This is a genomic window from Streptomyces sp. NPDC102360 (genome assembly GCF_044766085.1).
Taxonomy (GTDB): Bacteria; Actinomycetota; Actinomycetes; order Streptomycetales; family Streptomycetaceae; genus Streptomyces.
Genome location: NZ_JBIWLG010000008.1, coordinates 344220 through 400299 on the forward strand (window position 1 = coordinate 344220; position 56080 = coordinate 400299).

Sequence of the window (56080 nt, forward strand, 5' to 3'; positions counted from 1 at the left end):
GGGGTGTCCCAGCCCTTCGGCGCCACCGGGCTCATCATTCCGCACGCTCCGAAGCCCGCCAGGACCACCACTGCCATGACGATGCTGGGCACCACGCGCTTGAGCGGGCTCGGTGCGCTGTCCACCGAGCCATTGGGGAGCGGCTTGAGGAAAGCGGCAACGGTCCGCTTGCGTGCGAAATTGTAGGCATTCAGTTCGTCGCGGCGTGATGCCATCGTTACGTATTCTCCCCGTTCTCGCTGGACCGTGCTGGACTATTGCTGGGTCCACTTCTCGACCACCCCCGGCGCGTGCGCCGCACGGGCCTCTACTATGCCGTGTGGTGATCGGGCCGTAGCGTACGGGTACGGTTTTTCCACGCGCCAGCCGACGTTGGGTCCCGATGGCCCGGGGCGGTCCGATTCCGACCGATTCAACCCAGCCGGCCATCACGATTCAGTACAGCAGCGAGCGAAGGAGCGGGGCGGGGGATGTCCAGCGCCAGCAGGACCCGACAGCGTGGCAATCAGGGGCGACCGGCCCCGAACGGGCGCCGCGGAGGGGGTCGTTCCGGCGGCCGCCCCACCGGCAGGCCCGGCGGGCAGGGCGGACGAGGTGGGCGTTCCGGGCAGGTCGCCCCGCCGCCCGCACAGCAGCAGGCCGCGGGACCGGCCAGGCCGAAGCTGCCTCGCAAGATCGGCAGCTTCGGACCGATCAGCACGCACCACTTGATCATCATCGAGATCGCGCTGGCGCTCGTCGTCGCGGCCGCCGCGATCAAGGCGGTGCTCATGCTGCCCGCCGCCATCATCGGCGGACTGCTCGTCTTCCTCCAGCTCGGCCGGCGCCGCCGTCACCCTCTTCCCGAGTGGATGGCGATCGGCCGCGCCCTCAAGCGCCGCCGTCGCGCCTTCAGCGGACCGCCGCCCGCCGACATCGACAGCGGCTTCGCGCCGCTCCTCGAGGCGGACCCGAGCCTGCGCACGTACGAGTACGAGGCCCGGGACCGGCGCCTCGTCGGATTCGTCGGCGACGGCTCGTTCCTGACGGCACTCGTTCAGGTGGACTCCGCGCCCGGTCCGCTGCGCCCGCAGGGTGACGCGCGACCGCTGCCCGTCGAGCTGCTCGCCGACGCCCTGGACGTCGAGGACATCCACCTCGAATCGGTGCAGTTGGTGCAGTACACCCAGCCCGCGCCCGCCCCGCACCTGCCGCCGCAGGCCCTCGCCGCGCAGGCGTACGCCGCGCTCCAGGCGCAGGCCGGAACGCCCGCGGTGCGGATGACGTGGGTCGCGCTCAAACTCGACCCCGAGCTGTGCCCGGAGGCCGTGGAGGCGCGCGGCGGTGACCTGCGCGGCGCCCAGCGCGCCCTGCTGCGCGCCGCCGACCAGCTGATCAGCCGGCTCAACGGACAGGGCTTCGTCGCCGAGGTCCTCGACGAGAACGCCGTCCTCTCGGCGCTCTCCGTCGCGACCTGCGTCAACCCGCGCGCCAACCTCAACGCCCAGTCGCAGCAGGGCCGTTCGGGTCCGCGTACCGAGGAGAGCGTGCGCGCCTGGCGGTGCGACGACCGCTGGCACGCCTCGTACTGGATCGGCACGTGGCCGCAGCTCGGCCGCGGTGGCACGCCGCTCGGCGCGCTCGCGTCCGGCCTGTCCACGACCCGTACGCTCGCGACGACGTTCAGCATCGCCCTCGCACGCGCGGGCCGTGAGGACGTCGCGGTGAGCGGGCACGTGCGCCTCTCCGCGCGCAGCGAGAACGAACTCGGCCAGGCCAAGCGCGAACTCGAGCGCGCCGCCTCCGGCCTCAAGGCCGGCCTCGTCCGTCTCGACCGGGAACAGCTGCCCGGCCTCCTCGCCACCCTTCCCCTCGGAGGCACGCGCTGATGAGCACCCCCGGCAACCAGGATCCCCGCGAGCAGATGACGCCCGAGCAGCACGCCGAGCAGGAGCGCCGGGCCGCGGAGGCGGCGGAGCGGCGCAGGCAGTGGGAGGCGCAGCAGGCCGCAGCCCAGCAACAGCCGACGCCCGAGGCGGGTGGCTACGGATACCCGCAACAGCAGCAGGAACAGCAGCAGTTGACCCCAGAGCAGTACGCGGAGCAGCAACGGGCCGCGGAGGCGGCGGAGCGGCGCAGGCAGTGGGAGGCGCAGCAGGCCGCCGCCCAGCAGCAACAGCCGACGCCGGAGGCGGGTGGCTACGGATACCCGCAGCAGCAACAGCAACACCAGCAGCCGACGCCCGAAGCCGGTGGCTACGGATACCCGCAGCAACAACAGCAGCAGCCGACGCCCGAGGCAGGCGGCTACGGCTACCCGCAACAGCAGCAGCCGGCCCCGGACCAGAGCGGCTACGGCTACCCGCAGCAGCCCACCCCCGAGCAGGTGGCACAGCAGCAGGCCGCGGAACACGCCGCCGCGCAGCAGCAGGCCGCCCAGCAGCAGGCCGCGGAACAGGCCGCGCAGCAGCAGGCAGCTGCCCAGCAGCAGGCCGCCGCGTCCCAACACGCCGAAGAGCAGCGGCAGTTGCGAGCCCGCTACCAGGAGGAGCAGCGCCGCGCCGAGGAGGCCGAGGCGCGTCGCCGCGAGTGGGAGGACCAGCAGCGCCAGCAGCAGATGGCGGCGCAGCAGCAGCACGCCGCTCAGCAGCAGGCGGCCGCCCACCAGCAGTACGCGCAGCCGCAGGACCCGTCCCAGGGCGTCGTCGGCGGCATCGCCCAGGTGCCGCAGCAGGCGGCCCCCGCGGCCACCGGCGCCACCATGACGTACGCGCCCGCGCCGGAGGTCGGCTCCGGCCGGCCCACGCACCGGGCCCTCCCCGACGACCCCGCGAACGAGGACGACTTCGCGGAGTTCGAGGAGGAGTTCACCAGCCCCGGCTACGGGCTGCGCGGCCCGCGCCGCCGTCGGCACGTCATGTCGAAGAAGTCGCTCGGCTCGCTCGGCGTGAGCGTCGGTGACGACGGTGTCGTCATCGGCGTCGACCCGCAGGGCAGCCCCGCCGTCCTCGACCTGCTGCGGCCCAAGCCGCGCGAGATCCTCGTCGTCGGATCGATGTGGACCGCGCAGATCATCGCTCTGCGCACCGCGGCGATCGGCGCCCGGATCGCCGTCGAGTCCGTGCGGCCCGCCGCGTGGGCGCCGATGGCGCAGGCCGCGGGCGGCGGACTGCAGTGCGTCTCGGTGTACGAGCCGCGCCAGATGGCCGCGCAGGGCGCGTCGGTCGCCAGCCCGGTCCTCGTCGTACGGGACCTGGGCGCGCAGCCCGGACGTTCCCAGATCGCGCCGACGCCCTGGCAGTCGACGCTCACCGTCGTGCCGTTCCTCGGCCCGCGCGCGCCGCGGCTGCTCGCCCGGGCCGACGTCATCGGGCTGCAGAACCTCTCCCCGCAGGAGGCCGAGGTCATCGGCCGGGTGCTGCGCCTTCCCGAGCAGCTCACCCAGACGCTGCCGACGCTCAGCGACGCGACGATGCTGTGGATCGCGGGCGACAAGCGCCAGTTCGTGATGGTGCAGCCGACGGAACCGGAGACCGGGCTGCTCGGCGGCCCGCGCCGGATGGACTGACGCGCGCGGGGCCCCGGCCGGCCGGACCGACGTCCGGCGGGCTCCCGCTTGCGGCGGGTGGTCCCGTAGAGGCGTGGGGTGGTCCCGTAGAGAGCGGGTACGTGACGTGTACCGACGGGTACGTGACACGTACCGCCTTTACGGAGGCCGCCCCGAACCGTTTACGCTGTCCGGACGAACGGCTGAGACGCAAGTGACGCGGGGCCGCCGCGACGGTCGGGGGCGACGACGCGCGACCCACCAGGTCCCGCCGGAACCGGTCGTTCAGGTGCACAGCAGAGACCAGGAGGCACAGTGACCAGTGACCGGGACCAGCGGAACCCGGAACCCGGCGACGGTTCGATCGAGACGGAGCTGACGGGAGAGTTCCGGCTCGATTTCGACGCGCCGTCCTGGTACGCGCAGCCGAGCGATTCGAGTGCGACGCCGCCGTCCGGCACGCCCGCCACCCCCTCGTCCGACACGGCAGGGGGGAGCGCGACTCCGCCGCCGCCCGCGCCGGGTCCCCCGTCCGAGGGGTCCGCGCCGCCGCCGGCCGCTCCCGGGTTCCCGACCTTCGGTGGTACGGGTACGGGTACGGGGGAGGCGGCACCGGCCGCCCCTCCGGCTGCCGCGCCCGCCGCACCGCCGGCGGCTCCTCCTGCCGCCCCGCCCGCTGCCGCCGCCGATCCCGCCGCGTCGAGCCGCCGGTCCGGGGCCGTCGATCCCACGGGTGACCTGTGGGGGGACGACGACGATGACGAGGACGATGACGCAGAGGGCGGAGCGGAGTCCGGTGCGGCGACGTCCGAGACGGCGACCTCCGGGGATGCGACGTCCGGGGGCGCGGACGGCGTGAACCAGGCGGCCGACGTGGCCGGTTCGGCCGCGGCTGCTGCCGCTCCGGCGGCGCCGACCGCGCCGCAGCCGCCCGCTGCCGGTGGTTACGGCTACCCGCAACCCGCGCCGCAGCAGCAGCCTGCGCCGGGTCAGCCGGCTCCGGCCGCTCCGCAGCCGCCCGCCCCCGGTTACGGCTACCCGCAGCCCCCGGCTCCGGGCTACGGCTACCCGCCGCAGCAGCAGCCGGGCCAACCGCAGCCCCCGGCGCAGCCCCAGCCCCAGCCTCAGGCGCAGCCCGCTCCCGGTCAGCCGGGTCAGCCGATGCCGCCGCAGCAGCCGGGTCCGTACGGCCAGCCCGCTCCTCAACAGCCGGGCCCGTACGGCCAGCCCGCCGCCCCGCAGCAGCCGGGCCCCTACGGTCAGCCCGCGCAGCAGCAGCCCGCTCCCGGTCAGCCGGCGCCGGCCGCGCCGCAGCCGCCCGCCGCTGGTGGTTACGGCTACCCGCAGCAGCCTGCGCCCGGTCAGCCGGCTCCGGCCGCTCCGCAGCCGCCCGCCCCCGGTTACGGCTACCCGCAGCCCCCGGCCCCCGGTTACGGCTACCCGCCGCAGCAGCCGGGCCAGCAGCAGCCCCAGCCCCCGGCGCAGCCGCAGCCCGCTCCCGGTCAGGAGCCGGGCCAGGCGACTCCGCCCGCACCGCAGGGCCCGTACGGCCAGCCGCCCCAGCAGGGCCAGCCGGCTCCCGGTCAGCCGACCCCCGCGGCGCCCCAACCGCCCACCGCCGAGGGGTACGGCTACCCGCAGCCCGCCCCCGGTCAGCAGGCCGCTCCCGGGGCCCCCGCCCCGAACGCGTACCCGCAGCCGGCCGTCGACCCGCGCGCGGGCTGGGACCCGGGTGCGGGCCAGCAGCGTTCCGCGCCGGGCGCGCCCCTCGGCTACAACGCGCAGGTCGAGCTCAGCTCGGACCGCCTCCTGCGCAACCAGCCGAAGCGCAAGAACAACAACAAGGGCCCCAGCAAGTTCAAGTTGGGCGCCAAGGCGGCCGAGGCCGAGCGGCAGCGCAAGCTCCAGATGATGCGCACGCCGGTCATGTCCTGCTACCGCATCGCCGTGATCAGCCTCAAGGGCGGCGTCGGCAAGACGACCACCACGATGTCGATCGGCGCGACCCTCGCCTCGGAGCGCCAGGACAAGATCCTGGCGATCGACGCCAACCCGGACGCCGGCACGCTCGGCCGCCGTGTGCGTCGCGAGACCGGCGCGACCATCCGCGACCTGGTGCAGAACATCCCGCACCTGCACTCGTACATGGACATCCGCCGGTTCACCTCGCAGGCCCCGTCCGGCCTGGAGATCATCGCCAACGACGTGGACCCGGCCGTCTCGACGTCCTTCAACGACGCCGACTACCGGTCCGCGCTCGACGTCCTCGGCAAGCAGTACCCGATCATCCTGACGGACTCGGGCACGGGTCTCCTCTACTCCGCGATGCGCGGAGTCCTGGACCTGGCCGACCAGTTGGTCATCATCTCGACGCCGTCGGTGGACGGTGCGAGCAGCGCGAGCACGACCCTCGACTGGCTGTCGGCGCACGGCTACGCGGACCTCGTCCAGCGTTCCCTCACCGTCATCTCCGGGGTCCGTGAGACCGGCAAGATGATCAAGGTGGACGACATCGTCAGCCACTTCGAGACGCGCTGCCGCGGCGTGGTCGTCGTCCCGTTCGACGAGCACCTGGCGGCGGGCGCCGAGGTCGACCTCGACATGATGCGCCCGAAGACGCGTGAGGCGTACTTCGAGATCGCGTCGCTGATCGCCGAGGACTTCGCGCAGCGCGCGGAGGCCCAGATGCAGGCGGGCGGCATGTACGGCGGCCAGCAGCCGGGCATGCCCCCGGCCGGCTTCCCGCCGCAGCAGCAGGGCTACGGCCAGCAGCCGCCGGCGGCCCCGCAGCAGCCGGGCCAGCAGGGCTACGGCTACCCGCAGCAGCAACAGCCGCCCCAGGCGCCTCAGCAACAGCAGCCGCCGCAGCAGCCGGGTGGTGGCGGTCTGCCGTCGGGCTGGACGCAGCAGCCGCCGCCGCAGTAACCAACAGCAGTACTCGTACTCATACGAGGGAGGGGGCCACGTCCGATCCGGACGCGGCCCCCTCCCTCGTACTCGGATGACGTGTTGGGGATTACCCGTTCACCGCTGGAAAGTCGCCCGCAGATGCTGATCGAGCCAGGCGGTCCACGCGGGCAGATCGATGTTGCTGTACGAGAACGGGTACGGCCCGTGCGGACCGGTGATCAGGTCGAGCGAGTCGTGGCGCGCCACGAACACCGTCTCCAACTGCCCGCCCGGCCGCCGGTAGTCCGACGGGAACCACATCTCGATCTCCTGCCAGTAATCGGTCTGTGAGTTCCGGCCGCCGCTCGGGGTCCCCTTCTTCACCTCCGCCTCGTCGAAGCGGAAACCGAGGTTGGCGTACGCCTGCAGCAGCGCGTCCTGCGCCGGCAGCGCGTGCACCTGGATCTCGTCGAAGTCACCGCGGTCCACGGCGTTGTCGACGGTCAGCTCGGTACGCACCGCGACCCGCGCCCCCTTGAGCGGCCGCCCACCGAGGACGTGCGTCAACGGGGTCTCCCACGGCACCTCGAACGAGATCTGCCCGTCCTTCGTCTCCCCGGCCTTGAGCTCGAACTTCTCGCCGAGCACGAGGGACCTGACGACACCCGGGTTGCTCCACAGGACCTCGGTCTCCTCCCGGTCCTCGAACCGGGTGACGATCTCGATCCGGACCCGCTCCACCTCGATGTCCACGGAGCCGCCCCGCAGTTGCACATTGCAGTGCAACTGATCCCCCGGCCGTACGGCGCTCGCACTGAGCGTGGTCTCGACCTCGGGCGCACCGACACCGAGCGAACTGAGGAACTTCCGAAAAGCCACGAATGCCCACTCCCCGGGCCACCGGCTCATCCACCTGGACCCTCCAGGCACCCACCCCGGCCCGCCGGGGAACCCTAACGTGGCACGGTGCCAGGGGTGTTGGGCCTTCTTCAGGTGGTTCAGGTGGAATACACGACGATCGACGCGATGAGTCCCACCAGGGAGACGAGGAAGCCCCAGCCCGACAACGCGTCCCGCATCGAGGCAGTGATGGAATACCACTTGTCGGGAGACGGATCGTCCGTTCCCTTCTTCCGCTGGAAGCCGTTCGGCAGTCCGTTCAGTACGAGGGAGAACGCGCCCAGATAGAAGAAGGCCAGGCAGAACGACCAGGCGGATTCCGCCCAGTTCAGGACCGTATACGAGGCGCCGGAACCGGAGACCGTGACCTTCTCGCCGCTCGCGTAGGCGAAACGGGGCTTGACGACCGCGTCGTCCACCGCGTCCTGCCCGGAGCCGGACTGGTAGCGCCCTACGCATGTCTGGCCCTCGGAGCCGCGCTGATAGCAGTCCGTCACCGTCAGGGTCCCGGTCGAGCCGGTGGCGCCGGATCGCTCCACGCCCTGGGCGAAGTACATCGCGGCGAGGAGGAGGGCCACGACAGCGATGACCGCGGCGGTGATGCGGCCCGCCCAGGAGGGCTGTTGGGTGCGTGTCGCTTTTTGCAGTTCAGGCATACCGGATGCTCCAGCGGAGAGGGACCCACAAGGCCGGGAACGGGGAATTCACATCGCAACGACAGAAGCGATGAATCCGACGACTCCGATACTCGTGAAGACGATGACCGCGACACGACTCGGGGTTCCCAATACGTCGTGCCAGGCTTCCTTGACCTTCGGTCCGCCACGCTTGGGCCAGTCCGCGACCAAACAGAAGATTCCCATGCCGAGGAAGATGAATCCGCCACTGACCATGCCCGCCGATTGCGCCGCGCGCGTGGTGTTGTCCAGCTCGTAGTCACCCGTGATGGCATGTGCGAAGAAGCCGGAATCGAAGTGCTGGGCGGTCAGTTCGAGGTTCGACACATCGGAGCCGAGCAGCCGCGCGACGTACGCGTCGCCGTCCTTGCTCGGCGCGTCGTCCTTGCCGATGGTGACCTGTGCGGTGTCGTCCGTGTAGGAGCGGTCGTCGGAACGGAATGCCCCCGTGCACGTCGCGCGCACACTGGACGGACCCCGCGACGAACTGGTGTGGGACCTCGTCTGTTCACATTTCTGCACAGTGAAAGTGCCGTGCGTTCCGAAATGCCCCCAGGACGAAAGGGCCTGGAATCCGAACCAGAGGGCCAATGGCACGAAGATCAAGATGAATACGAATCCGAGCCCATTGCGCTGGCCAAGGGGCGTCTTCTGCCGTGCCTTCGGGGGGCTGGTCACGGGGATGGTTCCTTTGTGTGTGGGTGGCGGTGCTAGATGGCTCGAAGGCCCGACAAGACCTTGCCCCGGAGTCGTTAGACGTTGGACGGCCGACAGGAGCTCACTGGAAGGGCAGTGTGGCAAACCCGAATGCTGCGACAGCGAGACGGAAAAGGATCGCGAGGACAAGCCCGATGCCGCCGATCACCCAAAGCCATTCCTCCGTCGACCTCAGCGGCTTGGGAATCAGTTGGTCCGCCTGCTTCGATGAAGGGCCGACGCCCTTCTTCGGGAAGGATCCCGTCAGAGCGCACTTGAATCCGTAAGTGAACACAAGGAGGAGAAAGAAGCCACCGCAGAGGTAATTGGCCACAGATTCCACATTGGTGATGGCAAGCGTTCCATTGCCGGCGCGGTTCACCGAGAGCTCCTTGGCGTGCTCGTCGGTGACCTTGTTGGCGGCTTCGGACTCGGCGCCGTTCATGCTCAATGTGATCTGAGCGGACCGATCGACGACCTCGCCGTCGGAGGAGCGGAAGGTTCCGTGGCAGGTCGTCTGGTAAGCCACAGGCCCTACGTTCGCGGACTTGCTCTCCTTGTAGTCCTCAACGCACTTGCTGATGGCGAGTTTTCCGTGTGAGCCGACGTATCCACTGGACATCGTGGCGTTGAAGAACGTCCAGCACATGCCGCTGACGGTCAGCACTACCAACACGATGCCGAAGATCCGGCCCATCAGTGCCGGCGGGGGAACTGGGCTTGTGTCCTCGGGGGACGACGGGCCTGCGGACGGCTGGGGTGAGGGGGTGGGCGTCTTCACCGGTTCTCCGTGGGGTGTCGGTGACCTGGGATGTTCCTGGCTTGTGTCTGCTCAGCGCGAAGATCGGCGATGCCGGCGTTCCTGTGGCGCCGCTGCCGGTGAGCGCCGACACGGTATCGCGGACGCCATGTCCGATCGTCTTGCGATGTGGATTTCGCAATCATGTGACCCTGAGCATGCTCGATCACGTGGACGTGCCTTCCGCTGCTGCTACACGGGTGTGCTCACGGGGCCCGGCCTTCGGCGTCGGCGGGCGAACTTGGTGATCATGGACTGGCGAAGCGTCTCGGTGGTGGCCCTGGATGGCGTGTGTGAGAACCGTGTGCACGCGGTCCTGGCCAGCGTGACGGTCGACTAATGTACGCGATGCAGTTCGACTGCGGCCGTGGCAGGTACCGAATCACAGGGGGAAGACCGCGTGGCGGGCAAGGGTTTCGACGTCGATACGGACGTCCTCAAGGCGCAGAGTAAAGTCTTCGCGAACCTCTCCGAGACGTTCGACTCGAAGGCGAAGGCGTTCGACAAGAAGCTGAAAGGCCTGGAAGAGCCCTGGGGTGACGATCAGATCGAGCTCGTCAGCGAAATTCTCCTGGGTTACGGCGCCGTGAGTGAGGGAATCCGGGGCGCGTTCGACAGCCTCACGAACAGGCTCAAGGGCATCAGTGACGGGCTCGAGTACATGGCCAAGGAGCACGACACTACCGATGAGGCCCACTACCAGGAACTGATGAAGGCTGCTCAGCAGCACAACTCCTGAATCGACGAATTCCAAGCGCGGGGAACATGCGGTAATCATGGACATCAAGCTGCCCAACGAACTCGACTGGCTTCTCGACATCCTCGGGTTCCAGTGGCCCAACATCGACATCGACACGATGATCGATGCAGCTCAGGAGTGGACGGACTTCGGGGCTGCGGTGCAGGAGTTCGCGCAGGCCGGGAACGCTGCCGCGTCCAAGGTGACCGAGGCGAACTCCGGTGACGCCGTGGATGCGTTCGTCGAGGAGTGGGGGAAGTTCGGCGATGGTGGCTTGGGCTTCGGGTATCTGGAACTGATCAGCGAGGCTGCGGGCCTGCTCGCTGGGCTCCTGGAGCTCTGTGCCATGATCATCGCCGCGATGAAGATCGCCATCATCGTCCAACTCATCGACCTGGCCATCGAGTTCGCCGTGGCGCAGGCATCGGCTGTCGTCACGCTGGGCGCATCCGAGGCGGCGCTTGCCGGCCGCATCGTCATGATTCGCATGGTCGTCAAGCGCATCTTCACCGAGGCGGCCCAGAAGATCGGCGAAGCCGTACGGAAGGCGATCAGCGAGTACGCCGTCAAGAAGGCCACGGACATTCTCAAGGATGTAGCCAAGGATACGGCGAAGGAGTTCGGCAAAGCGCTTGGCTCGCAGTTGACGCAGCTGTCCCTCGGGGGAGGGATGCAGGTGGAGGCGCTCGCCAAGGGTGCCATCAACCCTGCACTGAAGACGGTCACCGGTACGAAGTGGGGCGACGAAGGCCTCGAGGCCGACGGGGTCGGCAAGGTGGCCACCGGCGCGATCCAGGCGGGCAAGGGAATCGCGGCGGGCGATGCGGGGGAGGCCTGGGAGGGCTATCAGACCGCGGTGAAGGGCGCCCGCGACGGAATCGGTTCCCGCTACGACGAGCCCGGTCAGCCGACTTCGAGCACGCAGCAGACGGGCGACGGTGGCGGTGAGCCTGCCACCGGTGGCGATGGCGGTGGCGGTGAGCCCGCCACGGGTGGCGGTGGCGGCGGTGGTGAGCCTGCCACCGGCGGCGGTGGCGGCGGTGGTGAGCCTGTCACCGGCGGCGGTGGCGGCGGTGGTGAGCCTGTCACCGGCGGCGGTGGCGAGTCCGGTTCGGAACCGGCCGGCGGGTCCGATTCTGCTTCGGAGGGGGCACCCTCGGGCGAAGGCTCGGGATCGGACGGATCCGACCCCGGCACCACTCCCGAAGGAGTGTCGGAGCGCGGCACCGGTAGTGGCGGGTCCGCGCGCGCATTGTCGGAGGACGACAATGTCCGTGCCGCCTTCGGCTGATCCACGACCCGCCCAAGCACGTACATTCAGAGGGGGACCCCACACCATGAGCACAGGAAACAACCGCGGGTACGACGCGCAAGGTGAGCGCGAGTACCCGATCGAGGACAAGAACCTCACCGAGGAGCAGAACGAGCACCTGACTGCGTCCCTGCGCAAGGTGCGTGACATGAAGAACGCGCCGCCCGCGTTGCAGGATCTGGCGCGTCAACTCCTCGGTGGGCGTATGGAGTTGAAGGACGTACTGGACTCGCCGTCGGGTCACCGCGCCCTGGGCGAGGGGTTGTCCGGCATGCGGGAGCAGTGGCGGAACATGTCGCCGCAGGAGCGGCAGCAGGTCCGTGACTACGACCCCGACGAGGACCCGAAGAAGGCCCCGCCGCGTGACAACAGGATTCGTTGAGGACAGGCGCTGACGTGACATCCACGGGGGCCGCCGACCAGTACGTGGTGCGGCGCGATTACATCTTCAGGCGCATGTTCGGCTGGCTGGCAGGGCTCGCCATCGTGGTCATCGGAGGCGCGACGGCCTGGGCGGGCGTCGGGTACCTCGACGGGCACGTGACGGTCTCGGCGCGGCCGGGATCCGTGGTGGTCCAGTCGTGCGAGCCCGCGGGTGCGGCCTACACCTGCACCGGCACCTTCGAGGACGACAAGACCGGCGAGAAGACCCGGGGCGCCGAGGTGCGGTGGGACCACGACGCCATCGCGAGCGCCGCGCTCCCCGCGTACAAGACGGACGACGGCTACACGGCCACGGTCGACGGCGAACTCACCACGGCCAAACTGTCCAGGGCACTCTTCTGGCTCGGCCTCACGGACCTGCTGTGGCTCGTCGGCGCCTTCTTCCTGCTGACCGGCTACCAGCCGCGACCGCCCCTCCACTACGGCCCGTTCATCGGTGTCTGGCGCGAACGCGAACGCCGCTTCGGCCGGGTCACCCTGGAGGAGGCGTGGCAGGTCGTACGGCACGAACGCGGCCCGGCGCTGCCGATCCTCGTCGTCGTGGCGGTGCTGTGTCTGGTGCTGTTCGTCGGGAGCTGGCTGGCGGGGGGTGCGTGACATGACGTTGCAAGGCGACGACCTGCGGGAGCGCTTCGCGTCACGCAGCGCTTACGTCCTTCGGCATCTGGGCGGCTGGCTGCTCGGGGCCTTCACCATCCTTCTGGGCCTCTTCTTCGGGCTTGCCGGGGCCGGTGCCCTCGACGGGCATGTGACCGTCACGGTGCGCCCCGGAACGTTCCAGGTCCAGTCCTGCGAACTCGCTGCCCACGACTACATGTGCAAGGGAACGTTCGAGGACAAGTTCAACGGCGAGACGGCGACCGGCGTCTCGATGGAGAAGATCGGTCGCGCCGAACCGGGCGAGCGGCTGGACGCCTACAAGGTGCCGGGCGGGTACTCCGAGTACGCCATCCGCGGGGTGGAACCGAGCGAGCTGTCCCGCGGCCTCTTCCTCGTCGGGGCGGGGGTGGTCGCTGTGACCTGCGGCCTGTTCGCCGTCCTCACCGGCTACTCGCCGCGCTCCAGCTACACGAATCGGCGCCCGGACCCGTCGTACGGCCGCATCGGTCTGGCGCAGGCATGGCGCGGGCTTGGCCGCTGGGGGCCGGTGCGCCTGCTCCTCTGTGGGCTCGTGGGGGTCGGTGTGCTCATCGCGGCATGGGGAGCGGTCGTGTCGCTCGTGTATCGCTGACACCGACGGCTCGTGACGAGCCGATCACGCGGTGCGGGCCCGTACCCCATCGAGTGGGTACGGGCCCGCGTGCGTAACGAGCTTCGGCTACAGCACAAGCCCCAGCAGCAGCGACACCACCGCACCCAGCGCCCCGACCGCGGCCAGCCCGAAGAGGACCGGCCGCGTCGCGCCGCCCGCCGTCGAGCGCCACGCGGCGCCGAACGACACCCGGCTGCGCGTCCCGGTGTAGCCGCTCACCGTCGCGAAGGCGCCCAGGGCGGTGCCGATCAGCATCGCGAAGGCGAAGGCGAACATCAGCCCGCCGTTCCAGGCGTCCGACTCGACGTACGAGAACCGTTGGCTCTCCAGTGTCGAGGCGGAGTCCGTCTGTGTCACCGAGATCTTCGAGCCGGAGGGGTGGGTGGACGACGGTTCGAGGTAGGCGTTGGGGTCGCTGCCCTTGCCGCCGTCCGCGGTGAACGTCCCGTGGCACTCCACCTCTTCGCGGGTGCGGTGCTTGCCGTGCGAGCGGTAGCCGACGGTGTGCGTAGCGCACTGGGAGACCGTGAACTCGCCGTGCGTGCCGCGCATCCCGGCGGCGTACGTGGCCTGCCAGCCGAGGATGCCGCCGCCGATGAGCGTGACGATCATGACGCCGACGCCGATCAGGCGCGCCATGAACGGGACATGATGCTTCGGGGGTGCGGGTGCGGGTCCCGGTGCGGGCGCGGGTGCCTGCGGCGGCGGGTAGGCGCCGGGCGGTGGCTGCTGCTGATACGGCGGTGGGGGCGGGCCCTGCTGCGGGTACGGCCCGGTGGCGGGCTGCTGCTGGTACGGGCCCGGGGGGAGCGGCTGTTGCGGTTGTCCCGGAGGCGGCGGATAGGAGCCCTGCGAGGGTGGCGGCGGGTAGGGGCCCTGTCCGGGCGGTGGCGTCGGGTAGGCGCCAGGCGCCGGCTGCGCGGGCGGGTACCCACCGGGCGGCGGCGGAGGCGGATACGCGCCGGGTGCCGGCGGCTGTTGATGGTACGGGCCGCCCGCCGGCGGCGGGTAGGCGCGCGGGTCGGGCGGCGGAGCCCGATGCCCACCAGGGTTGGGTTGCTGTTGGTAGTGGGACATCTTTCGGGTGACTCCCCCTGTGCCGAGCGGATCGCCGTGCGTCGCTCGTCTGCGTATCACGGATACAGATGTGGACAGTCGCGGAACGCTACAGCAGGGACATGGCAATTGTGCGTGGAGGCGGTGAAGGCGGCCGATTCTGTGCAGGTTCCGTGTGTCGGGATCACTAAGGTCGCGACGGCGGACATCTGCGTCCGTGGGCCGTGCCGCCGCGCGCATCAACTGCGCGCCGCCCGGCCCTCCTTGCGCGCCATGCGTGCACGCACATTCATGGGGGAGCACATGGCAGGTTTCGGCTCAGGCAGCTTCGACGTCGACCCGGCGGTACTCAAGGAACAGGGCGCGACCTTCGACGAGTTGGGCAAGTCCTTCAAGGCCGCGACCAAGGAGCTCAAGGACGCCCTCGACAGCGCCGAGGGGGACTGGGGCGAGGACATCATCGGGACCTTCAACGACATCTACGAGCCGGTGCGCGAAGGCATGGCGACGTCGATGGAGCACCTCGCCGACGAACTGGGCAAGATCGGCGGCAACTTGAAGGTCATGGCCACCCAGTACGAGGTGACCGAGGACGACCAGGCCCAGATCATGATCGGGCAGCAGTCGAGCCGCCCGGGCCTGGGCATGCAGTTCTGACCACGGTCTCCGGCCATCGGCCATCGGCGTATTCACACGGCGCGTCGAACCACCACCATCGAATTACCACCACACGCACCACGGGGGAGTGACACGGCATGGCTTTGACCCTGCCCGACGAGGTCGCATGGGTCCTTGACCTGCTCGGCTACAGCTGGCCCGACGCCGACGAGGACAAGATCCACGAAGCGGCCGAGGCCTGGCGACAGTTCGCCACAGCGGTCCGGGACACCCAGAGCGGCGGTTCCACGGCCGCAAGCGCCGTCCTCGGCGCCAACTCCGGTGACGCGTCCCAGGGTTTCGAGGAGGCGTGGAAGAAGTTCTCGAGCGGCGGGGGCGGTTACCTCGAGGACGCCGCGATGGCCGCCGAGATCCTCGCCTTCGCGCTCGACGCGGTCGCCGTCATCGTCCTCGCCAGCAAGATCGCGGTCATCGCGCAGCTCATCGCGCTGGCCTTCGAGATCGCGGCGGCCCAGGCCGCGGCACCGGTGACGTTCGGCCTCTCGGAGATCGGCGCGGCCGGCGCGACCCAGGCGACCCGGCTCTTCGTGCGCCGCATCCTCGACGAGCTGAAGCAGAAGCTCATCCAGGAGGTCACTCAGGCCGTCGAGCAGCAGGCGGTGCAGTCGGTCAAGGAAATCGTCCTCGACGTGGTGAAGGAAGCGGCCGTCGAGGCGGGCAAGGCGGCCGGGCAGAACCTCGTCCAGCAGGGCGTGCAGAACCACTTCGGCGCGCAGGACGGCATGAAGTGGGGCGAGGCGGCCGTGGTCGGCGCGGGCACGTTCGCCTCGGAGACCGTCAACGGTGCCGCGGGCGCCATCGACGAGGCCTCGGGGCGGTTCGGCCCGGCCGGCAGGCTCGTGGGCGGGGCCGCGAGCGAGGGGCTCGGCGCGGTCGGCGAGGGCATCGGCGACGGTGTCCATGCGACCGGCGAGGGCGTGGGCCAGGGTGCCGGGGCTGCGGCCCAGGGCATCGTGGACAGCACCGCGGAGAGCCTGCCGGGTGCGGGTGATGCCGTTACGGAGGCGTTGGACCCGAGTTCGATGATCGCGTCGCCGGGCGAGAGCGCCCAGGGTGCGGTGGACGGCGCGGTGGAGGGTGCGACCGGGGCGCTCGGTGACGCGGCGCAGGGCGGGATCGGGCGCCTCAGAGGCGACCAGCCGGGGGCGGAGGAGTCGGGCGCCGGGCCGAGTAACGGGGACAGCGGTGGATCCGGCCGGTCCGGCGGGTCCGGCGGGTCCGGACGGACATCGGAGGACGCTCGCGCCAGATCAGTCTTCGGGTGACGTAACCGATGTATGCGATGTATGCGATGTAGCTACGTACGCCACGTATGTGTCGTAACCGTCGTAACTGATGTAACGGACGTATGGGACCTGTGTGAACACTGTGGCCCCATGTCGGCCCGTGACATTGTGTGGATCCTGTCACGGCACGGCCGGTCACCTGGGAACCGCCTTGGGTGACCGTGTCAGTTGTGGCTAAAGTACTGTCGCGGCACTGTCGAGAAGTGCCACCCGCGCCCCAGATTCCCTCCGGGGGCCGAGAGGCGCGGGGACCGATGTCGAATTCTCATGGGGGCAAGTGGCCATGGCCGGTCAATTTAATGTGACGCACGAGGAGATGGTCGCGTTCAGCGGCCGTATCTCCCAGGTGAACGAGTCCATCCAGGGTGAGATCCAGCGACTGCAGACGGTGGTCGACTCGATCACCTCCGGCTGGAAGGGCCAGGCGGCCACTGCGTACAACAACCTGCAGAGCCAGGTGAACGAGGACGCCACCGCCCTCAACCGCGTGCTCAATGAGATCAAGGAAGCGATCGACTCGACGGCCTCGAACTACCAGACGTCCGAGGACGAGCAGGCCTCGTCGATCTCGCACGTCGCTTCGGGCGCCGAGGCCTCTCCCTTCGGATGAGCCTCACCGGCCGCTGATCCCGCACCGCCACAGGCAGCCGGCGGGCAGCGCGCCACCGTCGTAATCCTTCACCACCCTTCCGTCCAACATCCCCCGGGGGAGACATCATGTCCGGTCAGGTTCTGGTCAATTTCCAGACCATTTCCCAGGCGTCGCAGGACGTCAAGTCCACGGCCAGCAACGTCCGCCAGCAGCTCGACGACCTCGAGGCCGGCGTCAAGCGCATCGCTTCGACCTGGGAAGGTTCGGCCCAGGAGGGCTACCAGGCCAAGCAGCAGGAGTGGGACAAGCGCGCCGCGTCCCTGCACCAGACGCTCGAGTCGATCGCCCGAGCGCTCGACACGGCCGCCCAGAACTACCAGGCGACCGAGAGCCGGAACACCAGCGTCTGGTCGTAAGACGTCGTCGCGCGCGTGAGCGAGTGACGCGCGTGCAGCGATACGTGGCCGGGGGCGGCGGGTGCGAATGCATCTGCCGCCCCCGGTGGCATGTCCGGGGTCGGGGGATCGAGCCAGCCGGAATCTCGCGCCCAGGTCCAGCCACACCTCGTGCCGGGAGAAGAACTCATCGCGGTGTGCAAGGGCGGGCTTGCGCCGGGGGTTCCCGTGCAGCCGGTCTGGCTGCAGCGGCCACCCCAGGAATCGGAGCTGGAGCGCCGGATCAAGTCCCGCCTGCCCGCCCCAGTACAGAGGTTCTTGCAGCCGCCGGAACCGAAGCCGGTGAGCTGGGACGAACGAATGATGGAGGGGGCTGAGCGGGGGTTCGAGAACGCCGTCGCACGATCCGCCCACGGCAAGGGCATGCACGGTGGTTGGAAGAGTCAGGCAGGCCAGTTCCTTGTGGCGCACTACACCGCCCCGCTCGCGGTAACACTCCTGACAGCTTTCACGGACCGTCGCGTGCTTGTATTCGGGGACCGCGCCAAATTCTGGCAGCCGACTGAGAAGTTCGAACTGCGGTGGGAGGTCGCGCGGGCCGCCGTTCTGGGTGTTCGGGCGAACCCCAAAGGCGTTCTCCAGCGGGGTCGTTTCGAGCTGTTGTTCCCGGATGGTTCGTGGATCGCGTTGGTGGCGTCAGTGCCGACCCATGCGGAGCCATTCGCTGCGCTGGTCGGCTACTGAGAGGGAGAGCGGGTCTCCGGCGTCGGCCCTCCAGCTACGCGGACCGCGGGTGGTTCGCCCTCGCCGAAGAAGCGCGCGCCACGCATCGCGTGGTTGCCACGGCTGCTGCCGACCGCCCGGGAAAGCTGCCCGCCTGGGGAAGGCCGCCCACTTCGGGGTGGCCGCCCGCTCGGCGGCCGGCCACCCTGCTCAGCGCTTCACAGTGGCTGCCGGAGCGCTCGCCTCCTTGGCCAGCAGCTGGCCGAGGATTGGCGCGAGCACCACCACGAGGGCCGTCCAGACCCGCCAACCACCGTTCACCGGCACGAGCAACGCCCCCACCGCGGCGGCCGCGACCAGCAGACCGACCACGAGACCCACCGGCACCGTGCGCGGCCAGAAGCCGCCGAGTTCGAGGAGCCGGGTACAGCGACCGGTGTCGATCGGGACCGGTCCGCGTGGTCCGGAGGCGATACGGGCCGCCACCGCGCCGGGTACGCGGCCCGGCAACTGCCAGCCGTCGTCGGCGACGAAGTCCGCGGCGGCCTTGGCCTTGCCGTCGCCCCGCGGGTTCCACAGGAGCCAGCCCTGGGTCCCGGTGAGCAGGGGAACCGCGGCACTCAGCTTCGCCGAGACTGCCAGTGGGACGTCCTCGCCGGTATCGGTCCGAAACGTCAAGCAGGCGTAACGGCCGGCACTGTTCCCCTTCTTGTCCCGAGTGCCGACGTCACCGCCGTCGACCTCCTCGACGTACTCCGCCTGACCCGCCGCCACCGCCCGCAGCGCGACCCAGTCGTCACCTACGCGTCGTCCACCGCGCGGCCGCGACGCGACACCGGTACCCACGGCCACCGCCAGCACGGCCACGACCGCCCACCCGACCGCGATGGAGAGAGCGTTGCGGGACGGCAGGGCCTGCCCACTGAGTTGTCCCTCGACGGCTTGGACCGACACGGCGCCGACCGCGCCGAGACCGGGCTGCCCCGGAGCGTAGGCGACCTCGTAGGTGTCGCCCACCTCTCGTACACCCCTGCTGTTGTACGCGCGGAACGTCGCGGGAGTGGACCTGCCGCCGTCCGTCGAAGGCAAGTTGACGGTGTAGACGGCCATCGTCGAACTCCGCGGGCTGCTCCCTGCGGCATCCACATGAGTGACGGAGACGATCGGCAATTCCTCGATGACATGGTCGACGTCCGCGATGGCGGCGGCGCTGTCGGAACGCTCCGGCTGCGCGAAACCGAGGCAGACGGCGAGCACCGCCGTATTCACCACGGCGACCGCGACCGCCGTGACCCGGATCCAGACCCAACGCGTCCCGTGGACCGTCGCAGGAACCAGGACCGGGCCCGACACCGGCGGAGCACCCCGCTGTCCTTCACCCGGCCCCCGAGCCGACGCCAGCGCCAGCCCGTACGCCTCCGCACGTGACACCCGCCCACCGGACCGCACTTGCGCCGCGACAACCACCACACACCCGACGAGGACGGCAAGGCCCGCCCACGTAAGCGAGGTCCTGCCCGTCCCGGCCCCCATAAACAGCCAGCCACCCGCCATGACGACAAGCGCACCGACCCCACCGGGACAAACCCATCGCCCGATGCGAACCGCACCCGTACTCATTCGAACGTCCCCCAGTCACGACCTCACGACCTCACGGCCGCACGCTCTCACAACCTCACCCGAACATCGGCCCATCCCCCAACGCCGCAACCGCCGCCCCCACACAAATCGCCGCGAACGCCCACCGCGTCCGCCCGAAGCGCGCCAGCAGCACTCCGCACCCGCTCACCACACCACCCGCGAGGTAGAGCACCGTCCACGCCCCGGCCTCGCTGCCCTGGCCGAGGCGGACGCCCGTGAGGACGATGGCGACGAGGGCGACCAGCGCGGAGATGCCCCCGGACACCCGGCGCGCCTGCCGGGCCGCGCGCCGGCGGTCCACCACGAGCCGCTCGCGTCCCTGGCCCCGGAACCGCGCCTTCAGCGTCATGGGCGCCTTCAGCTGTTCATCGGATTCCGAGCCGTAAGTCATGTCCCGGAGCCTAAACGTCACCGAACTCGCTGTAGACGGACGCGACAGGTTCCCTACACTCCCTGCCCATGTCGACACCTCACGGCCACGCCCCCGCCCCCACCGCCCCGTCATACGTACTGGTCAGCGCGACACGGCCAAGGCGCTGCCGCTCGGCAATGTGTTGACGCCGGTGGGGCTGCTCGTGGGCTACCCGTGGGGCGCTCTCACTGTTCGGCGGAGTGCCGACCACCGTAGGCCTCGGTACGGACGATCCCAGCCCGGAGGGCCCGGCCCCGTACGATGATCGCCGGATTCGAACCGGCCGACGACCGGTGACACGACAACCGGCGACAGCGGTTCACAACGGGGGAGTTGTCCAACGCCCATGGCAGACATGGCCCACATCGACATCAACGCCGACCGCGTACGCGCCACGGCCCACGACACCGAGTCCCTGGCCCGCCAGACGGCCAAGCGCCTCGGCCACGCACTCGACACCAGCGACGAGGTGCCCGCCTCCCACCACGACCACGGCTGGCAGAGCCCGGCCGAGCTCAAGGCCTGCGCGCGCAAGTGGGAGGAACACATGGTGTCCCTCGCCAAGCGGATGGGCGAGCTGAGCGCGAAGTTGCGGGATTCCGCCGCCAGTTACGACCGCGCGGACGCCGAGGCCGAGTCCCGCCTGCGCACCGGCCTGGCCGACCTCACCGGCCACGGGAGGGCATGACCATGGTCGCGTACGAGGGTGTGGCAGGCGCCCAACCGAAGACCTGGGCCACCGCGGCCGACGAGTGGCACGCACTCGCCAAGCACGCCCTGGGCGCGGCGAAGGACCTGCGCGAGTACGGCGCCAAGCCGCTCGCCGACAACTGGACGGACGAGGTCGGCGCCAAAGCGGCCGCCGAGTTCGAGAAGCTCGCGAACCAGCTCGAGTCGGCGTACGACATCCTGCTCGCGGTGAACATGGTCGCCGACGGCATGACGACGACCATCGAGACCGCGCAGAGCACTCTGCACGCCGCGCTTGACCTCGCCGCGCGCCACGGCCTGGAGATCTCCGCCGACGGTACGATCACCGACCCCGGCGCGGAGTCCGAACAGCCGGAACAGCACAGGGCCGAGGTTCAGGACCTCATCGACCAGGCCGTCGAACAGGTCACTGCCGCCGACGAGTTGGCGTCGGCCGAGTTCGCCAAGCTGGCAGCCCAAACTGGTGTCACCGACCCCGACAAGGCGCTCGGCGACCTCCAGGAACACGCCTCCCACGTCCAGATGAAGATGCTCGCCGCCGACATCCCGGTCGGCGAGGACAAGGCGACGACCCGCCGCTGGTGGAACGGCCTCACGCCCGAACAGCGCAAGGACATGATGCTGGCCCAGCCCGTCGCCCTCGCGAACCTGGACGGCATCCCCGCCGACGTACAACAGCAACTGCGCGGCACCGACGGCAAGTTCGACCGCGTGAAGATGGTCGACTACGCCCTCGCCAACTGGAACAAGGCCGACCCCACCGACTTCGGCAACAACTGCGCCAACTTCGTCTCCAACGCCCTGGCGCACGCAGGCATGAAGGAGAAGACCAGCTTCTGGGGCCCCGCGGACGACGACACTTGGATGGCCGGCCCCCGTACCGGAATCGACGCGATCGACAAGCGCGTCTCCTACTCCGACAGTTGGGCCGCCGCCGAGAACCAGCAGAACTTCATGCTCGCGCACGGCGGTTCAGAGATCCCGCAGGCGGAGGCGAAGCCGGGCGACATCATCTACTACGAGCAGGCCGGCACGGGCGACACCGCGGAAAAGGGCAACACCCACCACGCGGCGATCGTCACCGCGGTGATGCCGGACGGCGAAATCAAGTACACCCAGCACAACAACGAGTACCAGAACGTCAGCCTGGAAGGCCGCCTCCCCTCGACAGAGAAGAATGAAGGCGACCAGAACCTGCGCATCGTCCGCCCATCCCCGGACTGGTACTGACACCGATGCCGAGGCCGCCCTGCACTCGGCGCCTGCCCCTGCTCGTACCGTTCCTGGTCGTGGCCTCGGCGGCCCTCGTGGCGACCCACTTCTCCTTCGAGGGCGACACGTACCAGCACTGCCGCTACTTGGGCCCGTCGACCCGCATGTACGTCACGGCGTGGGCCGCTCCGCTGTGCGGACTGGCGGCGGTGGGGGTGCTGTTGGCGCTACGCCGCGGAGCGCGCGGGCGAGAGCGACGACCGGGCGACACGCGGCCGGAACAGCTGGCCACGGCAACAGCATGCCTCGTCCCGTTCCTCCTGCTGCTCCAACTCGCCTACCTGTACTGGGTGTACGCACCGGACCCGGCGGGCGGGCAGGACTGTTCGGGGCTGATGGTGACCCGCGTCCTGCGTTGACACGCCCTCGGGTGATGAGGAACCGCCGCGTCCGGGCAACTATCCTTCGAACAACTGTCACAGGATGGACAGTTGTGCCACGGGGATGCAGGGGGAGCGCATGGCGATCGAGTTACCGGACGAGCTTGTCTGGGTCATGGACCTGATGGGCCTGAACTGGCCTCAAGTGAACGAGGATGCGGTCCACGAATTCGCCGGACACGTCCGCACCTTCGCGGGCGACATCGGCGCCTCGCAGGAGGATGCGTCCGCGACCATCCAGGCCATGGCGGCCTGCTACGAGGGGTCGTCGTACGACCGGCTCGCCGAGACATGGAGCCGGCTGGCAACCAGCCACATGACCGAGCTCATCCAGGGATGCGAGATGGCGGCGGTCGCCCTGGAGGTCGCGGCGGCCCTCATCGTCGCGGCCAAGATAGCCGTGATATCCCAACTCATCTTCATAGCCGCGCAGTTGGCTGTAGCCGCCGCGACGGCGATAGTCACCCTCGGGGCCGCCGCGGCAGCCGAGGCGGCACTGATCCAGGTCACCAAGAAGGTGGTGAACGAACTCCTCGAACGCGCCTTGGAGGAGATAATCGCGCACCTCGCGACCCAGGCCGTCGAACCGCTCGAGGACATCGTGGGGCGCGCGCTGAAGGGCCTGGTCCTGAAGGGCGTCGAGTCCGCGAGCGAAGCGATCGCCGGCCCCGCCGACGCGGGCGGCGGCACCGGCTTCTCCATCCACCCGGACGAACTACTCAAGCACGCAGACGACTTCAAGAAGCACTCCGAGGCCGTTGCCGGACATGCGGTCAAGTTCAGCAACGCGGCGTCAGGAGTGTCGTTCGGATGAGCCACCCGATAGCCAAGGCGCTCGAAGACGCCGCACAGCGAATGGGCAGGAAACTCAGCAAGGATGCCGCGAAGGCCGTCGGCGACATGTACAGCCAGGTCGGGGACGGAACCAAGAAGGTCGTCAAGAACATCCAGGACGCGGACGGCCAGCATGCCCACGAGCTCATCAACCTCGCGAACAAGGTCGCCAAGAACGGCGGCGAGACCGGCAAGGGCTCGCGACGCAGAATGCGCGAACAGGCCGCCGCGCGAGACGACTTCAATCAACGCACCGGGGGTCGGACCGAATACGATGCGGAACTCGTCCTCGACAGAAGCAAGTATCCCGAGTCCGCCCGACACATCGAGGATGCACAGAACGGCACCATCTGGCAGGGCGATCGCAAACGAACCGACATGCCTATGCCAGACGTTCTCACTATCGACAGGAATGGCGCGGACGACAATCGGGCCGATTCACTGCGCGGGATACCGACGGACAGCCCGCGAGACCGGGACGAGTACCCGCCAGCGATGTACCAGGAGGGCGGGACGGGCGCCAGTGTCCGGTACATCGCGGCAAAGGACAACCAAGGATCGGGGTCGGCCATGGGAAGCGCGGTACGCGGCTTACCAGACGGCACCAGAGTCAAGATCACGGTGCGCTGAGAGAGAACGGGAGGGGGAGTCGACGCATGAGGCACCGGACTGCCCCCGTTCCAGAGGCCAAAGGAGAGGATGACCTTATGAACTCTGCCGAGAAACTGATCTCACACGCCCGTGAGGGGCATTTCCAGGAGGCATTGCCACAACTGCTCGAGGTCGCTCGTCGGCCTGGTGGTGCACGGGGGCCGGTCTGGGAAGCGGCTGCGGCGTCGATCCAGATCCTGCAATGGTCGGACCGCATGGTTGAAGCTGCGGATCTGGCCGAGTCGTTGATCCGGACGGACGGCCCGAGTGGTGGTGAGTTGTGCGACCAGAGTATGCCGTTCGACGAGGCACTCTTGGCCGCACCAGCGCCCTCTTCCACGGCCATTGCGGAGCGGCTCACTGCGGTGGCCGAGACAGTACCGACCGGACGTATTCTGCGGCGGCGATTGTCGTGGCTTGCCCAACAGTTGACGCAACGTCCTCTGGTCGAACTGATCCCCGGCTTCGAGCCTTGGGGCGCGCCGCTTCCTCCCTCAGGTGCCCAGCACGACTCACCACTCGTGGAAAGCTCCTACGAGACGCTCACCACCGACGAGCAGCGCGTTGTGTGGCAGTCGCTCATGTCCGCCAATGACTTCCCGCATGCACACGATCTAGTCGCGCAGGGGCACTCCCCTCGCCAGTACGCCGAGTGCGTCTGGATGGCAGGATGGTACTCAGTTCAGGGAGACGTCGAGCTTGGCGAAGTCATGTTGCTGGCGGCGCACAGCGTATGGCACCCGTACATGAAATGGGACGCTCTCCCCACGGACCCCGTCCTTCAACCAACGCTCCGCCTGGTCGTCAGTGACCGGGTACGAGAGCACTATCTGACACGGCCGATCGGCCCGGAAGCGAAGTGATCAGGAATGTCCGACGGAGCAACGCCCGACGGCGTAGCGTCCGAGAGCCCTCTGGAACAGCTCCTGAGCCGCGCCCGCGGCCCCATGGGCCCAGCCATCGACCTCGACTTCGGCTGGGAAACCGGCCCCCTCGCCGAACTCGGCACGGTCATCTCCAGCATGAATGGCTTTTTCCTCTTCAACGCTGGCGTCCAGGTGTTCCGCGCGGGTGACGAGGGCCTCGGCCCCGACCTCCTTTCCTGGAACAGCGAAGACCTCTGGAAAGACACTTACGACGATCTCGCCGACGACATCTTCTGTTTCGGCCAGGACATCTTCGGTACGCAATTCGGCATCATCGACGGCGCGAAGGTGGTCACCCTCAACCCGGAATCCGCAGAGCTGACCGAACTCGGAACCAGCCTCGACGACTGGGCCCAGTGGCTCCTCGACGACCCCGACGTCAACGGCACGGCGAGCTTCGCCTACGCCTACCAGAAGGCGAACGGCGCGCTGGATCCGGCCGAGCGCCTGATCCCCCGCCGCTTCTTCGTCGCGGGCGGCGGCTACGAATTCGACAACTTCAAGGCCGTGGATTCGGCGGCGGCGATGCGGATCCGGGGCCCGATCGCGCAGCAGGTGTTCGATCTGCCGGATGGGGCGGTGCTGCGGCTGCCAAGCCCGAATCCCTTCGGGTGACCGGGTGACCGGGTGACCGGGTGAGCCGAGGTGTCCCGTTCGCGGTTCGCAGGGTTCCCCCAGTCGTTCGGCTTGACGAAGAGCATGGCGTTGGTCGTGGGAGAGATGACGACTCCGCCGTACGGAAAATCCCCGGTCGCCCAGCCGCCCTCGTCGAACCCCTGCCGACCACCGTGGACTAACCTGCACCGCAGGCGGCAGTCCCACTGGTGCTCTCCACTCGCCCGGGCCCGACGTGAGTTTGCGAAGTGTCGCACGCTTTGCTCCATAAGAGATGCTGCGGAAATGGGGGAGAAGGATGGCAGTTGGGACGGAAATTGATACTCCTGGTGCGCTCAATCGCGCCGGGAGTGGTGCCCGTGAGATCGCGGGGGAAGCCCGAACCGTAGGCGCGCATCCGGTAGACGAGACGCACTCGGCTTCGCGGAACTTCGACGCAGGTAAATGGGAGGGCGGGCTGGGTAAGGCTCTGACCGACCTGGCGGAGACTTGGTCGGCTCAGGTTTCGACACTTGTAGCCGACTGCAACAGTCTCGCGGGCCGGTGTACGGAGTCCGGCACGTTGTACCAGCGAACCGAAGCCACGAACACTGCCATCATGACCTCCCCGCCGAGCGAGCCTTCGCCGTTCGGATGAGTGAGAAAGCGACTGTAGGGCGGCGTTTTCACTCCGCCCCAAGAAGAATTCAGATTCTACGGGGGATGCGCCGAGTCCATGCCGACATACGAGCAGCTGTACCACCTCAACCTCGGCAGTCTCAAAGCAGCGGCTGAACGCTGGGAGGAGACCGCTGTCAAGTTTAAGGGACTGCATACTGCGTACGGGGACCAGGTGTCCTCTCCGTTTCGGCAGGCCGGTTGGTCCCAGCCCATGGTGATGGCGGCGAAGGCCGGTAACGATGTACGCGCTGCCCAGCAGCAGTTCGAGCACGCACACGCAGAGGCGAAGGCATCGCTGGGGTTTTCCTTTCGCTGCATGCCGAACTGAAGAAGGCCAAGGACGACCTTCATCGTCTGGCTGATGTCGAAGCCAAAGAGCGGAACCTCTACGTAAACGCCACGGGCGTCGTTACTCCTCGCGATGACCTGTCCCAAGACACGGATGCTCGCCACGACCCGGACGGCCAAGCCGTGATTCGCGAACAGCAGGAAGCCTGTGAGGCTTTCGCTTCCAGCATCAATCGCGTTCTGCAGGGTGCCGCCGAGGCCGACGAGATCGCCTGCTGGGCACTGCGGCGCGACCTTGGAAGCAGCCGAAGTGGCTTCAACGACAATGTCGTCACCTCTCTCGACGACGCCGGGGCCACGCGTGCGGCCGAGCAGAAGAAGAGTGCCCATCCGAAGAAGGACGTTTGGGTCGCTGACGGCGACACCGACACCTCTGGGCTCGACGTCGACGCCTCAGCCAAGGGGCCCGGCACAGGTGCGGGCAAGCTCGCTGAGGCTGAGGCCCACGCCGATCTCGGCCGCGCCAGCGCGGAGGGCTCACTCACCAACGGCTCCATGAAACTCGAAGGAGCGGCCGAAGCCTACGTAGGTGCCAAGGCCTCCGCGGGTGGAGGAATCACGCACGAGGGCATCAAGGGGGACGCCGGCGCCTTCGTTGGCGGCGAATCCTCCGCCAACGGCCGGGCGGGCGGGCGCCGGTCCTGTCGGGGTGTATGGGAGAGCGGAGGCGAAGGCAGGTGCCGAGGTCGGCGTCAGCGTCGGGGTCGGTCTCGATGGCGTGCATGCCGGCGGGGAAGCCTTCGCAGGAGCGAAGGCCGGTGTCGCGGGCGGCGCGGACCTTGGAGGCATCGGGGCCGGGGCGACAGCGGAGGGCTGGGCAGGCATCGGGGCTGAAGCTGATGCGACCCTGGGCAAGGGCGAAGACGGCAAGTGGCATATCGGTACCAAGGTGGGAGCCGCGGTCGGATTCGGTGGCGAAGTCGGCTTCGAGGCCACCATTGACCCGGGGAAGATCGCCGACACCGCGAACGATGCGGCGGATGCCGTGGGTGATATGGCCGGGGCGATCGGCGATGCCGTCGGCAGCCTGCTCTGATGAACACTCCCGCCGAGCCTCTGAAGCAGGCAAGCAGGCACACCGTCCTAGCGAGGAGGGCCCACGATGGCCACGACCCTGCCCGTACCGATCGAGTTCGACCTGCCTGACGGATGGCACGCCGCTCCACCGGATGACGTCGGTGCACCGGACGCCGCTTTCGTCGCGCTGTATCCGCACCCGGACAGCGGATTCACCGCGAACATCACGATCGATGGCGAATACCGCCCGGACGAGTCGACGCTGTCCGGGATCGCCCATGAGTCCGTGGAGCATCTGAGTCAGGCTGCTACGACCGTCGTGGTTACCGGAGAACGTGAACTGGGTTCTGGGGAGGCACCAGGCTTCACGCAGACCTTGGCCGTCTCCGCCAACGTCGGCGGAGTCCCCCGCGATCTCGTCCAATCCCAGGTGTACCTGGCCATGCTGGATGTTGACGATCCGCGTAAGCGGGCGGTGGTCCGCTTGGTGTTGACGGCTACAGCGTCACAACACCCCGATGTCCTCGCACACTTCCGGGACTTCGTGCGTACCGTTCGTCCGGACTCCGCTGCCACTTCGTGGACGGACCGCGAAAGCAGCTGATCTCGCACCGCCAATCCGATTCCTCAAAGGTTGACTTCACGGGACTCTTCGACAAGCTGACCGGAACCAAGCGCCCTGCCGAGGGAGTGGCTCCACGATCCGCCACTGAGGTGCACGAGGCTCTGCTCGGCCTGAACCGTCCCGACGTCCCGTATGTCATCCGGAACGGCCGTGATGAGGGGGCAGATCTGGTCGCCGAATGGCGCATCACGGAACCGGCCTGGCAGACCTTCTTCGTGCGCACCGAGGTGAGCCGAATCTTCCAGGTGCGCATGCGGTTGGCTCCGGAGAAGTGTGAGGTGCGTTCCCTCGACCAGCAGTACGAGGTTACGTGGGCCGGCGGTGTCCCTACGCTGGCGATCTCGGCCGAGAGCCAGCGTGGCCAAGTGCAGACGACTTCGAAGCGGTGGACGCTGGGCAGGGGCGAGGACGGTGGCCTCGAGGCGACGGAGACGTTCAGTTTTGACACTTCCGACTTGAAGGAACCTCTGCAGAAGATTGTGCTGGCCGCGGGGTGGACCTGGCGGGGAGTCGTTACGGGCAAACTGTGAGACGGGCGAGATCGTTTCTGGAGGTCCGGCTCGATACGGGGTACCGAGCGCTTATGCCATGACCAGGAACGACGACTGGGAGCCTGCTGCGCGACGGCGCAGGCGACGCCGTCGGGGGCCACGCCCCTGCTAACCCTTTGCCCCGCACCGCTGACGTCCGAGCCAATCAACGATTCGACCAAAGTGGACACTTGATGGCCCTCACCTTCACTCGCCACCGCCGCGGAAAGCACTATGAGCTGCGCCCTCGCGGCTCCGACCCTGTCTACGTACGTCGTGGCGCTCCGGATGGCTGGCCCCTCCCTGCCGGATGCAAGCCGCGCTTCACCCTCGCCACGGATTCAGCCGGTGCAGCACCACTTGCCGTTGTCGTCGGGGGAGATGGCGGTCGTTTCACCGTATTGGCGCCGAACCACGAGCAGTTGGCGGAGCTGATTTTGCCGGTTCAAAGCCCGCGAAAGCGGCCTCGACCCGCGGGTGGCGTATGCGCAGGCGGTGGCGAAGTACTGGGAGCGTTGAGTCGCGGACTGGTGGGTCCGAGGCTGCCCGAGTACCCCTAGGAAAACCTCGGTTCGGGCCACTTGCCGTTGGCCAGCCGGGCCCGCCTGGCCAAGTCCGCACGCTCCGGCTCCATTTCTCGACGCCGGGGCTCCAACTTGTCCCAGTCATCCGGCTTGATGAAGAGCATGGCGTTGGTCGTAGGGGAGACGACGACTCCGCCGTACGGGAGGTCACCGGCCACCCAGCCGCCCTCGTCGAACCCTGCCGGCCACCGCGGGCTCCCCGCGGCATTGACCCCACGCATCAGTGGAGCTCCGTGCTGCCCCCGAATCGATACACGTAGCGTGAACACAGTCCCGTAGGCCTTTCCCCTTATTTCCTTCTTGGCGACCCGCGAGTAGTGAGTGAGCGGATAGTGACGCAAAACCCGCTTGCAGGCGAAGTATCTGGTCGCAAACCTCACGCGGAGCACGGTGAAGGTCAGAACAAATAGTCCGGGAACGATCGGCAGTACGGTGAACGCGGAATCTGGCACCACGCCCAGTTTGATGCAGACGACCGGTCCGAGCATCAGAGCCACGATCAAGCACAGGCGGAATGCGACAAACTTCGCGAGGGCGCGGAAGTTGTGCGACAGCACCTGCTCCACGTTGGGTGTTGCGGGGACCGTGGCGGGCCGTGAAATATCGTTGCTCATGATGAGTGGTGTTTCCCCTCTACGCTCGGGCCGCCCGGGTGGCTTGACCTTTCCTGACCTCCATGAGGTTCTCGCCGTCGGGGAGGGCCAGCACTCCTGGGCCCCAACTGTCCCCCGCGTGCCACGCGCCGTTTTCCATGGCCTCGGGCCACCGACGCTTGCGCGGCACCCCGCTGGCCGACATGAGGTGACTCCACTCGTTCCGCGCCCCTTCGGCCCCGATCCGCAGCCGGACGGGCACTCCGCTCGCGTCCGTGACCTGGTGCTGCTTGCGGACGGCGGAGACGAGACGCCACGGGCGCCGCTCGAGCACTCGCCGTATGCGCTTCAGGGACCGGAGGGAGAGTACGTAGAGGTACAGCTGGCACAGGTAAACGAGGAAGGGTACTGCCCCGACCAGGCCGAGCAGGGTGCCGCCGTCCCCTCCCCAGCGCGCTTCGAAGCGGACCTCGGACAGGCTGATCACTCCGAAACCGTCGAGCAGGCTCAGCACGATGAACGAACCCGACCAGAAGGCCGTCCAGAGCGTGAGGCGCACCCTTACCTTGCGTCTGGTTCTCGTCCAGGCGGAGCGGGTGTCGGGATCGTCGAAAGCGTATTTCGACAAGGGGGGTTGCGCCGCGAGTTGTGCCTGCTGAGTCTCGTCGGTGGCCGCACCGCGCATGATTCGCTCTCCTGGATGCTCGACCGCATGGGGCCAGGGGCGGAGCAGTCTGAGCGAACGCCCCCTGGATTACATGTCAACGCGACGTCTCAACGCCGCTTCGGAACCCTATCCATACAGATCGGACCCAGCAGGCCCCCGGTAGACCGATATCCCGTACCTACTCACCACTTCGACAGCACAGGAGCCGTACCCGTTCCATGAAACACGCCGCAGTCATGAGCGCCATCGCAGCCGCGCAGGCCAAGGACATGAGCCCTCGCGTCGCCGCCCTTCTCCCGCCGGGAACTCCTGTCACAGGGCCCTTCACCATCAACCGCCTGAATTGGTGGCGGGAAAGGGAGCCCGTGGCTCCGGCCGACCGGCGTCCGGAAGTGTTCAGTGATGGCGACGACTCCGTCGGCACCGGGCAGAAGGCCAAGGTCGTGGCCTCGACATTGTTCTGGGGAGATGAGAACGCTGCGAAGACCGGCCCCAAGAACATCTGTGACGATCCGGGCAAGCGCGAGAAGTACAAGCGCCGCAAGCGCGGCTTCTGGGGAGGCTGGGACAGCCTGGCCGGACAGCTGGAAGCCGCGATTCAGCCCCGCTCCCGCTGGTGGTACGTGTACTCGTTCCTCGTCCTGACCCCCGATGGACTGCAGGTCTTTTACGCGCCCAGCGCCGTGATGCCTCCGTCCGGCATCGAAGATGAAGGCGTCGAGGCCGGCTGGCACTGCCCCCGTTCTCAACTGGCGTGGATCCGTCACCAAAAGAAGGCCGAGCTTTTCGAGTTCGGCTTCGCCGACGGGTCCTGGGCCACCCTCAATCTCCCCGACCACGAAGCGTTCACCACTCAGGTGTCGGGCATCCTCCCGGTCGGCGCGACCAGGCCGTAGTCGTCGCCCGCGATGTCGGTTTGTTCGTTGCGTACGGACGGCCGTGGACGTGGTGAAGGGGCAGGCCGTCCCCGTGGCTTCTCTCCCGTAGGCGTGGGGCGGTGTGCCCGATGGGGTACGCGCTTTCTTCTGTTTCTGCCATAGGCGAGTAAAGATCGAACCAGATGCGCATCTCTGTGTGGGGCCGGAAGTCCCCCCTCCGATAATCTGCCCGGCAGTGTCCGATCGCGGTAACGACGGGAAACGGGGGAGGTGCACGGGGATGGACTTCCAGATCGACACCGATCGCATGAAAACGTTGATCGGCAGGCTGGACCAGGTGGACGACCGCATGCGCGACGCCCAGCAGCGGCTCAACAAAGTGGGCCCGAAGGGCCTCGGTACGGACGGCCTGGATGAGGCATGTGACGACTTCCAGGATGACTGGGGCGACGGCATCAAGCGGATCGCCGACGCCGCCAAGACGCTGCACGAGGGGCTGCAGAAGACCCTCGATGCCTACCTGACGACCGATCAGGACATCCAGAAGGGCTTCAGCCAGTAGAAGCTGCGGCCGCCGCGGCGCCGACACCCCGCGCTGGAGCAACCGGCACAACCGGAGCAGCACACGTACACGTAACGGGGAGAGGACGATGGGGATATTCGACGATCCCGGCTGGCCCGGTCTGAAATTCAATCCAGCCAAGGGCGATCTGCACACGATCGAGTCGCTGGCGTACGACGTCAAGACGGTCGGCGACGAGCTCGACGAGTTGCGCGAAATGCTCACGAGCATCGGGAAAACCGACGGTGTGTGGGACGGCGAGGCAGCCAAGAAGTTCCAGGGCAAAGTCGGCGAACTGCCCAAGTATCTTCGACAGGGCCATGAGTCGATGAATGCCTGCTCCAGGGCGCTGCGCGGCTGGCACGACGAGCTGCAGACGCTGCAGCGGCAGGCCAAGAGCCTCGACGACCGTGCGGTCGACGCCCGCAGGCTGCTCGATCAGAAGAACGCCGACGTCGACCGGGTCAACAGCAAGATCGACAGCGTACGGTTCCAGCAGATCAGCGAGGAGCAGGCCAAGACGTTGTCGGAGGAGGCCGATTCCGCGTCGAATGCGGCCCAGCACGCGGCGAACGAGCTCAAGATCCTTATCCAGGACGGCGAGGCGCTGCGTGATTACTGGGAGGAGCAGGCCGGCAAAGCGGAGCAGGCCATACGTGAAGCCTCGGAGAACCGGCCACCGGACATCAGTGTCTGGAACAAGATCTCGGACGGCCTGAAGGGTGCCTGGGACGGCTTCACGGACTTTCTCGCCGACCACGCGGACCTGTTCTCCAAGATCGGATCCGTGCTGTCCATCTTGTCCTTGGCGACCATGGCCATCCCGCCCGTGGGGGCGGTGTTCGGGGCACTGGCCATCGGTGCCAGCGCGGTCGCTCTGGCCGGCTACGCGGCCAAGACGGCACGCGGCGACAAGGTCGGAGTGATGGACTGGGTCGGTGCGGGTCTTGGTGTGCTGCCCGGTGTCGGAGCGGTCAAGGGGCTGACGGCGGGAGCGAAGGCGGCCAAGGCAGCGGCGACGGGCGAGCGACTCGCGGGTGTCTTCTCGCACGCCGATGAGGTGGCGACCTCGGTCAATGTGGCCAGGGGGATGGCCAGTGGCGTGATGTACAAGGGCCTGGCTCGGGCGGGTAAGGGGCTGGGGCTCGGCGAGGAAGCCTTGGACGTCGGCAGTGGGCTGATGCGTGGAACGATGGGCGGCATCAAGGGCGTCGGCCTGGTGCACGGCCTTGTGTCGGGCGGATCGAGTACCCAGTCGGCGAGCGCACCGTCCAGCAACGCGTTCATGTCGGCGGCGGGGGCGGCGTAACCCATGGACACGATGGATGAACCCGGCAGCGGTGTGACCCTCGCCTCGGAGGCTGCTCCTGAGCGTCTGAACTTCCGTGTGCCGCCGGCCTTCTTCGAGCTCCCTGTCCACGAGCCCCCAGAACTGGTGGGTGAAGAGCTGATCGAGCTGGCCCAGGACATTTACCCGGAGGGGAACGCCCAACTCTGGTTCCAGTACGCGGCGGCTCAACTACCGGTGGTCGCCGAGATGGTGGAGGCCGGGGTCGGCTATGCGGGCTTCTGCCTGCTTGACCTCGACGGGCGCCACAGTACGGCGACGGTGACCGCCACTCTGCTGGAGTCGGTGCCGAACGGCCGAAGGATGACCGCCTCGAGTGTCGCGGCGGAACTCTCCGGGACGTCCGGGTCGTCCGGTTCATCCGGTTTGGGGGAGCAGGCTCGGGTCGAGACGGTGTGGCTCGAGGCGGGGGAGGCGGCTGTCAGGTTCACCTCGGAGATCATGACGCTTCCTGCGGAGATCACCGACTCCGGTCGGCCCGAAGAGGTGGAGATCGGGAAGATCGCCGTGTACCTCCCTCTTCGCCGGCACGCGGAGATGGCTCTCTTCGAACTCAGCACACCGTGCATGCAGGACTGGGAGCTGTACTCAGAGCTCTTCTTCACCATCGTGAACACCCTTGAAGTGGCGGAGGATCCGGCATCGGCCGATGCCGAGGCTCAGGCCGGTGGCCTGCCCCTGCCCCAGCAGCCGGATGATCCTGATCAGCGGACGAGCGTGGCTTCCGGCCCGCTGACGCAGGCGACGCAGCCGACCGGGCCCGCGCATGCGGCAGAGGGCGTCGAGGAGTCTCCCCCTCCGAAGCCCGTCCGGGACGTGTTCGGATGAGCGCACGGCGCCCGCCGGAAACCAGCACTGCTCTTCCGGCGGAAGCCCTTGGACTGTTGCAGGTGAGGGCTGTTCACCTGGCGGAGGTGCCGGGCCTGGTCGAGGTGGCGCGGGCCATTGGTACCGACAGGGGCGTCGACTATCTGTCCGACCGCGAGGTCGCCGCGATGCTCCATCGCCATCGGTGGCTGTTGGGCCGGATGAACTCACGCGGGGCATGGGGAGGCTTGCTGCTCACACCAGGAGCGGTCGGCGCGTGGTTCCTGATCGACACCACCGATTGGGGAACCCTCGACCCGGTGGTCGGCCTGATCCTCTGCTCGCCCGTGGTGCTACTGCTCGCAGCCGGCGTGTACTTGCTGTCACGAGCGTTCTGGTTCCGTCATGTATGGGTACGCGGCGGGACCCGCGCTCAGGTCAACGGATATCTTCAGATCCTGTCGACATCAGGGCTCGCGCTCCATCAACTGCCCGCGTGGCTCAAGCCGCCCACCGGAAAGAGCTGGCGATGACCTGCGACCTCGAACCCATTCCCGCCGACCACTTGGGCAAGGAAACGTGAGTACCGAATTCAGCGTTCGCTATCCGACTGCACAAGAAAGGGCAGCGGCCAACTCCCAACGCCTCATCAAGGTGCGAGGTGGGAACGCGATCCACGTCCAGGGTGAGTTTCCGAAAAAGGAAGCGGCAGACGGGCGGAGTCCGAGTTTCACCCTCTTTGCGGACCAGGCAGGGAGTGGGCCCTTGTGCTCGGTGGGCAGGCGAACGGCCGGTCCGAATTCGGGTGCCGACCTGGTTGTGACAGGTCCTGACGGGGTCGAGCTGGGCGTGCTGCGACTGCCGGCCCCGGGTGGTGGCGGGCGCCCCCGGTACGAGATGGAACTGCCGGACGGCGCAAGCCTGGTCGGCCGTCGCGGAACAGTCAGTGCGTGGATTCTGTACCTGCTGCTCTCGCCGCTGCTGCTGATCTACAACGTGGCGGGCCTCGTCGGCGGGTACGGTCGCCCCGATTGGCATCTGCCATCTCGGACGGCGTGGCGCACCAAGGGGGGCCTCGGACTGGGCCTCGCCCCCTTGAAGTTCTACGGGATGTCCGACAAGTACAAGGTCCGGACCGCCCGTTTGGACATGCGGGTCGTCTATGCGCAGGCCGTGCTGCACGAATGGGACGGCTGAGGCCGGCAGAGAGCCGCTCGGCGCACCCGGGTTCTCCGCAGAACCCGGAGAACCCGGCCCATGCCTCGCCCTCTCTGCTGCGCTCCGCTACCTACTGGTAGTCAAGGCGTGCCTCGCGTTGCGGCCGGGGCCGCTGGCATCAGAGAGGGTGATCTGCCTTCCCTGTCGAGCTGCGGCACCGGCCCCTCCAGGTAGTTCACGGTCTGGCCGGCTCCAGGGAACGACCCGGCCGCGAACGGAACGACGTATACGTGGATGTGTTCGCGCTCGGAGGCCGTAGCGGTCGGCGAACTCACGGCATCCGCCTGCCAGTTCACTCCGGAATCCGACATCTACGTATCCCTGCGCTACCGGGACAACGCCCTCCGGGTCACCGTCTACGACGGCCACCCGCCCCACACCAACCGCTACCTTGCCGCAGCGTGCGACACCCGCCGCCGCGCGGCGTTCCGCCTGCTCGTCCGGCTTGTCCGCGAGTGTGGCGGCGGCTGGGGGTACCGGCCCGCGTGGGAGCCCGGAGGTGGTAAGCGGGCGTGGGTAGCGCTGCCCAGGGCGGGAGCGGCGGCGTACGGGAGTTGAACGGTGGGGGCAGGGTGCCGGCGTCCCGGCTGTTGACAGCCTCGGAAGCTGCCGCCTCGACAGTGAAGTGCCACGTATGGTGCGCGCCGCGGCCGCGCTCAATTCGAGGCGCCACTGTGGCCCGTCAGAATGGAACGGGCTGCCTCGAAATCCACTCGAATCAAGGGGAGAGGTATGACCCCGCGCTCACTGTCAGCAGGAAGACGACAGCGGTAACTGCCCCTCCTCGGTACACCAACCGCCGGTTGTCTCGCCGCCATCCCAGGAAAATGACATAGACACCGGCATGCATGCCGACGAAGTTGAGCACTGCCAGCCCAAGGTTCTTCCCGCTGACGAATGACATGATCAGCCACACCCACGGGAAGATTGTGGCCCCGCCCAACGCGATCATCCTGGCTACGCCACGGTTGTGCAGGCGAAGCTCGTCGACGGCAGATGGCCGGTCAAGGTCGGGAAGTTCAGGATTCATGTGCGGCTCCGGGGTGACGCACCTGACGGGCGATGCGGCACGTGGGACGTCATGGGCAAGTCTCCGATCGGTCCGTAGCGCCCTACCTGCCGCATGGTCGGGGGCGGGAGAGCGGCGTGGATCCAGATGGGTGAGAGAGCTGTCGATGCGACAGGTGACCCGCTCGCTGAAAAGTAGCGGATGGTCTGAGCTTTTCCGGCAGTGGGCTCTCCGCTGGAACTCTTTTGATGGAAGCGCGAGTTGAGCCGCTCACCCAGTTCGACCGCAGCCTCCGTGGGGAGTGGCCTGTGTCGACTCGGTCGGCGAGGTCGGGAGTGTGAGGTGATTATGTGGCTTATGTTCCATAGGTCAACACGCCTGCCGTGGCTGTCGCGGAGTTGTGACGGGCAGCACCGAGCGGGGTGTGGGTGCCGTTCGATAAGCTATAGGCAGGCTTGTGGCAGGGGACCGGACTTATCGCCCCCAACGGGAAGAACGGGACTAGCAGGATGAACGGGGAGGGCCAAGCGCATGGCCGGTGACGGGTACAAGGTCGATCTGAGTGCGCTCGACCAGGTCATTAGGAAGCTGAACGGGATTATTGGCGACCTAGGCAAGGCGAACGCGGACACGAAGAGCAACACGTACCTACCGCCAGGCGCATTGGGTACGAGCGTTGCCGGGCAGTGCACGACGAGCGGGAACACGTCGGGCGGCCGGTTCGAAGAGGCGGAAGCGCTGACTTCCGCTCATGCCGAGATGAAGGACTACCTCGAGTCTGTCGTTGCTCACCTGGAATCGGTGATGGACGACTTCGGCACTAAGACGAAGAAGGCGCACGGGGCGTATCAGGACGCTGAGGCGGACACCTCGAACGCGATGCATGGGGCAAACCAGGTGTCGACTTCGTCTTCGTCCTCGTCGTCGGGGATCGGTGCGGGCTCGTCTGCGGGGTCGATGTCGGGTGTGTAGCGACATCAAAGACAGCAGCGGGCACGTAGGACACGAAGCGAGAGACGAAGGGGGCCTGGGACGCGATGAGTGACCAGGGCGCGGACTACACGTATCAGGCGCCGACGCAGTGCTACGTCGGTGACAACACCACGGACTTCAAGAACCTGGACATGGACACCATGAAGTCCATGGTCCAGAACGCCAACCCTGAGAATGTGCACCGTGCTGCCAGGGGCTGGAAGGGTGTCCACGACCAGCTTGTCGCGGCCAAGGAGGCCTACGAGCACGCTGTCTCCGAGGTGATGGAGCACTGGGAGGGCCCGTCGGCCGATCAGTTCCAGGCGCGGTCGAAGGTGATCTCAAAGAAGATCCATGACACGTCCACGTATGCGACGCAGGTCTCCACTGCGATGACGAGTGCGGCGAATGTGCTCGGGGACATCCAGAAGCAAGTCGTGGCTATGCAGAAGCCGTCCGCGGGCGAGAGCAGGTCCGACCGTCTCACGGATATCAACCGCGATGAGGACGGCCTCAACCGGGACCTCGCCGACAAGAACGTCACTGCGCAGCAGATTGCTGATGGTCGCGAAGGCGACATGTCGGCGGGGCGCGAAGCGCAGATGGCCATGGCTGTGAAGATGGAGGAGCTGGGGGCGGCTTACAACTCGCAGACTAAGTCGATGGGGTCGTGGACGAAGAAGACGAGGCCCAAGGACGACTCGGAGGACTATCCGGGTGAGCCCGGTGGGATTGCACCTGTTCCGGTCCCTGCGGGTTCTGTCGCCAGCCCCTCCAGCAGAACTGGTACTGGCAATCTCAGCCGCTCCAATGCCTCGGGCTCGCCGGTCAAGGGTATGAAGTCGCCGACTGCCAGCGGCATCAGTGGGGGTATCGGCTCGCAGAAGCCGACGGCCGGTTCGCAGATCGGTGCCGGCAACCTCAGCTTCAACGGCGGCTCGGGAGCCGGAACCGGTGGTATCGGCACGGGAGCCGGTGCTGGTGCTGGTGGTATTGGCGGTGGCATGGCTGGTTCTGGAGCCGGTTCTGGAGCGGGCGGTGCCGGTACTGCGGGGATCGGCGGCGGGCTCGGTGCTGGCGCAGGCCTCGGCGCGGGTGGCGCAGGTCGTGGCGGCGCAGGCGCCATGGGGCGCGGCGGTCTCGGTGGCGGTGCAGGTTCTGGAGCTGCCGGCAAGGAGGCTGCGAAGGGCCTGAAGGGCAACTCACTCGCCCGAACTAAGGGCGGCGAGATCGGCAAGTCCGTCGTCAAGCCGGGCTCCGGTCAGCAGGGCGGTTCCGCCCTGCGCCAGAAGCCGAAGACGGCGACCGGCGGTGCAGGGCAGAACGCCGGACGCAATGGTCCTGCTGGGCACGGTGCACAGACAGGCAAGGGCAAGGACAAGAAGGGTCGCGACAACTCTCGTCCGGACTATCTGGTCGAGGACGAGGAGACCTGGGCAAACAGTCGCACTGTTAACCCCAAGGTCGTGGAATAGTCAGGCCTACTGGTTAAGTATGCGGTGAAGACAAGACGGGGCCCGCAGCCTTCGGGCTGTGGGCCCCGCCCTGCGAGGGAAGGTGTACGGCATGAGCTTCACGCGAGCGCTGCGCGCGGTGGGCGCTGCAGCAGCGGCGGGAGCGCTGCTTTTCGCGGCCGCGCCGACGGCGTCAGCGGACCAGGTAAGGGACGATCAGTGGCCCCTGTCGGCGTTCTCGGCCGACAAGATCTGGGATGTGGCGACCGGAAAGGGCGTCACGGTCGCCGTCGTTGACAACGGATTCAAAACAGACCATGCCGATCTCACCGGTCAGTTCCTCAAGGGCAAAGACTTCGTCGACGGGGATGCATCGGTCGAACCGGACACCAGTGGAGAAAATCCGGGGCATGGCACGGCGATGTCCGGAATCATCGCTGGGCACGGCCATGGTGCCGGTAATGAGAGTGGTGTGAAGGGGCTGGCCCCTGATGCCAAGATCCTCCCCATCCGCGATGACGGAAGCTCTGGTCCAGGGTTTTCTGGGACAGCAATTCGTTACGCAGTTGACCATGGCGCCGATGTCATCAATATCTCTCAGGGCGTCGGAGACGCAGAAGACAGTGGCAGCAAGGGCGTCCTAGCGGAGCGGGAGGCGATCAAGTACGCCGTGGAGCGTGGTGTACCTGTTGTCACAGCGTCTGGCAACAACGGCGTGGCAGTCGACAGTTCGTCCGATAGTTTTCCTGCAGTCGAACCCGGTGTGGTGACCGTGGGTGCAGTGGACTCTGGGGGCAAGATCTGGAGCAAGTCCGACTACGGACCTCAACTCATGTTGGCTGCACCTGGTGTGAAGAACGTTGTTGCTGGCCTCGATTCTGACGGTTACAACCTTGGCAATGGAACCTCCGACTCCAGTGCCTACACCTCAGCCGCACTGGCCCTCCTCAAGCAGAAGTTCCCCGACCTCTCCGCAGGCCAGCTCGTCAACCGCCTGGCCAAGACCGCTGGCCTCCCCGCCTCCGCGAAGGGCACGTCGCTCCCCGACGAGCACTACGGCTACGGCTTCATTCAGCCCTTGGCCGCCCTCACCAAGAACATCCCGGCCGGCCCCAAGAACGGCCCGCTGAAGGTCGACGAGCTGAACGCCGCCATCGCCAAGGCCGAGGGCGGCAGCGCCTCGGCTCCCTCGTCTTCCACTGCGCCGGAGGCAGCTTCCGACTCCTCGGATTCCAGTGGGATGAGCACCGGTCTGATCGTCGGCATCGCCGTCGGCGTCATCGTCGTCCTGGCGGTCGTCGCCATCGTGATCGTGCGCAGCCGTAAGAACAACGGTGGCGGCCCGCCCCCGCCCCCCGGTGGTGGCTGGGGCGGCGGTGGCGGCCAGGCGCCCTACCCTGGACAGCAGCCGCAGCCGCAGCCGCAGCCGCAGCCGCAGCCGCAGCCGCAGCCGCAGCCGCAGCCGAACCCGTACCAGCAACAGGCGCCCCCCGCGCCGGGATCGTACCCGCAGGCTCCCTCGCAACCGCCGTACGGTCAGCAGTAGTTACCGCTCAGCGGGAGTCATCCGCGCCCCACGTCCGTCCCTGACGACGTGGGGCGCGTCGCGTTAACAGGGCGCCTGTTGCGGGCCTGGCCACGCCTGGCCCCTGGCGTGCATGGCCGTCGTAGCTCGCGGTCTTGGGTGAGCGGTACGAGAAAGGCATGGGACCCACAGCCACGAAGACTGCGGGCCCCAGCCATGTGCGGCGTCATGCTCAGTAGGCAGCCTCAGTAAGCCGCCATGGAGGGCGGCTGCGGAGCGCCCACCCGCTGTTGCTGCTCCCAGTCGCGGCGCCTGCGACGGCCGCGGCGGAACAGGAGGAATCCGCCTGCGCAGATGAGCAGGCCGACGACGGCGAAGGCGATGGACACGATGGTGGTTTCGGAGTCCATTCCGTAGCCGACACGTGAGGGTGTTCCGTCATCGCCGGGGCCGAAGTGCTTGCCGGCGCCGGCGGTGCCCACCGCCATCTTCTGGGTGGGGCTCAGCTTGGCTGCCGCGGCGAGTGCGGCCTGGGCGTTGACCATTCCGTAGCCCGTTTGCGGGTTATGGCCCCGCTGGTGGGTGGAAGCGGTGCGTTCCAGCGCCTGCGTGATCTGGTACGGGGCGAGTTTCGGGTGCTGCTCGCGCATCAGCGCGACCACGCCCGAGACCAGAGCGGTGGCGGGAGACGTGCCGTCGATCTGCTCCGTTGTCCGCGTACCGGCCTTCGCCGCGGTGACGCTGACTCCGGGGGCCGCGATGTCGACGTAGTTGTGAACGGTCGAGAACGAAGCCCGCTGCCCGCGGCGATCGGCCGCGGCGACGGTCACGACGCCGGGATCCCCGGAGGGGAAGGCGAAATCGTTCTCGTCCATGGTCTCTTCGCTGACGTCGCCGGCGTTGCCCGCACCGTTGACGATGGGGATGCCCTTGGACAGTGCGTATTGGACGGCGGCGTCCAACTGGGCGTCGAAGGACGTCCCGATACCTTCCATGCCCAGGGAGATGGAGATGACGTCGGCGCCGTGGTCCGCGGCGTAGCGGATGCCTTCGGTCAGGACCTTCTCGTTCCCGGTGTTGTCGTCGCCCAGCACCCTGATGCCCAACACCTTTGCCTGAGGCGCCACTTCCAGGACGTTGGATGCCATCGCGGTGCCGTGCCCGCCGTAGGTACTCGACGACTTGTCCGCGCCACCGAGAATGTCCGGGCCTTCGGTCACGCGGCCACGCAGGGCCGGGTGGCCGGTCTGGATCCCCGTGTCCAGCACCGCCACGGTGATGCCGGACCCCTTGCCGGCCTTCTGGGCCTGCGGTACCGACATGGCGGGCAACTCCCAGCGGGCCGGTGCCGCCTGGGCGGGTTGCTGGAGCGCCCCGAATGCGATCATGGCACTCAACGGCACCGTGATGGTCCGCAGGAACGTATTCAGTCGGGTCCTGCTGGATCGGCTACGCATCGTCGTCGGCCTTCCCGTCGATCACCTGGTTGACGTGGTAGCCGGAGATGCTGGCGAAGTTGGTCGCCATTCTCTTGTACGCCTCCGTCTCGTCGCCCTGCGTGCGAGTCCAGGGCTGGGGGAGACGTCCCCAACTGCGCTGTGCGTCAACTGATCCCACCGAAAACGCCATGACGTACGGAGTCTGTGAGGTTCCCGCGCTCAAGGGGGAGAAGGAATTGGCCACCACGTTGCGCTTCGACCACCCCGAGGCCAACGTCTTGGGGACTGGGTAGGGGGTGACGCCGGGCGGACTCAACTCGGTTTCGGTGTCGGTCTCGGAGTACTGGCCGGCCAGTTCCGTCGCGGCGGTGTTGTTGCCGAGCACGATGAGAGAGACAGTGGCCGCCGCCTCGCCGCCCTGGTCGACATAGGTCGCACGGAGCACCGTCTTGCAGCCGCCGGCGGTGGCCTGTTGGAGCAGCTTGCCGCTGAGCACCTCGTCGCACTTCGCGGCCTGCGCGATGCCCTGACGCACCCAACCCGGGTTGTCGTAGACGGTGCCCAGTTCCGACATCGTGTCGGGGAAGAGCTTGTCGCTCTCCAGGTTGTGCCAGGCCTTCGGAGCGAAGGCATCGTTGAACTTCGTGATCCGGGCGTCCTTGATGTTGGCCGCGAGGAGCCCGGCTCCAATGAGGAGAGGAAGAACGCCGACGACGAGGACGATGATTCCCCAGACACGCTGTGCCTTGCCGGGAGGCTTGGCGGCAGGGCCGGGCGCATAAGCGTACGGAGACGGAGCCTGGTGCGGCATGAACGGGCCGGGAGGACCGGGCGGCGGGGGGCTGGTGGGAGGTGCGCCGACGGGAGGAGCGCCCCAGGCGGGTGGCTGCTGAGGAGGTGCCACAGGCGGGGGAGACGTGGGGTACGTGCTGGAGTATCTAGGGTCCTCTGGCGGGTGACTCATCGGCCTCTCTGATCCGTTCGCATTTCTGGTGATTACTTGGTCGTTCGGTGTCTGGGCAAAGTCGGACGCCAAGCCCAAGGAGCACTACGCTCTTGCCTGACCGCACGAACATACTCACCTACTTGGTGGTCGCTGCAGTCACCTTCGGCATTGCGTTGGCCACTCCTGTGGTTCTGGAGTGCATCAGGAAGCGCATCAGCAGGAGAAGACGTCTCCCGCCAGGTAGTCGGCAGCCTTCGTGGCCGCGGTTGCGAACTGGCGGCGCTTCGTCGCGTCGAGGCCCTGGGCGGGCGGCATGTCCTTGACCTCAATCTCCAGCACGGCCTTGCCTTTATCGAACACGCCGGGCGCGACGCAGGGCATGTCGACCACCGCCCGGTTGTTGGTGACCGCGCCCGTCACCGAATCCACGGTGAAGGTGTCGACCGTCCCTGCGAAAGTGGAGGACGGTGTCGGGCTCGTGCCATTCCGGGGTGTCGATGTACCGGCGCCGCTGTTCACCGTCTTTCTCCACAGGTAGGAGATGCGGACGGAGTGTTCCGCGCCGTACAGCCAACAGTCGCCGTATGCCTTCCATGTGGTCGGGTGGAAGCGGGTGGTGTCCTCGGAGGTGATACCGCCGTCCCCGACTAGAGGGCCGAACACCGAGCCGGCGAGCTTGCCGTCGCAGACCCTGGATGCGGTACTCGGTGTGACGGGAGTCTTGTCGCTGTCGCTGCAGCTGGTCAGGGCGAGCAGGAGCAGGGCGATGACGGCGCTCGGCCCGTACTGAGGGCGCCTGTCGACCTTGGCGCTCACTTGTCGTTCACCGAGGCGTTCCACGTCGTACCCGCGGCGTATCCGTCTCTGGCCGCTCGCTCAATGGCCCCGCTGTCCACGTTGATGTCCCCTTGTGACATGTCGATTCCTGCGGCCTGATAGGCCAGTCGAAGCGAGGCGGCGCTGGAGGAGCCGGCCGCTTTCATACCGTCCGCGTAGTCCTTGGCCGATGCGGAGTTGGCTTCGTCTCCGGTGTCGCGCTGAGCTCGCTTGACGACGAGTTCCTGGATGTCCTCGACGGCGAACCCGGCGACGACTCCGGCCACGGGTGAGGCCGCCGCGGTGGCGCCGCCGACGGCCATCGACAATCCGCGTCCCACCCATTTGTCGGTGGTGGCGACGGCGTTGTTGTAGTCGGCGTCGGAGGCGGAGTGCGCATCGTGTATCGCCTGGGTGCGAGCGTCTCCCATGATTCCCGCCACGACGGCTCCGGGGTAGGTGACGTTCTCCAGGGCCGTGGTCATCTGCGTCGGGTGGCTTTCGATGACCCGCTGCATTAGTACAGCGGTGTGGGCCTGTTGGGCCTCGGTGATGGCTGCGTAGGCGTCGGGGTCCTGGCCCACCGCGCCGAGGAAGGGTTGGAGCGTCGACAGGTCCAGGTTCGCCTCTGCCCCGAAGGGGGCGATCGTGCCTTGCTCGTTGGCGATGGCTCCTTGGACGTCGGCCATGTAGTCGGCGGTCACGTTGCCCAGGCTGTCGCGGAGGGCGTCGCGCCCGTCTTCGGAGAGCATTCCGGGTTTCGCGCCGACCGTGTCGACGATGTCCTTCGTCAGCGCGGCGCGCTCCGGGCTGTGCTTGACCGGCGGCGCGTCCTCGTCGTCGTACGGGCGCCCGGTGGTGGCGGATTCCATCGCGTGCCCGAGATTGTCATAGCCGCTGAGGTGCTTGGCGTCACCGGTGTAGGCGGCGCCTTCGGGCCAGTGGCGGTCTTTGAGGAGGTAGTCGAGGTGGTCGACCTCCTCGCCGCCGACGGTGGTGCTGCCGGTGAGGAACTTGGTGGAAGCTTCGGGGTTGTGGCCGAGCCCTTCCACGAAACCGGTCATGGGGTCGAGGGCCACGATGTTGGTCATGCCGGAGGTGCGGGTGTTGTCGCCGCTCCAATAGGCGTCGGGGTTCTTCCCGCCTGCTGTTCCGTTCTTCTCCGCGGTGATGAGGTCGTCGCCGTAGTCCTGGAGAAAGTCCGTGTCCCACTTTCCGTGACTCATCAGGCTTCCGGTGAGCTGGTAGCCGTTGAGGCCGTAGGCAGACTGGGTGGGGTTGGCGTTGAACTCGTGCTGCCCTGACGTGAGCAGATCTTTCTGGAACTTGGCGATGCCGGGGTTCGGCTTGCCGTTGTCGTCGGATCTGGTGGCGGTTCCCAGGGTGGTGCCCAAGTTCTTCTGGAAGTCCTTGAGTTCGGCGATTTCCCTTTTAGACAGGTGCGTTCCCGCCGGCGGGTTGACGAGTTCGTTGTACCGCTCCAGCGTGTTGTCGGCTCCAGTCCTGACTGCGAAGCGGCGCGCGAATTCGGGGTCGTCGCGGTTGGCGGAGAGGACGGCGTTGAGCTGGTCGAACTCGACGTCGGTCAGGCGACCCTTCTTCTTCATGAGGTGTGCGGCCTGGTCTGCTTCGATGGCGTCGAGGCTGGTGTAGACACTGGTGTTGAAGGATGTGTTGTTGTCGCCGTTGGCGTCGCGTTCCAGGGCGGCACTTGCGGCCGCGTCGGCGGCGGTGGCCAGTTCCAGGATCCGTTTCATACGGGATTCCAGGGCGTCGAGGGCCTCCTTGCGCTCAGTGGCGAAGCCTTCGGACGAGGAGGCGGTGGGGCTGTTCCAGCGTTCGTCGACGTCCTCGATCACGCCCTTTTCAGAGATGCGGAATCCGTCGGTCGGGGCCGCGTCGAGCAAGGAGTGAAGCTGTTTCTGGAACTTGGCGAACTCGCCGTGGGCGTCGTTGAGGAGCTTGGCGATGCGGCCGGCTTCGGTGGCGGCGTCCTCGTACTGTTTCTGGGCCTTCTTCATGGTGGAGAACGCCGCGTCGGCCGCGTCGCCCTCCCAATGGCCCTCGAGGTGAGTGATGACCCGGCGGGTGAACTCGTCGTGCAGGCTCTCGTACTTGGCGGGCAGGGCCTTCCAGGAGTCGGCGGCCGTGGCCAAGGGCGCGAGGTCGGCCTCGTTGACGTAGGCGAAGGACGGCATGCGTGGTGATTCCTTCGGGGCGTGGGGTGGACGAAGTCTCCGATTCGGCTGACGTACCGGCCTGGCGGCGAGCGGGGAAGCGGGATCGCTTAGCCGAAGGGGGAAGAGATCGAGGCCATGCGGGCCTGTTCTTCCTGCTCGGTACGGGTGTACTCGCCGGTGGTGGCGTGCAGCCGGTCACTGATGTCCTGCAGCATTCCCTTGAGGTGAGTTACCTGCTCGCCCCACCGAACGTCCATCGTCATCAACGAGCCGGCGGTGGCCCAGGAACCTGCGTCCGGCATCCCGCCGGCGGTGTGTTTGTTGAGGCCTTTGACTGCATTCTGGGTGTTCTCGTCGGCGGTGTTGTCGACGTTCTCGGTGTCACCGCGTAGTTCGACCAGGGCGTTGGCCGCTTGCTTCATGCGGCCGGTGTCGGTCTTGCTCGTGCCTGCGCCTGTGCCTGCTCTGGTATTTGGCATACCGGCACCAGAAGATGAAGTCACCTGGAATCAGCCCCCGTTGGCGGCGCGTGGGCCGCAACTCTCAGATCCGTGAATTCGACAGCGGGTACGGTACAGCCGTTCTAGCGGGATGTCAGGGAAATGTGATTGATCCGTGCAGCTGCTCTGTGACGGTGCGGTGGCCGTCCTCGGACGCGCCCGGCCGTGAGCATGGCCGCGCCGTGGTGCTCGACCGGTTGCGGCGATGACGAGATCCGCATCCGGGAGGCTCGTCCACCCTCGAGCCCGCCGTTCAGTAATGTCGGTGCCCTGCTCGAGAGCGGACTTGAACGGGGACGGGGTTACGGCGGCATGCGGGCGAGTGGATCTTTGGGGCTGCCGCGCCGGTGTGGTGTGCGAGGGCTGGCTCCGGCCAGTTGGGTGGCTTCGAGTGTGTGCGTGATCGCCTTTCTGGGGTGGCTCTTTCTGCCGGTGCTGGAATGGCGGCGCATGCTGATCGGCGTGTGTTTGGTGGTTCTGCTGGGGTGTCTGGGTGTCGTGTTGTTGGGGCGCCGCGGGCTGTCCGTGGGTGACGGGGGCGAGAGTGCGGCGTACAGCGCCGTCAGGCCGGGGCGTCCCGCGGACGTCAGGCCGGAGCTGTCGGCGGAAGGGTCCCCTCCGGGGCTGCCGTCCGCGTTGCCCGTCGGGCGGCGGGTGAAGGTGCGTGGGCTGGTCGGCATCGTCGGGTTTCTGGCGGCGTTCGCCGGGATTCTGGCCGTTGCCGCGGGAGATGACACGGATGCCGGCCGAGCGGCTGACCTGACCGAGGTCGGGGCTGTCCGGGGCAGTGTCCGGATTGTGCAGGTGCGTGAACTCGAGCGGTTTGCGGGCCGTTCGGATACGGACTTCGGAGCCGAGCTGACGGTGATGTTGCCGGGGCGAGAGGGAGAGCCGGGCTCCCGGGTGGCCCTGGGGGCGCGTACGCACGAAGAGCCGCACAGGGGTGGGAAGTTGAACGTCCTGTACGCCCCGGGTCATCCCGAACTCGGTGCCGTGCACGGTGACAGTGCGACGCTCGGCCGACTGCAGGCCGGTACTGCCCTGACGCCCGTCGCTACCTGGGCGTTCTTCGGTGGCTGGGCAGGGGTGTCGCTGCTTGTGGTGCTGCTGTCCGTCTTCGGGGGAAGTTTCCGTGGGCTCGACCGCCTCGATGGCGGTGCGCGTGCGGTCCGGGGCCGCGTGTGGGGCGTTGCGCGATGGGACGGTGGTGGCACCGCGCTTCGGGTGCGCACCGTCACAGGGGAAGTCCACTTCTCGGCGGAGCAGAACAACCAGGCCATCGCCAAGTCCCTCCGGTCCGAGGAGGTCTGGGTCTGCTGGGCCGCGGCCGACGGTCCTGCGGCCAAGGGGTTGGGCGAGAGGCTGCGTGCCTCCCTGGTCGGCGACGGCGGGTGGTGTCTGCCGGGGGAGGTGTGGAGCGCTCAGGTTGCGCGGGTCGCCCGTGACTCGACCATCGTGGGTACGCCTGAAGCGCCGGTCGACCCCCACCGCACGGTGGCCCTGTGGCTACCGGTGACTTCCTGGCCGCTCCGGCTCCGTGGGTGGAGTGTGCTGTTCATTGCGGTCAGCGTGGTCGCCACCGCCCTGCTCCTGACCGACATGGGAGGCCGCCCTCGTTGGGCGGCGGGCTGCGTCGCCGCTGTTGCGCTCCTGGGGGCGTGCGTCGGCTACCTGGCTTCCGGCGGCGCTCGGAAGGGCTCCCCGGCCGTGACCGGGGCGGCCACAACAGCGGCCTGAGTTCGGCCACGGTGAAAGGAAGGCGTGCGTGAGCTTCGGAGAGCGGTTGAACTCCCAGGATCCTGCGTCCAGTCAGGTGTGCGGAGCGGTCAGCAGTGCTGAGGTCCGCGAGGCTGCGCGGCGGCATTACCAGTTCGCCGTCAAGCGATTTGCCCTGTACGCGCCCGTGTACGTGGCGCTGTGGGGGCTGTTCATGGTGAGCCACACCGCACTTCTGATTCCGGTCGGGCTCGTCGGAATCCTGGGGGCTGTCTACTGCCTGCAGATGCTCGCACGCAGAGCGGGCTGCACGTGGTTGTGTTCGCGTGCCTTCCGGGCGTACGCGGCTGAGTTCGTCCCGTCCGTCAAGAAGGTGCGACAGGAGGGCGGGGGTGTGCTCTTTCTGCTGCTCGGACAGGAACGGAACCCGATGTGGACGATGCGCGCCCACAAAGCCCGCAGGGAAGGTGGCTGGCCGAAGGACATCGAGGCCGGCGTGTGGTTCGCGGGTGACAGGCTCTTCGGTGGTGCTGCGTTCGTGCCGGGAAGCGGGGAACTGCTGATTATGCAGCCGAACGGTTGGAAGCTGTGGGCCCCAGAGAGGAAGAGCGCTGGTGCTGAGCGCATCGCGAGGGCACGGAGGGCAGGGATCAGGCGCCTCCGGATCCGGCGACCGGTGCGTGTGCATGGGTGACGGGAGAGTAGCGGGGAGCAGCGCGCGTACTGCGTGAGCAGGGTGCGCGCCAAGGGCTCAGCCGGCGAACGTGCCTCGCCGGTCGGCATCAGGCCCACGCCCGCCCGGCACCCCGTCCTCAGAACAAGCCGTGCCACATCTGCTCGATAACCAGGGACCACCAGTTGTCCGGCTGCGACAGGGCGTTCGGGTCGATGGCCAGGAGGCGGGTCTGGAGGTCGGCGACGATGTCGCCTGCCAAGTACGGGTGCGCGTCGAGCATGTGGCCGCGTGTCGCGTACAGGGTGGCGAGGGAGTACGAGAACGCGGCGACCGAGGAGTTCACGTACTGGAGGCTGCCGTCCAGGGGCATGGCCGCCCAGACCTGGCCGGTGTCGCGCTGCACCGTGATCACGAACATGCCGTCGGTGCCGATGCGGGTGTGCGTGGCGAGGGTGTTGGACGCGTCGGGGGACAACTGGACGCCCGTGCCGATGAGGTGGGTGCAGGCGTCCGCGAACATGCCGCCCATGACGGGTGGGACCCCAGGGGCGTCCGTGTCCGCCAGGAAGAAGAGTGGGACGTCGGCGGGGAGGCCGGCTGTGGCGAGTGTCGCGCGCGCCGAGTCCGGGAGCGCCGCGGTGGCCAGGAGCTGGGGAGCGTAACGGCGTACCTTCTGCTCGCTGAAGACCTGTACGAGCAGCGGGCCGAGCTCCGCGTCCGGCAGGACATGCGTGGGCGGTACGGGGTGGGGGAGCGGGGCGCGGGACGGTTGCGGTGGTTCCTGCTGGCCCGCGAGTTGGGCCATCAGTTGCGCGTGGGAGGTGAGGGCGGTGATGCCTTCGGTGCGGGAGGCCGCGTCCCGGCCGTACGGGTGTGCGTGCGAGTGGGAGGCCTTCGGGAACGTGGACAGCAGGGCGTTCGCCGTGTAGCCGCCGGGGAAGTAGCCAGGGCACAGGTCCGTGTGGATCGCCACGACGTTGTCCACGGGCACCCGCAACTCGCCCAGCTGCGCCATGCCCTGGTACTCGGCCGGTGGCTTTCCGGGCGCCGAGACGGCGGTGACGTAGGCCTCCTGGCCGGTGCGCGGGTCGACGTAGGTGAAGACCGCGGTGTTGCCCGGGCCGGTCGCCGGGCGGCCGGGTGGTGGTCCGGCGGGGGCGGGTACGGGTGTCGGCTGATGCGGCTGCGGGGACGCCGCGGGCGACGTGGCCGGCGCGGGCGGCGCCAACGGGTAGTCCACCACGGTCGGTGTGCGCTGCGGGGAAGCGGGGGCCGTCGACGGCGGAGCCGTGCGCTGTGGGACCACCGGGGGTGTGCGGTGCGAGGCGGCCGGGCCGGGCCCCTCGGCCTGGGCGGCGGGATCTGTGGCCCCCGCGCCCTGGGCGGCGGGGCCGTTTTCCTCCGTAGCGGCAGTCGAGCCCAACGCGCGCGCGTACTGCGCCAGTCCGTCCTCCTCGAACGCCGACGCCAGTATCCGCGCGCGCTGCTCCGGGCCCGCCTGCGTGCGCGTCATCAGTGGGGCGATCCGCAGATACGTACGTCCTGGAGCGGGCAGGGCCGCGCGCGTGCGCTCGTCCGCGGCGATCTCCTCCAGTGCGAAACGCAGCACCACCGGGTCCGTGTGCACCAGCAGCCACGGATCCTTGAGCAGGCGGGGCAGTTGGCCCGCGCCCAGGAGGTGGCCGACGATGCCGTCCCGTACGTAGGGGTCGGCCTGCTCCCAGCCCGCGTCGGGGACCCGTTCGAGGAGTTCCATCGCGAGGCAGAGGTGTGCGGCGCGCACATCGGGCAGCGTGGCGCGGATCGCCTCGCCGAGCGCCTGGTGGGTGAGGGCGACGAGGGTGGGTGCGGCCGCGTCCGCGTCGTTCACCGTGGTGACGAACGGGCCGGCGAGGGGCATCCCGTTGGCGATCTCCTGCGACAGGTCGCGCGCGGCCAGCGCCGAGGCCAGTGGTGCCCACAAGGGGAGGGGCAGACCTTCGCCCTCGGCGAGGGCCAGCGGAGCGAGCATCGCGGGCAGGAGGGCCGGGTCGACGCCGAGGCGTTGGGCGTGCATCGCGACGGCCTCGGCGGGGTCGGCGGGGAAGAAGGTGGCGTTGGGTGGAGGCTCCGGGGCCAACAAGTGCGCATTGGCGGCCAGTTGGGCGGTCAGGCGGCTGCCGCCCGGGCCCGTGGCCGTACGCGACGCGATGCCCTGCGCGAGCCAGAGCCGCATCTGCGGATCCTCGGTGAACGGCAGCCGCGGCGCCCCGAAGTTCGGGTCGAGCGCGAGCTGGGTCTGCAGGGTGAGGCCCTGGAGGTCGGCGTGCTCGGGTGCGTCGAGATCGATGACCTGTGCCGCCCCGGCGGGGAGCGCGGCGGCGATCTCGGCGGCCACCGCGCGCGGGACCTCGGCGAGGAGTCGTACGGAGGGGAGTCCCGCGAGCGGCAGCAGCAGCTCGCGGGCCATCCGCTCGGGCCCGCGCCCGGCTCGTACGGGACCGGCCTCGTCCACATCGGGTACGACGATCGCGCGCTCGCCCGCGCCCAGGGCCTTGTACACCTCCGCATCGCGCGCGACGTCGAGGCCGTAGTGGTCGGCGAGCAGCCACAGCACCTGCGCGGGCGTGCGTCCCGCGGCGCTCGGTACCGCGGGCGCAGGGAGCGGCGGCGGGACCGTCCACGGGTCGAGGCGTGCGAGGTCGATGCGCTCGCGGTGGCCGGGGTCGCACAGCATCAGGAAACCGGTCAGCAGGCGCGAACTGCCGCACCCCGGCGAGCCGGTGAGGAGTGCGACGCGCGGCGCTTCCGGAACGGCGGCCCGCCAGGCGGCGAGCGCGCGCAGGGCGGAGGCGCGGCCGCCGATGAACGGATGCGGCTCATACGCGATCTGCTGCGGCGCTGCCATGGGGTGCTGCTGTGCCGCTCCCGGCGCTCCCGGCGCTCCCATGGGGCTGTTCTGCCAGCTCACGACTCTCCCTGGTTCCCCGTCTCCACGTGCCTGCCCACCTTACGGGCGAGCTCTGACAGTGGTGCGGGCGCGGCCGGTGGGGCTGTTCCGTTGTCGGTGCGGCTTGGTAAACTCCGTGCAAAATTACGTCTGTTGAGGTGCACGGGGTCCTGTGTCCTGCGGATGTACGGCGACACGGGGGAGATGCCGCCATGGCGATGATGCTGCCGGACGAGTTGGCATGGTTGCTGGAGATGTTGGGCTTCGATTGGCCGACGGCCAATGAGGACCACATGATGCAGTGCGCGCAGACGTGGCGGGATTTCGGGGCGCAGGTCGGGGACGTTCAGACGGCTGCGATGCGGTCGGCCGGGAATGTGACGTCGGAGAACTACGGCGAGTCGATCGACGCGTTCGTGGAGAAGTGGGACAAGTTCTCGGGCGGGTCGGGGTATCTGGACGATGCCCGGCAGGCGGCCGAGGTGATCGCGTCGGTCTTTGATGTCGCGGCGATGCTGATCATCGGGATGAAGATCGCGGTGATCATTCAGCTGATCGTGCTGGCGATCCAGATCGCGGTGGCGGCGGCGACGGCGGTGGTCACGTTCGGGTTGTCGGGGGTGGCGTCGGCGGCGATGGCGCAGGTCTCGCGGGTCGCGATCCGCAAGATCTTGAAGGAGGCGGCGCAGGCGCTGATGGAGGCGGCGCTGGAAGCGGTGAAGGAGCCGTTCGTCTCCGCGTTGGAGGAGATGAGCAAGGATCTGGTCGCGCAGACGGTGAACCAGAACTTCGGTGCGCAGGACGGGTACAACCTGGGGCGGACCGCGGATGCAGGCAAGACGGCGGTCAAGGACGGGTTCGACAACTTCGGCTCTACGTTGGGTGAGTCGCTGCGGGACGGGGGTGCGGGCCGGGCGGGGTCGCATGCGCGGGGTGGGCTGGACAGTGCGGCGGGGAACTCGTCGTCGACGGGCGGGGCGGATGCGGATGCCGGGGCGGGTTCCGGGTCCGGAGCGGGTTCCGGTTCAGGGTCTGGTTCCGGTGGGGACGGTTCTGGCGGTACGTCGGGGGGTGCCGGGGCGGGAGTTGGTTCTGGTGGAGCGGCGTCCGGTTCCGGGGCGTCCGCGGGCGACGGAGGCGGGGGCAGAGGCGGTACGTCTGGTGCTTCGGCCTCCGGCGACACCGGCGGCGCGGGAGCAACAAGCAATGAAAATACGGGGGTTGGGGCGCAAGCGGGCTCAAACTCTGGCGCCGGATCGACGTCGACGCCGGCTCCTTCCTCGGCGCCGTCGTCCGATCGGCCGCTGACCCCGTTCGACGCGGGCTATAACGAGCAGCGGGACGCGTCCGGATCCTCGCCGTCGTCCGGTGGTGGCGGCTCCACGGGCCCGTCGAGCACACCGGATTCCTCGCCCGACTCGCCCGGCTCGCCCGGATCGCAGAGCACGCCGGACGCCGCGCCGTCGTCCGGAACGCCGGACGTGTCGACGGGTACGGACGCGCAGCGCAATGGCAGCGAGACGGCCACGCCCGCGCCCGCCGCGCAGTCGGACCAACCCTCCTCGGTGCCGCACGCGCGCGTGGATGCGGACGCGACCACGCCGTCGCCCGCACCGACCCCCACGCCGGATGCGGCGCCGCCTGCCGGGCAGCCCGACCCGTCCCACGGCATCAACACGGCATCGGAGAGTGCCGCCCCGACGCAGGAGTCCAACGGCCCTGCCGCACAGGCCCTTTCGCCCGACCGCGGCAACGATCCGTCCACCGCGACGGACCCGCGTACCCAGGCCCAACAACCCATGACGTCGGCGACGTCGGTGGGCACCGACACCTCGTCACCCACCTCCACCTCCACGACGCCGGGCTCCATACCGAGCGCGAGCACCGGTGTCGGTGCCGGTGCCCACACGGGCTCCGACTCGCCCTCACGTACGTCGTCCAGCCCCACGTTCCACACGCAGAGCGCCACAGCCACCGAGGCCCACCCCCCGACCCGCCCCGCACCCACGGCGAACCCGACGCCCACCGGCGACCAGAACCCCGCCGCACCGTCCCCGAACCAGACGCCGAACGTCGCACCGACCGCGACCCCGGGCCCGGTCACGAACACCCCGACTCAGGGCCCGTCGCGCCAGCCCAACCCCACGACGAATCCCCGCACGGACACACCCCGTACCGAGGCCCCCCAGCGCACGACACCCATACCGGCCCGCCGCTCCGAGCCGACGACCCCCTCGACGCCCCGCCCCAACACCCCCACCAACAACAGGCCCGGCACCACCAACGCCAAACCCAACACCCCGAACCAGCCCGGCATCTCCGCCACCCCCACCCCGAACCAGACGCCCAACCAGACCTCGAACCAGGTCCCGAACCAGCCCACGAACCAGGGCCCGAGTCAGACGTCGAACCAGTCCCCGAGTCAGGGCCCGAGTCAGACACCGAACCAGTCCCCGAATCAGCCCTCGAACCAGGCCCCAAGCCAGTCCCCGAATCAGTCCCCAAGCCAGTCCCCGAATCAGTCCCCGAGTCAGACGCCCAACCAGGCCCCGAATCAGCCCGCGAATCCGGCGCCGAACCAGCCCCCGAACCAGCCCACGAACCAGGCCCCAAGCCAGAAGTCGGATCAGGCTCCGAGCCAGACGCCGCATCAGCCTGCGAACCAGAACCAGAACCAGAACCAGAACCAGAACCAGAACCCGAACCAGGTGCCGGTCCAGGTCCCGATTCAGACCCCGAACAACAATCCCGGCGCTCAGCAGCCCAGTTCGAACGGCCACCCCGCCCCCGCGCAGGAGTCCTCGGACACCACGCCCCCCAAGCAGGACCAGCCGGCCCCGCTCTCCCAGGGCCAGAGCCTCCAGCAGATCCGCGACAGCCTGAACCACGCCCCCTACGGGCTACTGACCCCCGACCCCGCTCACCAGCAGGCCTTGGCGGACTCCGTCCCCCGCAACGAGGACGGCACCCCGCAACGCCACCCCGACCCCAACGGCGAATGGGCCCAACTCCAGAACGACGGTGGCCTCCAGCAGCCCGGCCGCTCCAACAACTGCCTCGACAACGCCCGCGCCGGCCTGTCGACCTGGTTCGGCAACCCCCAGGTCTCCGCCCCGCGCACCCCGGACACCACCGCGGACGGCCAGCTCGACCGGATGTCGCCCGAACGCGACTCGTACAACAACCTCGACGCCTGGGCCGGCCGCCCACAGATCTGGGCCGGCGCCGACCACCCCAACGCCTACGGCCGCATCGCCCACCACCTCCAGGAGGCCGGCCCCGGCTCCGCCGCCGTCGTCGGCGTCCAATGGCCCGGAGGCGGCGGCCACGCCTTCAACGTCTACAACCACAACGGCAACATCATCTGGGTCGACCACCAGACCGGCGAGGTCAGCCCCAACCCCCTCCACACCGGCGCCGCCGGCGTCCGCTACGTCCCCTTCGACCCCAACGGGCAGACCATGGACGCCCCATGGGAGAAGAAGCAGGATCAGGACACGGAATCCGAGGCATCGGATGCATCGGACACATCTGAATCGTCCGACTCCGACTCCGACTCCGACTCCGACTCCGACTCGTCTCAGACGGATGAGTCCTCGCAGACGAACGAGTCACCTCAGCCCGATCAGGGGCAGAGTGGGTACGGTTCGGACCCCGCAGCCTCCTACGGTTCGGCCTCTGAACAGCCCAACCAGGAACAACAGCAGCAACAGCAGCAACAGCAGCAACAGCAGCAACAGCACCAACAGGAGCAACAATCCAGGCGGGACCTGGACCCCACACGCGCCAATCGGAACGGCGGCCTCGTCCCTGAGAAGTCGGACGACCCTCAGCAAGGGGTGGCTCCTGACCCGATTCAGGCTTCTCTTCGAGAATCCCACGATGTGTATCGGACCGACCTGGATGCCGTGCACCAGACCATGCAGGACTGGGTCGATCCGGACAAGCACCCTGAAGCTCCCCTTGCAGGGCTCCTGGAGGAGGCGGCCAAGCGCCGGAAGGCCTACGAGGAGGCGATGGAGCCGATCGAGACGCCTCGGAGAGCCTTGCAGGATGCTCTCATCGAGGAACGGGCGGTCGAAAAACAGATCAAGGAGTACGAGAAGAAGGGCGAGACGGACCAAGCGACCGCGCTCAAGGACGGCAAGCTGGCCGAGGCCGCGGAGCGCAGGGCAGTGGCTCAGCAGGTCTATGCCGAGGCCGTGGAGAACCACCGTGGCACCACAGTCCCGCCGACTGCTTTCACCGACGCCGAGTTGAGAGAAGCTCTCGGTGAAAAGTTCGCCACGATGAACGACGGTGAGAAGTACGCCGTGATCGCGGCGATCGCGCGCATGAGCAACTCCTTCCACGCGGACAACGCGGTCGGAAACAGCCCGGAGCGCCCCCCGAACAGCCACAGCCCTTACGAAGGCACCACCAAGGGCAGCGGTGACAACCAGGTGCCCAATCCCGCCGAGAACGACCACGAGTCGTCAGCGGCGAGGCGACGCAATGAAGCGGCGGCGGACCTGCCTCCGAAGTACCGCTCGGACACCGACTCGAAGAAGGCGTTCGCCAATCTGCGGACCGTCTTCAACGAATCCGTGGCCGAGGATCTGTCTTCCGTGAAGCGACGGAAGATCGGGGACCTTCTCGAGGCTGCGCTCGAGTCCGGTACCGGGCCCGATCTGTC

Annotated in this window: 59 protein-coding genes (2 of these 59 only partly in view); 37 read left to right on the plus strand and 22 right to left on the minus strand. The window is 68.1% G+C overall.

The window, feature by feature from the left end:
• Positions 1-215 carry the 5' end (the start) of a type VII secretion protein EccB gene (gene eccB, locus ACIRHA_RS29170; protein ID WP_403851900.1) on the minus strand. The gene continues 1282 nt to the left of window position 1, outside the view, so 215 of the gene's 1497 nt are visible here — the first part of the coding sequence; it begins with the start codon at positions 213-215; its stop codon lies off the left edge, out of view.
• Between the two features lie 255 nt (positions 216-470).
• On the opposite strand from eccB, the gene eccE reads away from it, so the two are divergent.
• From eccE to ACIRHA_RS29185, 3 genes are all read left to right on the plus strand, one after another.
• Positions 471-1868, plus strand: coding sequence for a type VII secretion protein EccE (gene eccE, locus ACIRHA_RS29175; RefSeq protein WP_403851903.1), 1398 nt, complete (start codon positions 471-473; stop codon positions 1866-1868).
• Positions 1868-3547 (plus strand): hypothetical protein, encoded by a 1680-nt coding sequence (locus tag ACIRHA_RS29180; protein ID WP_403851906.1) that lies wholly within the window; start codon positions 1868-1870, stop codon positions 3545-3547. Before eccE ends, ACIRHA_RS29180 begins: the two co-directional genes overlap by 1 nt.
• A 294-nt stretch (positions 3548-3841) precedes the next feature.
• Positions 3842-6451 (plus strand): AAA family ATPase, encoded by a 2610-nt coding sequence (locus ACIRHA_RS29185; protein ID WP_403851909.1) that lies wholly within the window; start codon positions 3842-3844, stop codon positions 6449-6451.
• Positions 6452-6550: 99 nt separating this feature from the next.
• Here ACIRHA_RS29185 and ACIRHA_RS29190 read toward each other — a convergent pair whose 3' ends face one another.
• The 4 genes from ACIRHA_RS29190 to ACIRHA_RS29205 all read right to left on the minus strand — a co-directional run bounded on the left by ACIRHA_RS29190 (position 6551) and on the right by ACIRHA_RS29205 (position 9469).
• On the minus strand, positions 6551-7294 hold the full coding sequence (locus tag ACIRHA_RS29190; RefSeq protein ID WP_403851912.1) for a sporulation protein: 744 nt from the start codon (positions 7292-7294) through the stop codon (positions 6551-6553).
• 119 nt (positions 7295-7413) lie between these two features.
• Positions 7414-7971, minus strand: a complete 558-nt coding sequence (locus ACIRHA_RS29195) for a hypothetical protein (protein ID WP_403851915.1) — start codon at positions 7969-7971, stop codon at positions 7414-7416.
• A 48-nt stretch (positions 7972-8019) separates the two neighbouring features.
• The gene (locus ACIRHA_RS29200; RefSeq protein WP_403851918.1) at positions 8020-8670 is read right to left on the minus strand and encodes a hypothetical protein; all 651 of its coding nucleotides are present in this window, start codon (positions 8668-8670) and stop codon (positions 8020-8022) included.
• Positions 8671-8770: 100 nt separating this feature from the next.
• Entirely contained in the window at positions 8771-9469 is a 699-nt protein-coding gene (locus tag ACIRHA_RS29205) for a hypothetical protein (RefSeq protein WP_403851921.1), read from the minus strand.
• 385 nt (positions 9470-9854) lie between these two features.
• On the opposite strand from ACIRHA_RS29205, the gene ACIRHA_RS29210 reads away from it, so the two are divergent.
• From ACIRHA_RS29210 to ACIRHA_RS29230, 5 genes are read left to right on the plus strand one after another with little or no spacing between them, the layout of a single operon-like run.
• A complete protein-coding gene (locus tag ACIRHA_RS29210; protein ID WP_403851924.1) occupies positions 9855-10226 on the plus strand; it encodes a hypothetical protein in 372 nt (123 codons plus the stop codon).
• A gap of 37 nt (positions 10227-10263) precedes the next feature.
• The gene (locus tag ACIRHA_RS29215) at positions 10264-11517 is read left to right on the plus strand and encodes a hypothetical protein (RefSeq protein ID WP_403851926.1); all 1254 of its coding nucleotides are present in this window, start codon (positions 10264-10266) and stop codon (positions 11515-11517) included.
• Between the two features lie 46 nt (positions 11518-11563).
• Positions 11564-11920 (plus strand): hypothetical protein, encoded by a 357-nt coding sequence (locus ACIRHA_RS29220; RefSeq protein WP_403851928.1) that lies wholly within the window; start codon positions 11564-11566, stop codon positions 11918-11920.
• 14 nt (positions 11921-11934) lie between these two features.
• Positions 11935-12579, plus strand: coding sequence for a hypothetical protein (locus tag ACIRHA_RS29225; protein ID WP_403851931.1), 645 nt, complete (start codon positions 11935-11937; stop codon positions 12577-12579).
• Between the two features lies 1 nt (position 12580).
• Positions 12581-13213, plus strand: a complete 633-nt coding sequence (locus ACIRHA_RS29230) for a hypothetical protein (protein ID WP_403851934.1) — start codon at positions 12581-12583, stop codon at positions 13211-13213.
• Between the two features lie 87 nt (positions 13214-13300).
• Here the strand turns inward: ACIRHA_RS29230 and ACIRHA_RS29235 are convergent, their stop codons facing one another.
• A complete protein-coding gene (locus tag ACIRHA_RS29235; protein WP_403851937.1) occupies positions 13301-13873 on the minus strand; it encodes a hypothetical protein in 573 nt (190 codons plus the stop codon).
• A gap of 690 nt (positions 13874-14563) precedes the next feature.
• On the opposite strand from ACIRHA_RS29235, the gene ACIRHA_RS29240 reads away from it, so the two are divergent.
• From ACIRHA_RS29240 to ACIRHA_RS29260, 5 genes are all read left to right on the plus strand, one after another.
• A complete protein-coding gene (locus tag ACIRHA_RS29240) occupies positions 14564-14947 on the plus strand; it encodes a WXG100 family type VII secretion target (RefSeq protein WP_403851939.1) in 384 nt (127 codons plus the stop codon).
• A gap of 98 nt (positions 14948-15045) precedes the next feature.
• Entirely contained in the window at positions 15046-16233 is a 1188-nt protein-coding gene (locus ACIRHA_RS29245) for a PE-PGRS family protein (protein ID WP_403851942.1), read from the plus strand.
• Between the two features lie 304 nt (positions 16234-16537).
• Entirely contained in the window at positions 16538-16864 is a 327-nt protein-coding gene (locus ACIRHA_RS29250) for a WXG100 family type VII secretion target (RefSeq protein WP_403851945.1), read from the plus strand.
• Positions 16865-16971: 107 nt separating this feature from the next.
• Entirely contained in the window at positions 16972-17262 is a 291-nt protein-coding gene (locus ACIRHA_RS29255; protein WP_403851947.1) for a WXG100 family type VII secretion target, read from the plus strand.
• 150 nt (positions 17263-17412) lie between these two features.
• A complete protein-coding gene (locus ACIRHA_RS29260; RefSeq protein ID WP_403851950.1) occupies positions 17413-17985 on the plus strand; it encodes a hypothetical protein in 573 nt (190 codons plus the stop codon).
• Between the two features lie 189 nt (positions 17986-18174).
• Here the strand turns inward: ACIRHA_RS29260 and ACIRHA_RS29265 are convergent, their stop codons facing one another.
• Together ACIRHA_RS29265 and ACIRHA_RS29270 are read right to left on the minus strand one after the other, a co-directional pair.
• Positions 18175-19317: a hypothetical protein gene (locus ACIRHA_RS29265; protein ID WP_403851953.1), complete on the minus strand. Its 1143-nt coding sequence runs from the start codon at positions 19315-19317 to the stop codon at positions 18175-18177.
• Positions 19318-19639: 322 nt separating this feature from the next.
• Positions 19640-19996 carry a hypothetical protein gene (locus ACIRHA_RS29270; RefSeq protein WP_403851956.1) on the minus strand — a complete coding sequence of 119 codons (357 nt, stop codon included), beginning with the start codon at positions 19994-19996 and terminating at the stop codon, positions 19640-19642.
• Between the two features lie 367 nt (positions 19997-20363).
• Between ACIRHA_RS29270 and ACIRHA_RS29275 the strand changes: the two genes are divergently transcribed.
• The 8 genes from ACIRHA_RS29275 to ACIRHA_RS29310 all read left to right on the plus strand — a co-directional run bounded on the left by ACIRHA_RS29275 (position 20364) and on the right by ACIRHA_RS29310 (position 26043).
• Positions 20364-20705 carry a type VII secretion target gene (locus ACIRHA_RS29275; protein ID WP_403851959.1) on the plus strand — a complete coding sequence of 114 codons (342 nt, stop codon included), beginning with the start codon at positions 20364-20366 and terminating at the stop codon, positions 20703-20705.
• A complete protein-coding gene (locus ACIRHA_RS29280) occupies positions 20702-21958 on the plus strand; it encodes an amidase domain-containing protein (RefSeq protein WP_403851962.1) in 1257 nt (418 codons plus the stop codon). Before ACIRHA_RS29275 ends, ACIRHA_RS29280 begins: the two co-directional genes overlap by 4 nt.
• A 59-nt stretch (positions 21959-22017) precedes the next feature.
• Positions 22018-22359 (plus strand): hypothetical protein, encoded by a 342-nt coding sequence (locus ACIRHA_RS29285; protein ID WP_403851965.1) that lies wholly within the window; start codon positions 22018-22020, stop codon positions 22357-22359.
• Between the two features lie 100 nt (positions 22360-22459).
• A complete protein-coding gene (locus tag ACIRHA_RS29290; RefSeq protein WP_403851968.1) occupies positions 22460-23194 on the plus strand; it encodes a hypothetical protein in 735 nt (244 codons plus the stop codon).
• Positions 23191-23844 (plus strand): hypothetical protein, encoded by a 654-nt coding sequence (locus ACIRHA_RS29295; protein WP_403851971.1) that lies wholly within the window; start codon positions 23191-23193, stop codon positions 23842-23844. The genes ACIRHA_RS29290 and ACIRHA_RS29295 overlap by 4 nt, the downstream gene beginning before the upstream one ends.
• A 77-nt stretch (positions 23845-23921) precedes the next feature.
• Positions 23922-24728 (plus strand): hypothetical protein, encoded by an 807-nt coding sequence (locus ACIRHA_RS29300; RefSeq protein ID WP_403851974.1) that lies wholly within the window; start codon positions 23922-23924, stop codon positions 24726-24728.
• A gap of 6 nt (positions 24729-24734) precedes the next feature.
• Entirely contained in the window at positions 24735-25406 is a 672-nt protein-coding gene (locus ACIRHA_RS29305) for an SMI1/KNR4 family protein (RefSeq protein WP_403851977.1), read from the plus strand.
• A 298-nt stretch (positions 25407-25704) separates the two neighbouring features.
• The gene (locus ACIRHA_RS29310) at positions 25705-26043 is read left to right on the plus strand and encodes a type VII secretion target (RefSeq protein WP_403851980.1); all 339 of its coding nucleotides are present in this window, start codon (positions 25705-25707) and stop codon (positions 26041-26043) included.
• Positions 26044-26099: 56 nt separating this feature from the next.
• Here the strand turns inward: ACIRHA_RS29310 and ACIRHA_RS29315 are convergent, their stop codons facing one another.
• Positions 26100-26744, minus strand: a complete 645-nt coding sequence (locus tag ACIRHA_RS29315; RefSeq protein ID WP_403851984.1) for a hypothetical protein — start codon at positions 26742-26744, stop codon at positions 26100-26102.
• A 319-nt stretch (positions 26745-27063) separates the two neighbouring features.
• Between ACIRHA_RS29315 and ACIRHA_RS29320 the strand changes: the two genes are divergently transcribed.
• From ACIRHA_RS29320 to ACIRHA_RS29330, 3 genes are all read left to right on the plus strand, one after another.
• Complete coding sequence (locus tag ACIRHA_RS29320; protein WP_403851987.1) at positions 27064-27450, plus strand: hypothetical protein; 387 nt, start codon at positions 27064-27066, stop codon at positions 27448-27450.
• A gap of 66 nt (positions 27451-27516) precedes the next feature.
• Positions 27517-28035, plus strand: coding sequence for a hypothetical protein (locus ACIRHA_RS29325; RefSeq protein ID WP_403851990.1), 519 nt, complete (start codon positions 27517-27519; stop codon positions 28033-28035).
• A complete protein-coding gene (locus tag ACIRHA_RS29330) occupies positions 28035-28586 on the plus strand; it encodes a hypothetical protein (RefSeq protein ID WP_403852163.1) in 552 nt (183 codons plus the stop codon). The genes ACIRHA_RS29325 and ACIRHA_RS29330 overlap by 1 nt, the downstream gene beginning before the upstream one ends.
• 556 nt (positions 28587-29142) lie before the next feature.
• Here the strand turns inward: ACIRHA_RS29330 and ACIRHA_RS29335 are convergent.
• Together ACIRHA_RS29335 and ACIRHA_RS29340 are read right to left on the minus strand one after the other, a co-directional pair.
• Entirely contained in the window at positions 29143-29784 is a 642-nt protein-coding gene (locus tag ACIRHA_RS29335; protein WP_403851993.1) for a hypothetical protein, read from the minus strand.
• Between the two features lie 19 nt (positions 29785-29803).
• Complete coding sequence (locus tag ACIRHA_RS29340; RefSeq protein ID WP_403851996.1) at positions 29804-30448, minus strand: hypothetical protein; 645 nt, start codon at positions 30446-30448, stop codon at positions 29804-29806.
• Between the two features lie 218 nt (positions 30449-30666).
• Here ACIRHA_RS29340 and ACIRHA_RS29345 point away from each other — a divergent pair, with 218 nt between their 5' ends.
• The 7 genes from ACIRHA_RS29345 to ACIRHA_RS29375 all read left to right on the plus strand — a co-directional run bounded on the left by ACIRHA_RS29345 (position 30667) and on the right by ACIRHA_RS29375 (position 35801).
• Positions 30667-31326, plus strand: coding sequence for a hypothetical protein (locus ACIRHA_RS29345; RefSeq protein ID WP_403851999.1), 660 nt, complete (start codon positions 30667-30669; stop codon positions 31324-31326).
• Between the two features lie 262 nt (positions 31327-31588).
• Positions 31589-31870: a WXG100 family type VII secretion target gene (locus tag ACIRHA_RS29350; protein WP_403852002.1), complete on the plus strand. Its 282-nt coding sequence runs from the start codon at positions 31589-31591 to the stop codon at positions 31868-31870.
• A gap of 88 nt (positions 31871-31958) precedes the next feature.
• Positions 31959-33179 carry a putative T7SS-secreted protein gene (locus ACIRHA_RS29355; protein WP_403852005.1) on the plus strand — a complete coding sequence of 407 codons (1221 nt, stop codon included), beginning with the start codon at positions 31959-31961 and terminating at the stop codon, positions 33177-33179.
• A gap of 3 nt (positions 33180-33182) precedes the next feature.
• Positions 33183-34046 carry a hypothetical protein gene (locus ACIRHA_RS29360; protein ID WP_403852008.1) on the plus strand — a complete coding sequence of 288 codons (864 nt, stop codon included), beginning with the start codon at positions 33183-33185 and terminating at the stop codon, positions 34044-34046.
• Complete coding sequence (locus tag ACIRHA_RS29365) at positions 34043-34558, plus strand: hypothetical protein (RefSeq protein WP_403852011.1); 516 nt, start codon at positions 34043-34045, stop codon at positions 34556-34558. Before ACIRHA_RS29360 ends, ACIRHA_RS29365 begins: the two co-directional genes overlap by 4 nt.
• 286 nt (positions 34559-34844) lie before the next feature.
• Positions 34845-35222, plus strand: coding sequence for a hypothetical protein (locus ACIRHA_RS29370; protein WP_403852014.1), 378 nt, complete (start codon positions 34845-34847; stop codon positions 35220-35222).
• A 255-nt stretch (positions 35223-35477) separates the two neighbouring features.
• On the plus strand, positions 35478-35801 hold the full coding sequence (locus ACIRHA_RS29375) for a hypothetical protein (RefSeq protein ID WP_403852017.1): 324 nt from the start codon (positions 35478-35480) through the stop codon (positions 35799-35801).
• A 160-nt stretch (positions 35802-35961) separates the two neighbouring features.
• Here ACIRHA_RS29375 and ACIRHA_RS29380 read toward each other — a convergent pair whose 3' ends face one another.
• Positions 35962-36273: a hypothetical protein gene (locus ACIRHA_RS29380; RefSeq protein ID WP_403852020.1), complete on the minus strand. Its 312-nt coding sequence runs from the start codon at positions 36271-36273 to the stop codon at positions 35962-35964.
• A 510-nt stretch (positions 36274-36783) separates the two neighbouring features.
• Here ACIRHA_RS29380 and ACIRHA_RS29385 point away from each other — a divergent pair.
• The 3 genes from ACIRHA_RS29385 (at position 36784) to ACIRHA_RS29395 (ending at position 40224) form a co-directional block, all read left to right on the plus strand.
• Positions 36784-37224 carry a hypothetical protein gene (locus tag ACIRHA_RS29385; protein ID WP_403852022.1) on the plus strand — a complete coding sequence of 147 codons (441 nt, stop codon included), beginning with the start codon at positions 36784-36786 and terminating at the stop codon, positions 37222-37224.
• 65 nt (positions 37225-37289) lie between these two features.
• Positions 37290-38699: a WXG100 family type VII secretion target gene (locus tag ACIRHA_RS29390; RefSeq protein ID WP_403852025.1), complete on the plus strand. Its 1410-nt coding sequence runs from the start codon at positions 37290-37292 to the stop codon at positions 38697-38699.
• A gap of 91 nt (positions 38700-38790) precedes the next feature.
• The gene (locus tag ACIRHA_RS29395) at positions 38791-40224 is read left to right on the plus strand and encodes a S8 family serine peptidase (RefSeq protein WP_403852028.1); all 1434 of its coding nucleotides are present in this window, start codon (positions 38791-38793) and stop codon (positions 40222-40224) included.
• A gap of 224 nt (positions 40225-40448) precedes the next feature.
• On the opposite strand, the gene ACIRHA_RS29400 is transcribed toward ACIRHA_RS29395, so the two are convergent.
• The 5 genes from ACIRHA_RS29400 to ACIRHA_RS29420 form a co-directional block, all read right to left on the minus strand.
• Positions 40449-41591 (minus strand): S8 family peptidase, encoded by a 1143-nt coding sequence (locus tag ACIRHA_RS29400; protein WP_403852031.1) that lies wholly within the window; start codon positions 41589-41591, stop codon positions 40449-40451.
• Positions 41592-41652: 61 nt separating this feature from the next.
• Positions 41653-42453, minus strand: a complete 801-nt coding sequence (locus ACIRHA_RS29405) for a hypothetical protein (protein ID WP_403852034.1) — start codon at positions 42451-42453, stop codon at positions 41653-41655.
• 348 nt (positions 42454-42801) lie between these two features.
• A complete protein-coding gene (locus ACIRHA_RS29410; protein ID WP_403852037.1) occupies positions 42802-43404 on the minus strand; it encodes a hypothetical protein in 603 nt (200 codons plus the stop codon).
• Complete coding sequence (locus ACIRHA_RS29415; protein ID WP_403852039.1) at positions 43401-45602, minus strand: DUF6571 family protein; 2202 nt, start codon at positions 45600-45602, stop codon at positions 43401-43403. The genes ACIRHA_RS29410 and ACIRHA_RS29415 overlap by 4 nt, the downstream gene beginning before the upstream one ends.
• A gap of 89 nt (positions 45603-45691) precedes the next feature.
• Positions 45692-46006, minus strand: a complete 315-nt coding sequence (locus ACIRHA_RS29420; protein WP_403852042.1) for a hypothetical protein — start codon at positions 46004-46006, stop codon at positions 45692-45694.
• Between the two features lie 477 nt (positions 46007-46483).
• Between ACIRHA_RS29420 and ACIRHA_RS29425 the strand changes: the two genes are divergently transcribed.
• Positions 46484-47821, plus strand: coding sequence for a hypothetical protein (locus ACIRHA_RS29425; RefSeq protein ID WP_403852045.1), 1338 nt, complete (start codon positions 46484-46486; stop codon positions 47819-47821).
• 28 nt (positions 47822-47849) lie between these two features.
• Positions 47850-48494: a hypothetical protein gene (locus ACIRHA_RS29430; RefSeq protein ID WP_403852048.1), complete on the plus strand. Its 645-nt coding sequence runs from the start codon at positions 47850-47852 to the stop codon at positions 48492-48494.
• A gap of 118 nt (positions 48495-48612) precedes the next feature.
• On the opposite strand, the gene ACIRHA_RS29435 is transcribed toward ACIRHA_RS29430, so the two are convergent.
• The 5 genes from ACIRHA_RS29435 to ACIRHA_RS29455 all read right to left on the minus strand — a co-directional run bounded on the left by ACIRHA_RS29435 (position 48613) and on the right by ACIRHA_RS29455 (position 53788).
• Positions 48613-51426 carry an SUKH-4 family immunity protein gene (locus tag ACIRHA_RS29435; RefSeq protein ID WP_403852051.1) on the minus strand — a complete coding sequence of 938 codons (2814 nt, stop codon included), beginning with the start codon at positions 51424-51426 and terminating at the stop codon, positions 48613-48615.
• 370 nt (positions 51427-51796) lie between these two features.
• Positions 51797-51952, minus strand: coding sequence for a hypothetical protein (locus tag ACIRHA_RS29440; protein WP_403852054.1), 156 nt, complete (start codon positions 51950-51952; stop codon positions 51797-51799).
• Positions 51953-52243, minus strand: a complete 291-nt coding sequence (locus ACIRHA_RS29445; RefSeq protein ID WP_403852057.1) for a hypothetical protein — start codon at positions 52241-52243, stop codon at positions 51953-51955. It lies immediately after the preceding gene.
• A 486-nt stretch (positions 52244-52729) separates the two neighbouring features.
• Positions 52730-53509: a hypothetical protein gene (locus ACIRHA_RS29450; protein WP_403852060.1), complete on the minus strand. Its 780-nt coding sequence runs from the start codon at positions 53507-53509 to the stop codon at positions 52730-52732.
• Between the two features lie 12 nt (positions 53510-53521).
• Positions 53522-53788, minus strand: a complete 267-nt coding sequence (locus tag ACIRHA_RS29455) for a hypothetical protein (RefSeq protein ID WP_403852063.1) — start codon at positions 53786-53788, stop codon at positions 53522-53524.
• Positions 53789-54113: 325 nt separating this feature from the next.
• On the opposite strand from ACIRHA_RS29455, the gene ACIRHA_RS29460 reads away from it, so the two are divergent.
• Positions 54114-56080: the 5' portion of a toxin glutamine deamidase domain-containing protein gene (locus ACIRHA_RS29460; RefSeq protein ID WP_403852066.1), read on the plus strand. 448 nt of this gene lie beyond the right edge of the window; the window shows 1967 of its 2415 coding nt (coding positions 1-1967); its start codon is at positions 54114-54116; the stop codon falls past the right edge of the window.

Excerpts from the sequence above, each read along its gene's own strand:
- eccE (WP_403851903.1), top strand. The coding sequence starts at position 471 with ATGTCCAGCGCCAGCAGGACCCGACAGCGTGGCAATCAGGGGCGACCG.
- ACIRHA_RS29180 (WP_403851906.1), top strand. The coding sequence starts at position 1,868 with ATGAGCACCCCCGGCAACCAGGATCCCCGCGAGCAGATGACGCCCGAG.
- ACIRHA_RS29195 (WP_403851915.1), bottom strand. The coding sequence starts at position 7,971 with ATGCCTGAACTGCAAAAAGCGACACGCACCCAACAGCCCTCCTGGGCG.
- ACIRHA_RS29215 (WP_403851926.1), top strand. The coding sequence starts at position 10,264 with ATGGACATCAAGCTGCCCAACGAACTCGACTGGCTTCTCGACATCCTC.
- ACIRHA_RS29220 (WP_403851928.1), top strand. The coding sequence starts at position 11,564 with ATGAGCACAGGAAACAACCGCGGGTACGACGCGCAAGGTGAGCGCGAG.
- ACIRHA_RS29230 (WP_403851934.1), top strand. The coding sequence starts at position 12,581 with ATGACGTTGCAAGGCGACGACCTGCGGGAGCGCTTCGCGTCACGCAGC.
- ACIRHA_RS29235 (WP_403851937.1), bottom strand. The coding sequence starts at position 13,873 with ATGGCGCGCCTGATCGGCGTCGGCGTCATGATCGTCACGCTCATCGGC.
- ACIRHA_RS29240 (WP_403851939.1), top strand. The coding sequence starts at position 14,564 with ATGCGTGCACGCACATTCATGGGGGAGCACATGGCAGGTTTCGGCTCA.
- ACIRHA_RS29245 (WP_403851942.1), top strand. The coding sequence starts at position 15,046 with ATGGCTTTGACCCTGCCCGACGAGGTCGCATGGGTCCTTGACCTGCTC.
- ACIRHA_RS29250 (WP_403851945.1), top strand. The coding sequence starts at position 16,538 with ATGGCCGGTCAATTTAATGTGACGCACGAGGAGATGGTCGCGTTCAGC.
- ACIRHA_RS29255 (WP_403851947.1), top strand. The coding sequence starts at position 16,972 with ATGTCCGGTCAGGTTCTGGTCAATTTCCAGACCATTTCCCAGGCGTCG.
- ACIRHA_RS29270 (WP_403851956.1), bottom strand. The coding sequence starts at position 19,996 with ATGACTTACGGCTCGGAATCCGATGAACAGCTGAAGGCGCCCATGACG.
- ACIRHA_RS29275 (WP_403851959.1), top strand. The coding sequence starts at position 20,364 with ATGGCAGACATGGCCCACATCGACATCAACGCCGACCGCGTACGCGCC.
- ACIRHA_RS29280 (WP_403851962.1), top strand. The coding sequence starts at position 20,702 with ATGACCATGGTCGCGTACGAGGGTGTGGCAGGCGCCCAACCGAAGACC.
- ACIRHA_RS29290 (WP_403851968.1), top strand. The coding sequence starts at position 22,460 with ATGGCGATCGAGTTACCGGACGAGCTTGTCTGGGTCATGGACCTGATG.
- ACIRHA_RS29295 (WP_403851971.1), top strand. The coding sequence starts at position 23,191 with ATGAGCCACCCGATAGCCAAGGCGCTCGAAGACGCCGCACAGCGAATG.
- ACIRHA_RS29300 (WP_403851974.1), top strand. The coding sequence starts at position 23,922 with ATGAACTCTGCCGAGAAACTGATCTCACACGCCCGTGAGGGGCATTTC.
- ACIRHA_RS29305 (WP_403851977.1), top strand. The coding sequence starts at position 24,735 with ATGTCCGACGGAGCAACGCCCGACGGCGTAGCGTCCGAGAGCCCTCTG.
- ACIRHA_RS29310 (WP_403851980.1), top strand. The coding sequence starts at position 25,705 with ATGGCAGTTGGGACGGAAATTGATACTCCTGGTGCGCTCAATCGCGCC.
- ACIRHA_RS29315 (WP_403851984.1), bottom strand. The coding sequence starts at position 26,744 with ATGGGCACTCTTCTTCTGCTCGGCCGCACGCGTGGCCCCGGCGTCGTC.
- ACIRHA_RS29325 (WP_403851990.1), top strand. The coding sequence starts at position 27,517 with ATGGCCACGACCCTGCCCGTACCGATCGAGTTCGACCTGCCTGACGGA.
- ACIRHA_RS29335 (WP_403851993.1), bottom strand. The coding sequence starts at position 29,784 with ATGAGCAACGATATTTCACGGCCCGCCACGGTCCCCGCAACACCCAAC.
- ACIRHA_RS29340 (WP_403851996.1), bottom strand. The coding sequence starts at position 30,448 with ATGCGCGGTGCGGCCACCGACGAGACTCAGCAGGCACAACTCGCGGCG.
- ACIRHA_RS29345 (WP_403851999.1), top strand. The coding sequence starts at position 30,667 with ATGAGCGCCATCGCAGCCGCGCAGGCCAAGGACATGAGCCCTCGCGTC.
- ACIRHA_RS29350 (WP_403852002.1), top strand. The coding sequence starts at position 31,589 with ATGGACTTCCAGATCGACACCGATCGCATGAAAACGTTGATCGGCAGG.
- ACIRHA_RS29355 (WP_403852005.1), top strand. The coding sequence starts at position 31,959 with ATGGGGATATTCGACGATCCCGGCTGGCCCGGTCTGAAATTCAATCCA.
- ACIRHA_RS29360 (WP_403852008.1), top strand. The coding sequence starts at position 33,183 with ATGGACACGATGGATGAACCCGGCAGCGGTGTGACCCTCGCCTCGGAG.
- ACIRHA_RS29365 (WP_403852011.1), top strand. The coding sequence starts at position 34,043 with ATGAGCGCACGGCGCCCGCCGGAAACCAGCACTGCTCTTCCGGCGGAA.
- ACIRHA_RS29375 (WP_403852017.1), top strand. The coding sequence starts at position 35,478 with ATGTGTTCGCGCTCGGAGGCCGTAGCGGTCGGCGAACTCACGGCATCC.
- ACIRHA_RS29380 (WP_403852020.1), bottom strand. The coding sequence starts at position 36,273 with ATGAATCCTGAACTTCCCGACCTTGACCGGCCATCTGCCGTCGACGAG.
- ACIRHA_RS29385 (WP_403852022.1), top strand. The coding sequence starts at position 36,784 with ATGGCCGGTGACGGGTACAAGGTCGATCTGAGTGCGCTCGACCAGGTC.
- ACIRHA_RS29390 (WP_403852025.1), top strand. The coding sequence starts at position 37,290 with ATGAGTGACCAGGGCGCGGACTACACGTATCAGGCGCCGACGCAGTGC.
- ACIRHA_RS29395 (WP_403852028.1), top strand. The coding sequence starts at position 38,791 with ATGAGCTTCACGCGAGCGCTGCGCGCGGTGGGCGCTGCAGCAGCGGCG.
- ACIRHA_RS29400 (WP_403852031.1), bottom strand. The coding sequence starts at position 41,591 with ATGATCGCATTCGGGGCGCTCCAGCAACCCGCCCAGGCGGCACCGGCC.
- ACIRHA_RS29405 (WP_403852034.1), bottom strand. The coding sequence starts at position 42,453 with ATGCCGCACCAGGCTCCGTCTCCGTACGCTTATGCGCCCGGCCCTGCC.
- ACIRHA_RS29415 (WP_403852039.1), bottom strand. The coding sequence starts at position 45,602 with ATGCCGTCCTTCGCCTACGTCAACGAGGCCGACCTCGCGCCCTTGGCC.
- ACIRHA_RS29420 (WP_403852042.1), bottom strand. The coding sequence starts at position 46,006 with ATGAAGCAAGCGGCCAACGCCCTGGTCGAACTACGCGGTGACACCGAG.
- ACIRHA_RS29440 (WP_403852054.1), bottom strand. The coding sequence starts at position 51,952 with ATGATCACCGCGATCTTCATCCCGATGATCAGCATCGCCGCGACATCA.